The sequence below is a fragment of the Enterobacter sp. PI-10 genome, from assembly GCF_027947695.1.
Lineage (GTDB): Bacteria > Pseudomonadota > Gammaproteobacteria > Enterobacterales > Enterobacteriaceae > Enterobacter > Enterobacter vonholyi.
The window spans coordinates 567,695-625,365 of the sequence record NZ_JAJNOG010000002.1; the positions used below are offsets into that span (position 1 = coordinate 567,695).

A 57,671-nucleotide genomic window follows, 5' to 3' on the forward strand; every position below is an offset into this window, starting at 1 on the left:
TCCGCAGGATCCGGGTAATTCACTCAACCCGGTGAAGACGATCGGTGGTCAGGTCGGGGAAATTATTCAGCTGCACCAGAAGGTGACTCGCGCCCAACGCGACGAGCTGGTGCTTGCCCTGCTGACAAAGGTCGGCCTGAGCCACCCCGAACAGCGCATGACGCAGTATCCGCACCAGCTCTCCGGCGGAATGAAACAGCGCGTGTTGATTGCCATCGCGATAGCGCTGTGTCCGGACGTCATCATTGCCGATGAGCCCACCAGCGCGCTGGACGTGACGGTGCAAAAACGCATTCTTGATCTGCTGGATATCCTGCGCCGGGAATCGGGTACTGCCGTTCTGTTTGTCACCCACGATCTGGCCCTGGCCGCTCAGCGCGCGGACAGGCTGCTGGTGTTTCGCAACGGCGAGGTTCAGGAGCACGGCGACACCGCCGATATCGTCCGCACGCCGCAGCACGCCTACACCCGACAGCTGCTGAGCGATCTCCAGGGCCAGCGCCTGACCATCGCCCCGGTAGCCGGCCTGCCGCTCGCGTCACCGGCCATTCGCGCCCGTGCCATCAGCAAACGGTTCTCGCTGGGCAAAGATCATCAGCTTCAGGCGCTGGATCGGGTGACGTTTGACGTCAGGCGCGGCAGCACGCACGCGCTGGTCGGTGAATCCGGCTCCGGGAAAACCACCCTCGCCCGTATTTTGCTGGGTTTTGATCAGGCCGACAGCGGACAGGTCATTATTGATGACATTGATGCCACCGCACTCAGCCGCGAGGCCCGTCGTCAGCTGCGCCAGAAGATCCAGTTTGTTTACCAGAACCCGTTCGCCTCTCTCGATCCGCGTCAGACGCTGTTTGACATCATCGAAGAGCCCCTGAAGAACTTTTCCCGCCTCGCGAAGGCTGAGCGAAAGGTCCGGGTGGAAATCGTGGCGCAGCGGATTGCCCTGCCTACCGAACTCCTGACCCGCACCGCCAGGGAGCTATCAGGCGGTCAGCGCCAGCGCGTGGCCATCGCCCGGGCGCTGATTCTGGAGCCGACTATTCTGGTGCTGGACGAAGCCACCTCCGCGCTGGACGTCACCGTGCAGGCGCAGATCCTGGCACTGCTTCAGCAGCTGCAGCAGCAGCTGGGATTAACCTACCTGTTCATCACGCACGATCTCTCCACCGTTCGCCGGATCGCCCACAGCGTCACGGTGCTGCGCAGCGGTCAGGTGGTCGAACAGGGCGACGTCGAAACCTTATTCACGTCACCGCAGAACGACTATACCCGCGAGCTGATTGCCGCCATTCCCCATTTTTCACCCGCTACGGAGGAGTTCGCATGACGCGAAAACGCCTGGGATTTTTCACCCGCCTGCTTGACGACGCCACGCCGAAAGAGCGCTATCGTCTGGCAACCGAACAGATCCGCCACGCCGAACGCCACGGTTTTGACAGCGCCTGGATTGCCCAGCACCACTTCCACGAAAGTGAAGGCGGCCTGCCGTCGCCGCTGCTGTTTCTGGCTCACGTTGCGGCGCATACCGAAACCATTCGACTCGGCACGGCCATCATTACCCTGCCGATGGAAAACCCGCTGCGCGTCGCAGAAGATGCCTCGGTGCTGGATTTACTCGCCGATGGACGTCTCGAAGTCGGTTTTGGTTCGGGCGGCACGCCGACCTCTTTCCTGCCGTTCGGACTGACGTTCGAACAGCGCGGCGCGGCCTTTGCTGACCATCTACATGTGATCCAGAGCGCCTGGCGCGGGGATTCGCTCACCCATCCGGATAACCACCTTTACCCGCCAGCGCCACAGCTGGCTGACCGGATCTGGATTGCCACCTTTTCCGTCGACGGCGCCGTTCGCGCCGCGCGGGCTGGACACGGTTTGATGCTCTCCCGCACGCAGCCGCGCCCGGCAGACCAGTTGGATTTAACGCTCGACGCGATCCAGAACCCGATTGTGGATGCCTACCTTGAGGCGCTGCCCGCGGGCATCGCACCGCGCATTCTGGCTTCCCGTACCGCGTTCGTCGCCGACAGCGATGACTATGCGCTGAAGGTTGCGACGCCGGGCCTCACGAAACAGGCAAAGCAGCATCGCGCTGCCGGACACGCGGTTAAAGGTGACACCGTCACAGATTTTCGTCGCCAGTTCGACGCCCACATCGGTTCGCCCGAGACGGTGCTGCGTTCGCTGCAGGCCGATTCCGTTCTCCGGCGCGCCACGGACATCTCATTCCAGGTCCATTCGGTCGAGCCCACCCATCGCGACACGCTGCGCTCTATCGAACTGATCGCCGAACATATTGCCCCCCACATCCTTTGAGGAGACACCTATGTCATTAAGTCACGACATTCTCGCCGAGCTGGCGGAAATTAAACCCGGTTCCCCTCTGGCAGAGGCGCGCGCCACGCGGGACGCCGCCACAAGACACGCGCAGGGCAGCTACGAAATCTTATTTACCCAGCAGGACAGCGATTTTGCGCTGGACGAACGCTTCGCCGTCGCGGCAAAAGTCGCGAGGTGGCACAATGCGGAGGCGCTGGCCGCACACTATGCGGGGTTTGGCCTGGCAGACCCGACCTCCGACCGTCTGACCCCGGCGCTGAACTTCGCGCGTCTGTTGACCTTCTCTCCCGTCGAAGCCACGCCCGCATCGTTAAAGGCGCTGACCCAGGCGGGATGGAGCAAAGAAGGTATCGTGACCCTGGCGCAGCTGATCGCCTTTGTCAGCTTCCAGAGCCGACTGATTGCCGGGCTGCGGCTGCTGAACGACAGGCCAGTCGCCACAAACGATGCCCCGGTGGCGGCAGGCGTCTGGCACACGACCGCAACCACGGCCACCGGCAAGGCGGCTCCCGTCGCCTTCACCCAGCAGGAACTGGGCTGGGAACCGTGGATCGCCGCCAAACCGCTGGCGGATTTTCGTGATGACGAGGTTGCGATCCTGGCGAAGTTTGGCCACACCGATTCCGACTATTTCCGCCTGCTGGGCCGCAACCTGCCGGTGCTTGAACAGCGCACGCTAACGGATAAAGGGATTTTTTATACGCCGGGAGGATTGCCGCGCGCCGAGCGCGAGCTGGCCGCAACGGTCGCCAGTAAAATTAACGGCTGCATCTACTGCGCATCTGTCCATGCGCGGAAAGCCAGCCAGCTGTCAAAGGATGACGCTGCGGTAGAGGCCCTGCTGGCCGTGCGTCCAGGACAATCCCTGAGCGAGGGACAATCTGCGCGCTGGCAGGCGGAGATCAATTTTGCGGCGGCGCTATCGGTTACGCCTCCTGCCGCCACGCCGCTGCACCTTGCCGCGCTTGAAAAAGAGGGGCTGGACACCTTAGCCCAGCTTGACCTGGTGCAGTCCGCCGCGTTCTTCGCATGGGCGAACCGACTGATGCTGACCCTGGGCGAGCCCTGGCTTGCCTGAATTCGATCAGGCTAGCGCGCGAGCGTTAGCCTGAGCCCGTCTGGCCCGCAGGTTACCGTAGATCAACAGCGCGCTCATGGCCGAGAACGAGAGTATCGCCGCAGGCAGCGTGACGTAGCGCCAGCTAAAGCCGAGGGTAATCATCATCCCGCCAAAATATGCACCGATCGCGCTGCCGAGATTAAACGCCATCTGCCCGCCCGCGGCACCCAGCATCTCACCGCCCTTCGCATTTTGCAGAAGCAGAATTTGTAGCGGCGCAGAGAGCGCGAACAGCCCGGCACAGCAGATAAAACCCATCACCAGCGAGGCCGTTTTCAGTTCGCCACAGGCGAAAAGCAGCAGCAGCGAGGCGACAATCACCATGTCAGTAGTCGCCGCAATGCGCAGCGGGCTAAAGCGTCCCGAGAGCTTGCCGCTCAACAGGTTGCCCAACACCATGCCAAGCCCCATCAGCATCATGATGGCCGTCATCATCCCTTCTGAATAACCGGAGACGTTAACCATAAACGGCTTAACGAAGCTGAACCATGCGAACACCCCGGCGTTGCCAAACATGGTGGCGGCAAAAATCAGCCAGGGTTCTGGTTTTTTCAGAAAGTGGAACTGCTCGGTCAATTTGATTTCCGATTTGTCGCGGATGTCCGGCACCCAGAGCAGAACCGAAAGGATCACCAGCGCATCGAACACGGCAATCAGAAAAAAAGTATAGCGCCAGCTAAACTGGTGCCCGAGCCAGGTCCCCAGCGGAACGCCCATCAGGTTGGCCACGGTCATCCCGGCGATCATCCCGGCCACCGCGACCGTCACCTTCCCCGGCGGCGCGATTTTAGAAAGAATAATCGCCCCGACGCCGAAAATGGCGCCGTGCGGGAAACCGGAAATCAAGCGCCCGATCGCCAGCCAGAAATATGACGTAGAAAACGTAAACAGAGCGTTCCCAACCGCGCACATGGCAACCAGAAACAGCAGCGTAGTTTTTAAGGAGAACCTGCCTGAGAACAGCGCCACAATCGGGGCGCCAATAACCACGCCGAAGGCATAAAACGAGATCATATTCCCGGCGGAGGGAATCGAAATACCGGTGTCATGCGCCAGCTCGGTTAACACGCCCATAATGCCAAATTCGGCCATGCCAAGGCCAAATGTGCCAAGCGCCAGCGAAAATATTGTCTTTTTCATGCCTCAACCACGGGTTAATCACTCGCAGCGGGCATTATTGAATAATCTTGTATGGTGAGCCAGTTCAAATAAGATGGCTGACAGGTTAATCCATTAATTCAGGAGTTTTCTCCAACCGCGACACGGGGCAATGGAAAACAAAAAGCCCCGGCAGGCGTCAGGGCTTTAAAGGGTTTAAGGTCTGGCTTTTACGGTGTGCTTTCTGCCGCTGCTTTAGCGCGTGTAATCGCGCCAGCATTGAAAATTGGGTGCTCGTGATTGTTCGTTACGTCACGAACGCGGTAAATTTTCCATGCATCATCTTCACGACGAAGAAATACCTCAAGGTGAATGCTTCTCCCGTTACCCGCCCCTTCAATAACCTGGACTGCTTCACCGTTTAAAAATGGTCTGGCGTTTTCCACTCGTAACGCAGGTATCCATTCACGAGAATAATCTTGGGTATACGTAAAATAGTCAGACTCTATTAACTCTTGTTCAGAGATTTCCTGAATAGTATTAATGCGAACAATCGTATCAGCAGAAACATATTTACGCAGTTCGTCGGCAGGATAAGGCCTGGCTTCATCGCTGCCGAATACGGAAAGATAGGATTTATAAAATGATTCAGTAGCGTCTTGTGCGCTACGTTCTTGATTGGCAGCCGAACTACATCCCACCAGCAACATAACGAATGATAACAATATCCTTTTCATCAATGCATCCTGTAAATTTTAAAGGATGGTTGCATTTTGCGGTATCCAGGCCCCGGATACATACTTTTTTGAACGAAATCAGAAATCCATTGTGTACCGTCATACATAGTCATGTGGCCTATGCCATTTCCACCAGGGTATGGCTGTATCACGGCCACATCACCAGCAATTAACGTTGAACCGGGCGGCAGCTCACTGAATCCAGCACGTAATAATTCAACCCCATAATCTTTTGCATAATCTGTGTTCGCTACCTTAACACCGCCAGCCAGAATGGCAAGGAGGGTAAACTTAGCACATTCACTATGAGAGCGCCCCAGAGCGTGTGAACGGAGATACGAAACAGTAGCTTATTTATTCCAACTCATTCTTAGTTCCTTTAAGTAAGTGAGAAGGAAATTATTACGTTAACCTTTGATAAGCTGTGGGATTAAAAATGCTGAAATGTAGTATTAATACTAAAACGAATACCGACGATATGACAGGGGTACTGTGCCGTGGCACATTCGCGAATACCCCTGCCGTATCGCCGGAAAGCAAAAAAACTGTCAGCGGTCTTAATGAATGCGTCCCGTAGGACGCACTATAAGATCACTTACATTGAAAATCCGCATTATGATCAAGGTTATTATTAGCGTGCTTAGTTACCATCAAGCCTCAGCTCACCCATATGCAGCAACATGGGTGCAATCAGCAAAGAGGAATGGCTGATAACCTCTTGATAAGGAAATTTTTTATGCCGCATCATGATGTGAATATTAAGCTAAAAACAAGTACTAAAACCTTTGACGACGTTAACGGAGAAATTACTGCAATCAAATTACTTATTGGCTTGATTGCCACAAAACTCACCCAAGATTGCCGCGATAACTTACTTAGCGAGTTAAATTCGTTAGGAAAGCCAGATCTAGCGAAAATGTTGGAGCAGTTTTTACCCAAGTGAAGCAAAGTAAAGCTTAATTGAAGCAAAGGGACGAGGGGATTCGTAAGAAAAACTCGTCCTTTTACATTTAACACACCGCTATTTTGTTACATTAGACATCTCTCTATCTGCTTGTTTAAATTGCTAATGGTGGGCCTTAACTGGATGTGCCGAACGCACAACCGGGCGCGCTCCGTACACCTGGTACGCGCGCAATAAAAAGCCCCGGCAGGTGCCAGGGCTTGTGAGGTTTATTCTTTACAGGCCGCTTTCAGCAGCAGACTTCACGCGAGTTATTGCACCCGAGTTAAATATGGGATGCTCATAGTTATCGCTTACATCACGGACCCTGTATATCTTCCATTTATCAGCCTCACGCCGAACGAAAACTTCCAGTTCTAACTTCCCGCCGTTTTCCTTACCAATCCAAACTGGCATTACCTCACCACCCAAAAAGGGGTTCGAGGTACCGACAGTGAGCGCCGATATCCACGACGGGTCATAATCCTGCGCGTAAGCGAAGTAATCAGAGCCAAGTAAATCTTGTTCGGGTATCGACTCTATATCGTCCAGTCTCTTGAGCGTGTCTGCAGAGACATATTCGCTCATTTCGGATAGTGGGAATTCTCTGTCACTACTGGTAAGGGTCGGTAGATATGCTGCGTAGAAAGCTCGGACGCGGTCTGAAGCGCTGATATCGGGCTTAACAGTACATGCGGAAAGCAGACACGCAAACAACACCATTGCAGCTCGCATCAATTCTTCCTGTAAATTTTGAAAGACGGTTGAGCCGCGCGATACCCCGGCCCAGGGTACATGCCGTGTTGTCGAAAATCGGAAATCCACTGTGTGCCGTCATACATTGTCATATGTCCGCTTGAGTTTCCGCCCGGATAGGGTTGAATGACAGCAACATCGCCACTTAATAATGTAGAACCCGGAGGAACTTCATGAAATCCCGCTCGCAGTAATGATGGCCCGTAATCTTTTGCGTTTAGCGTTCTCTCCAGCCTGACGCCACCTGCTTTTATTGCTTCCCTGGTAAACATTGCACATTCGTTATGTGAACGACCGAGAGCGCGTGATCGGAGGTGTGAAACAGCAGCTTCTTTATTCCAACTCATTCTTAGTTCCTTTAAGTAAATAAGAACGAAATTATCACGCTAACCACATTTAGCGTGTGGGATTAAACGTGCTGATTTTTCGCATCCGTGACGTTCTAAAAGGGGAACGGGTGCTAAGCACCTTCGTTAATACCTAAATAACTGCTTGAAAAAGTGTTGCTAAATTAATTACCTAAAAACAATACGTTTAATATCAGGTGGATTACACTTCATAGTGCGGCCTCGCTTTTTCCACGCCGGACAACCTGAGGATGACAATTATGGGAAGTAAAAAGAAAGCCCCTGTCGCTGTTGATGTCGTATCGAATGCACCGCTTAAGACCAAAGAGTATGAAAAAGAGCTCCGCCGCCTGCACGTCGAACTGGTTAAGCTCCAGCAGTGGGTCGTCGCCAAAGGGTTAAAAGTGTGTATTGTTTTTGAAGGACGCGATGGTGCAGGCAAAGGCGGCACCATTAAAGCAATCACCGAGCGCGTCAGCCCTCGCGTGTTTCGCGTTGTTGCGCTCCCTGCTCCGACTGAAAAGGAAAAAAGCCAGCTCTACTTCCAGCGCTATGTGCCGCATCTGCCTTCGGCTGGCGAAATCGTGATCTTCGATCGCAGCTGGTATAACCGCGCGGGCGTGGAACGGGTGATGGGGTTCTGCACGGAGGAACAGGCGGAGAAATTTTTGGACGGCGCGCCGGTTATGGAAAAAGCGATGGTCGATGCCGGAATTATCCTGCTGAAGTACTGGCTGGAGGTGACGCCGAAAGAGCAGGAGCGGCGCCTGCGCGACCGTATTAACGATGGTCGTAAAATCTGGAAGCTGTCACCGATGGATATTAAATCCTTTAACCTCTGGGATGAGTATACCCTTGCACGCGACGCCATGTTTGAAGCCACCGATACCGCCTGGGCGCCGTGGTTTGTGGCACGTTCAGAGGATAAAAAACGCGTGCGCCTCAATATTATTTCGCATCTGCTTTCGCAGATACCGTATAAAGAAATTCACGTCGATAAGGTGGATTTACCGAAGCGCAAAATCGGCAAAGTCAAACCCACAAAATACCCGTTCCGCTATGTGGAAGAGCGGTTCTGATTTAAAAGAATAGGCCCGCGCAAGCGCAGCGCCGCCGGGCAAAGCCGACGGCGCAGGTCTTACTTGATCCCTTCCGTACTTTCCTGTTTCGCTTCCAGCCGTTCCACGTCACGATACCAGCGCGGATGGTGTTTCTGCGCCCAGCGGCGGCTCACCTTCCCTTCAATCATGCCTTTAATCGATCCTTTCACCCAGAACGCCATATACATATGGATCAGGATGGCGTGAATCAGAATGATGGCCGACGTCGCGTGGATCAGCAGCGCGTAGCGAATCACCTGTATCGGGAAGTAGTGTGCAAAATACGGACGCCAGATAATCACCCCGGTCACCAGCAGCACAAAAATCATGCTCATGATGGTCCAGAACATCATCTTTTGCCCGGCATTGTATTTCCCCACCTTCGCGACTTTGTGCTCGTTACCCTTCAGGACTTCGACGATCCCTTTCACCCACGGGATATCCTGCTTGTCCGGGATGTTATGGTGGACGAATCGCACGAACATAAACATCAGCACCACGAAAATCAGCACGCCGAAGAACGGGTGCAGAATGCGCCCCATCTGCGGCGTACCGAAGGTTTCGGTCAACCACTGCAGCGTCGGGAAGAAGAACGAAATTCCCGACACCGCCACCAGGAAGAAGCAGATAACTACCGTCCAGTGACAGGCGCGGTCGACAAACTTTGTGCGCACTATCATTTTCGACTTACTCATGATGCTCCTCCTCGTCGTCATCCACCTCTTTGTTTGGCCCGATACCGATGTAGTGATAAATCAGCCCAGCGAAGGTGGCGATAAAGCCCGCCGCGGATAGAGGCTTGAGCGCCCCTTTCCACAGGTTAATGGAGGTATCGATCGCCGGATCCTTCGGCAAGTTGTGGTACAGCTCGGGCTGGTCGCTATGGTGGAGCACATACATCACGTGCGTACCGCCCACGCCCTGCGGGTTATAAATGCCCGCATTCTCGTAGCCGCGCGCTTTCAGCTTGTCCACTCGCGCCTGCGCCACGTCAAGCATCTCTTTTTTAGTGCCGAAGTGGATCGCCCCGGTCGGACAGGTTTTCACACAGGCAGGCTCCTGCCCGACGCTGACGCGGTCCACGCACAGGGTACATTTGTATACCCGGTTATCCTCTTTATTGAGGCGCGGAACATTAAACGGACACCCCGCAATGCAGTACCCGCAGCCGATGCAGTTGTCCTGCTGGAAATCGACTATCCCGTTGGCGTACTGAATAATCGCGCCAGCAGACGGGCACGCCTTCAGGCAGCCCGGATCCTCGCAGTGCATGCAGCCGTCTTTGCGGATGAGCCACTCCAGCCTGCCGTTCTGGTCGGTTTCGCTAAAACGCATCACAGTCCAGGATTTAGCGCTCAGATCCGCCGGATTATCGTAGACCCCAACGCAGTGCCCCACCTCGTCGCGGATGTCGTTCCACTCAGAGCAGGCCACCTGGCAGGCCTTACAGCCCACGCAGGAGGAGACGTCGATAAGCTTGGCGACTTCTGCCTTGTAGTCCCGCGCGCGGGGCGCGGGAGTTATCGGGTTGGTCGCGGAGCGTTTGATAACGTCTTGTGTTTCCATCGCCATTGAATCGCTCCTTACGCTTTCTCGATGTTGACCAGAAACGCCTTGTACTCCGGCGTTTGCGAGTTGGAATCCCCGACGTTTGGCGTCAGGGTATTGGCGATGTAGCCTTTCTGCGCCACGCCTTCAAAGCCCCAGTGCAGCGGGATACCGACGGTTTCCACCTGCTGGCCGTGCACGTTCAGCGACTGCAGGCGGCGGGTGACCACCGCCACCGCGCGGATAAAGCCGCGCTTGCTGCTCACCTTCACGCGATCGCCGTTGGCAATGCCTTTCGCCTTCGCCAGCGTCTCGCTTATCTCCACAAACTGTTCCGGCTGCGCGATGGCGTTAAGCCGCGCGTGCTTGGTCCAGGTATGGAAATGCTCGGTCAGGCGGTAGGTCGTTCCCACATACGGGAATTTGTCCTTTTTGCCCAGGCGCAGGACGTCGTCTTCGTAGATACGCACCACCGGGCTGGAGACCACGTTCGGGTGCAGTGGGTTCGTGCCCAGCGGCGTTTCCATCGGCTCGTAATGCTCCGGGAACGGCCCTTCCGCCAGCTTGTTGAGAGCAAACAGACGTCCCAGCCCTTCCGGCTGCATAATAAACGGCCCGGTGCTGCTGCCCGGCGCGGCGGTGTTGTAGTCAGGGATATCGTTCCCCGTCCATTTCGCCCCGTTCCACTGGATCAGCATGCGTTTCGGATCCCACGGCTTGCCGTTAATATCCGCCGATGCACGGTTGTACAGCACGCGACGATTCAGCGGCCACGCCCATGCCCAGCCCAGGGTGTTGCCCAGCCCGGACGGGTCGGCGTTGTCGCGGTTGGCCATCTGGTTGCCCTGCTCCGTCCAGCTGCCGGTGTAGATCCAGCACGACGATGCCGTGGTGCCGTCATCGCGCAGCAGCGCAAAGCTGTTCAGCAGCTGGCCCTTTTTCGCCACCAGGTTGCCGCTCGGGTCATACAGATCCGCCAGCGCCACGCCGTTGTTCTCTTTGGCGACTTCCTCTGACTCAGGACGATCGGGCTGCTTGTAGCTCCAGCTCATCTTCAGCAGCGGCTCCGCGCCTTTACCGCCTTCGGTGCGGTACATCTCGCGCAGGCGGTGGTAAATCCCGGCGAGGATCTCGCCGTCGTTACGCGCTTCGCCCGGTGCGTCCTGGCCTTTCCAGTGCCACTGCAGCCAGCGGCCGGAGTTGGCAATGGAGCCGTCCTCTTCCGCAAAGCAGGTGGACGGCAGGCGGAACACTTCGGTCTGAATCGACGCCGGATCGACATCGTTCGATTCCCCGTGGTTCTGCCAGAAGGTGGAGGTCTCGGTCACCAGCGGATCGATAACCACCATGTACTTCAGCTTGCTCAGGCTGCGAACGACTTTGTTCTTGTCCGGGAAGGAGGCCACCGGGTTGAAGCCCTGGCAGATATACCCCGTTACGTCGCCCTTATCCATCATGTTGAAATACTTGATGACGTCATAAGCCTGATCCCACTTCGGCAGCCATTCAAAGCCCCAGTCGTTCTCTTTCTGCGCCGCATCGCCGTAGAAGGATTTCATCAGGCTGACGTAGAACTTCGGATAGTTGCTCCAGTAGTTCACCTGGTCCGGCAGCGTCGCTTTTGGCGTGTTCGCCGCCAGATAGCTTTGCAAATCCGTCTGTTTTTCAGACGGCAGCGTCAGGTAGCCCGGCAGGCTGGTCGAGAGCAGGCCGAGGTCGGTTAAGCCCTGAATATTGGAGTGACCGCGAAGCGCGTTCACGCCGCCACCGGCCATCCCCATATTGCCGAGCAGCAGCTGGATCATCGCCATGGTGCGGATGTTCTGCGCGCCCACGGTGTGCTGCGTCCAGCCCAGCGCGTACAGGAACGTCGTGGTTCTGTCGGCGGCGCTGGTGGAGGCCAGTACCTCACACACCTTCAGGAAGTCCGCTTTCGGCGTGCCGCAGATGTTTTCCACGACGTCCGGCGTATAGCGGGAGACGTGCTGCTTTAGCAGGTTCCACACGCAGCGCGGATGTGTGAGCGTTTCATCGCGCATCGCATAGCCGTTTTCATCGAACTGATAGTTCCAGGACGTTTTATCGTACTGGCGCTTTTCGGCGTCATAGCCGCTAAACAGCCCGTCATCGAAGGCAAAATCATCCCGCACCAGCAGGTTCGCGTTGGTGTAGTGCTTAACGTATTCCGCGTTAATTTTGTTGTTTTCGATCAGGTACAGCAGCACGCCGGACAGGAACGTAATGTCCGTACCGGAGCGGATCGGCGCATAGATATCGGCCACCGATGCCGTACGCGTAAAGCGCGGATCGACGACGATAAGCGTCGCATCGTTGTTGTTTTTCGCTTCCATCGCCCAGCGGAACCCCACCGGATGGGCTTCAGCGGCGTTACCGCCCATCACCACCACGACATTCGCGTTTTTGATATCAACCCAGTGGTTGGTCATCGCACCGCGACCAAATGTTGGAGCAAGACTTGCTACCGTTGGTCCGTGTCAGACGCGCGCCTGGTTGTCTACCGCCAGCATGCCGAGAGAGCGCACAAACTTTTGCGTCAGCATGCCGGTTTCATTACTGGCCGCAGAGGCACACAGCATCCCGGTGGAAAGCCAGCGGTTGACCGTTACGCCCTGCGCGTTCTTTTCAATAAAGTTGGCATCGCGGTCGGCTTTCATTAACGCTGCTATACGGGAGAAGGCCTCATCCCAGGAGATACGCTGCCATTTATCAGAACCCGGCGCGCGGTATTCCGGGTAGCGCAGGCGGTTTTCGCTGTGAACGTAGTCCAGCAGCCCCGCCCCTTTCGGGCATAACGCCCCGCGGCTCACCGGATGATCCGGATCCCCTTCAATGTGGTAAATCGCTTCTCTGGCGTTCTTCGCACCATCGCCCAGGCTATACATTAAAAGCCCACAACCCACGGAGCAGTATGTGCAGGTGTTACGGATCTCTTTCGCGCGCAGCAGCTTATAGTTGCGTGCCTGAGCCAGCGCCATTTTGGGGGCAAATCCCAGCATGGCTGCCGTTGTTCCGGCCATACCGCCCGCGCAGATTTTAAAAAATTGTCTGCGGCTGACGTCCATTGTTGTCCTCGTTATCTGAAAACATTTCGCGCCGCAAACTAACAGCAAAGCCCCTGATTTTTTTGCGTCAAATCAAGGTCATCTGCCTTCCCCCCCTTAATAGTCAACCCCGGAACATTTCATTACCCCTTTTTGATTAACGGTTTAAGAGAATAATTCACGACAGCATCAGGATGATTGCGATACATTTTCCCTCTGATTTTTATTGCGATGACGAAGTAATGGACAGAAAGAGAGCAACGCTTATTGGGCTGGCGGCGATATTGTTATGGAGCACCATGGTCGGCCTTATTCGCAGCGTGAGTGAGGGGCTTGGGCCGGTAGGCGGTGCGGCGATGATCTACACCCTCAGCGGATTACTGTGTCTGGTGACGGTAGGATTTCCTGATCTCAGGCGGTTTTCACTCCGCTATCTTATTGCCGGCAGCGTTTTATTTGTCAGCTACGAAATATGTCTGGCGCTGTCGCTGGGCTATGCCGCGACGCGCGCTCAGGCGATTGAAGTGGGTATGGTGAATTACCTTTGGCCAAGCCTGACGATCGTATTTGCGATTTTGTTCAACGGGCAAAAGTCTACCCTGTGGGTGCTCCCCGGCCTGGTCATTTCACTGCTGGGCGTCTGCTGGGTATTGGGCGGTGAAGAAGGGTTACACCTTGAGGAAATAACCCGCAATGTCGTTTCCAGCCCTCTGAGCTACGCGCTGGCGTTTGCCGGAGCCTTTATCTGGGCCGCCTATTGCACCGTCACCAGCAAATTTGCGAAAGGACAAAACGGTATTACCCTGTTTGTTTTGCTGACCGCGCTGAGCCTGTGGGTGAAATATTTTCTGAGCGATCAGCCCGAGATGGTGTTCACGCTTCCGGTGGTGGTGAAGCTCGTCATGTGCGGGATCGCGCTTGGGTTTGGTTACGCCGCATGGAATATTGGCATTCTGCACGGGAACGTCACGGTTCTGGCTGCCGTATCCTATTTTACCCCCGTGCTCTCTGCCGCGCTTGCCGCCGCGGTGCTAAGCTCTCCCCTTTCATTCTCGTTCTGGCAAGGGGCGCTGATGGTCTGCGCCGGGTCGTTGCTCTGCTGGTACGCAACAAGACAATAGCGCCTCTCCAGCGGCCGGGTTAATTTCAACCCGGCAACATAATTAACATAAATTTAAAATGTGATCGCACCACAGAATATTTATCATAATAATAGAGCGTCTGTTTAAGTTCGGTTTATATTGAGCGCCTTCTGTAAAGCCACCTGAAGCGAGTTGACGTAAACTGACAACCCAGTGAAATTAGTCAGTAATAAACATTAACGCTCTGCATAGCATTACATGCAATAATTCAGCCCTGGCAGCTTTAATGAAATATAAGAAATAGACGTTGAAAAATTAAATCAACCCATTGTTTTTAAGGAGAAACAGGCGATACCTCACCCACCAAACCCTCGGAAATTGCGAAATATAACGCAATAGACTAAAACCATCAGAAATTATCTTAAAAGCAATAATCCCACTGACTAAATAACCATTAATCGTATAAAATCCGGCCATATTGTTTGAATAATCGCCTTCTCGCACGATCGAGATCACACTAATTGAAATTATCTCTAATATTTTGAAACTTATTATTGAAATAAGACTACGAGATTCTTAAAAATACCATGCCATTGACGAACAGCCTCGTTTAGAAATCGTTCACAGTGGTTCAGGAAATACTGAAAAAAATTATAAGGAATATTTAAGATGAAACTTAAATTAGTTGCAGTGGCAGTCACTTCCATGCTGGCAGCAGGCGTTGTTAACGCTGCCGAAATTTACAACAAAGACGGTAACAAGCTGGATCTGTACGGTAAAGTAACAGGTCTGCACTATTTCTCTGATGACGCTGGCGCAGATGGCGATAAAACCTACATGCGTATCGGCTTCAAGGGCGAAACCCAGGTTAACGATCGGCTGTCCGGCTACGGCCAGTGGGAATACCAGATTCAGGGTAACAAAGACGAAGGCGACAACCAGTCCTGGACCCGTGTGGCGTTTGCAGGTCTGAAGTTCGCGGAAGCAGGCTCCTTTGATTACGGTCGTAACTACGGCGTAATTTACGACGTGACTTCCTGGACCGACGTTCTGCCAGAATTCGGCGGTGACACCTACGGTGCCGACAACTTCCTGCAGTCTCGTGCTAACGGCGTTGCGACCTACCGTAACCAGGACTTCTTTGGTCTGGTTGACGGCCTGAACTTTGCTCTGCAGTACCAGGGCAAAAACGGCAGCGTAAGCGGTGAAAACACCAGCGGCCGCAGCCTGCTGAACCAGAACGGTGACGGCTACGGCGCGTCCCTGACTTACGATCTGGGCGAAGGCTTCAGCGTAGGTGGTGCAATGTCCTCTTCCCGTCGTACCGCTGACCAGAATGCGGCTGGCGTATACGGTGAAGGCGACCGCGCAGAAGTATACAGCGGTGGTGTGAAATACGACGCGAACAACATTTACCTCGCGGCACAGTACTCTCAGACCTATAACGCAACCCGCTTCGGTACCTCTAACGGTAATCGCAGCGACATCTACGGCTTTGCAAACAAGGCGCAAAACTTCGAAGTTGTGGCTCAGTATCAGTTCGACTTTGGCCTGCGTCCATCCATCGCCTACCTGCAGTCTAAAGGTAAAGACATCGAAAACTTCGGCGACCAGGATCTGGTTAAATACATCGATGTTGGCACGACCTACTATTTTAACAAAAACATGTCCACCTACGTGGATTACAAAATCAACCTGCTCGACGATAACCAGTTCACTCGCCAGGCAGGCATCGGTACCGACAACATCGTTGCGCTGGGTCTGACCTACCAGTTCTAAATCTTGTATGTACAAAAGCCAGCTGCACAAGCTGGCTTTTTTTATCTCCCTCTTTTACCCGCCAGACGACTCCCCACCCGCCGCCCGACGCAGCCAGTTTTGCAGCAGCTTGCCGTCTTCAGTCATCTCTGAGTCAGTACGCACGCAGAGGTAATAGTCGCGCCCGTCATCAATCGGCAGGTCAAATATCTTCACCAGTTCGCCGCTCTCAAGATAAGGCGCAATCAGCGGCTCACGCATTAACGCACACCCCAGACCAGCCTGAACGCCCGCCAGCGTCAGCAGACCATCCTCAAACATCGGACCGCTGCGGCGCACGGGGCGCTTCACCCCCTGTTGTACAAACCACTGCGCCCATGTGCTGCGCTCCTCATCGTGCAGCAGCGGCATTTGCAGCAGTTGCTCGGGCGTGTCGATATGGCCGTGAATGCGCAAAAACGCGCGGCTGCACACCGGGACCATCTGACCGGAAATCAGCTTTTCGCTTTGATAGCCCGCCCACTGCCCGTTGCCAAAACGAATCGACATATCCGACGCGTCGCTCAGATAGTTACGATGGTTGGCATACACCACGTTGATCTCGGTTTGCGGATTGGCGCGCATAAACGCAGGCAAACGTGGGATAAACCACCCCATACCAAAAAGTGGGATCAGGCTGATGGTGACCTGACGCGTTTGCGCCTGCTCCGCCAGGTGCTCCGTCGCCTGGCGCAGCACGTTAAACGCCGCGCGGATAGAGCGGTAATATTCCCGCCCGTGCTGGCTCAGCACCAGCCTGCGCCCCTGACGCTCCGTGAGCGGCATTTGCAGATACCCTTCAAGCACCCTGAGCTGATGGCTTACGGCCGACGGAGAGATGTCCAGCTCCTGCGCGGCCAGCGTGACGCTGCCCAGCCGGGCGATGGCCTCGAACGCACGTACGGCCCGAAGCGGCGGATCGTTTGCCAGTCGGCTTTCTGCATACGCCGTCAGGCTCGCCAATTGTTCTGTTTTATTCATATGTTGATTTCTTTAGGCTTTTCACCCCAAAACAGGCATTAACTATCTTCATATAAATCATAAAGATAAAACAATATTTATTTATCATAAGAAATAATGGATGCGTATTTTACAATTTAATTCATTTATTGGATGGTAGCCGCAGAACGAGCACTTTGCGGGTACAGACGTTGGATACACTCATACAACAACTGATCAACGGTGTGATGCTGGGCAGCATCTACGCGCTGATCGCGCTGGGCTATACCATGGTGTATGGCATCTTGCGCATTATTAACTTTGCTCACGGCGATATTCTGATGGTCGGTGCGCTCACCACGCTCTCCGCCATAAACGCCCTGAATACCACCTTTCCACAAATGCCGCTGCTGTTGCAGCTTGGCGTTGCCCTGGTGATTGCCATGGCCGTTTGCGCCGTGCTGGCAATGGCCGTTGAACGCTTTGCCTACCGTCGACTGCGCAACGCACCGCGCCTGGCGCCACTGATCTCGGGTATCGGCGTCTCCGTCCTGCTGCAAACCGTGGCGATGATTATCTGGACGCGCAACCCGCTGATGTTCCCGCAGATCCTGCCGATGGACCCTATCGCCGTCACGTCCGGCAGCGAAGCGCACCCGCCCGCCATCGTGACCGTTACCGGAATTGTCACCGTGGCGCTGGCACTGGCTGTGATGACCGGGCTGTGGCTGCTGGTGGAATACACCCGTCTGGGGCGCGGCATGCGCGCCGTGGCGGAAAACCCGCGCGTGGCCACGCTGATGGGGGTTAACCCAAACGCCATTATCACCCTGACGTTTGCCATTGGCGGCGTGTTCGCCGCGCTGGCAGGCGTAATGATGGCGAGCAACTACGGCAACGCCAGCTTCTCGATGGGCTTTTTGCCCGGGATCAAGGCCTTTACCGCCGCCGTGCTGGGGGGCATTGGCAACATTCGTGGCGCCATGATCGGCGGGATACTGCTCGGCATTATCGAAGCGCTGGGCGCGGGCTACCTGGGTGAACTGACCCACGGCGTATTTGGCAGCAACTATCAGGATGTCTTTGCCTTTATGGTGCTGATTCTGGTGCTGGTCTTCCGTCCGGCTGGCCTGCTGGGCGAGCGCGTGGCGCACAGGGCGTAAGGAATACCATGACAACACTTCAACTCCAGACCCCGGTGACGACACGCAAATTCTGGTCAGGCATGAGCCTGTTCTGCCTTGCGCTGCTGATTGCTCCCGTGGTGGCCACGCAGCTTGGCGGCAACTACTGGGTGCGCGTCATCGACTTCGCCCTGCTCTACATCATGCTGGCGCTCGGGCTTAATATTGTGGTCGGCTATACCGGCCTGCTGGACATGGGCTTTATCGCCTTTTACGCGGTTGGCGCTTATCTCGCTGCGCTGATGGCCTCTCCACACCTGCTGGAGGTGTTTCCTGTTCTTGGCGTCTGGTTCCCGGACGGGCTGCACACGTCATATCTGCTGATTATTCCTTTGGCTGCGCTCGTCGCGGCCGTCTGCGGCATTTTACTTGGAGCGCCCACGCTGAAGCTACGCGGAGACTACCTGGCGATAGTGACCCTCGGCTTTGGCGAAATCATCCGCATCCTGATGCGCAACCTCGACCGTCCGGTGAACATCACCAACGGCGCAAAGGGCATAACCGGAGTGGATACGCTGAACCTGTTCGGCCTGAAGTTTAGCGGCGTCTACCACTGGTTTGGTTTCAAAGTACCCGCCCTGTGGCTGTGGTACTACCTGCTGATGCTGGTGATTGTGGCGATTATTTTTGTCTGCCTGCGCCTGCAGCATTCCCGTATTGGTCGCGCCTGGCACGCCATCCGCGAGGATGAAGATGTGGCCCGCGCGATGGGCATCAACGTGCGTAACTATAAGCTGCTCGCCTTTGCGATGGGGGCCTCCTTTGGCGGCGTAGCGGGTGCGCTTTTCGGCGCGTTTCAGGGATTTGTCTCCCCGGAATCCTTCACGTTACAGGAATCCATTGCCGTACTGGCGATGGTGGTGCTGGGCGGTATGGGGCACATTCCGGGGGTGATCCTCGGCGCGGTACTGCTTACCGCCCTGCCGGAACTGTTGCGCAGCCAGGCAGCGCCGGTTCAGCAGGCGCTGTTCGGTACGGTGCTGATTGACCCGGAAGTGCTGCGTCAGCTGTTTTACGGTCTGGCACTGGTGCTGGTGATGCTGGTGCGTCCGTCCGGGATCTGGCCGGTACGCCACAAGGAGGCGAAAGCATGAGCCTGTTAACCGTACGCAACATGACAAAACGCTTCGGCGGCCTTACCGCCGTGGATGACGTTTCCATTACCGTGAACAAGGGCGAGATCTACGGCCTGATTGGTCCTAACGGGGCGGGAAAAACCACCTGTTTTAACCTGATCACCGGGCTTTATCCGGCGGACAGCGGCGAATTCTCCATTGCCGATAAGCCCTATTTTCCAAAGCACATTGAGAAAGTCACCGCCGCAGGAATTGCGCGCACCTTCCAGAACGTTCGCCTCTTCAACGAGATGTCGGTGCTGGAAAACGTGATGGTGGGCCGCCACGTGCGCACCCGTAACGGTCTGTGGGCCGCGCTGAGCCGCCACAAACGCGCTCGCGAGGAAGAAAAGCAGACCCGCGAACTGGTCTGGCACTGGCTGGAGTACACCGGCATTGCGCATTTCGCCCACTATCGCGCGTGCGATTTGGCCTATGGTCATCAGCGTCGCCTTGAAATCGCCCGCGCGCTGGCAACGGATCCGCTGCTGCTGGCGCTGGACGAGCCCGCCGCCGGTATGAACGCGGCGGAAAAAGTGGCGCTCGGCGAACTGCTCATCCGCATCCGCGATGACGGCAAAACCCTGCTGATGATTGAACATGACGTCAAGCTGGTGATGGGCATCTGCGACCGCCTGACGGTCCTTGATTACGGCAAAACGCTTGCCAGCGGCACGCCGGAGAGCGTGCGGCGCGACCCGGCAGTGATCGCCGCCTGGCTTGGAGGTCACGCTCATGTCTGAATTACTTAAGGTAGAACGTCTGGACGTGCATTACGGCGGCATTCAGGCCGTACGCGATGTCTCCTTTACCCTGCGCGAGGGCGAGCAGGCTACGCTGATCGGCGCGAACGGCGCGGGGAAAAGCTCCACCGTGCGCGCCATTACCGGGCTGGAAAGCTTTAGCGGCAGTATTGAATTCAGCGGTAAAGCGGTGCGTAAACAGAGCCCGGAGGCCCTGCTTCGCGACGGACTGGTGATGGTCCCGGAGGGCCGCGGGATCTTCTCCCGCATGACGGTACTGGAAAACCTGCAGATGGGCGCGTGGCTCAGGCGTGACACTGTCACCGTTAAGCGTGAGATGAACGAGGTGTTCGAGCGCTTCCCGCGCCTGGGCGAACGCCAGCATCAGCTTGCCGGTCTGCTGTCCGGCGGTGAGCAACAGCTTCTGGCCCTTAACCGCGCCCTGCTCAGCCGCCCGCGCCTGCTGATCCTCGACGAACCGTCGATGGGCCTTGCCCCGAAGATGGTCGAGAACATTTTTGCCGTCATAGCCGGGCTGCGCGAGCGCGGCGTCGCCCTGCTGCTCATCGAACAAAACGCCCGTCTCGCGCTGGAAGTCACCGACAGCGCATGGGTGATGGACAGCGGCAGCATTGTTCATCATGGCGAATCGACAGCGCTGCTTAACGACGACCAGATTGCACAGATTTATTTGGGCGAAATGCCCGTTTAACCACACCAGCCAACATCAGGGAAATACCATGAAAACAGTAAAAATCAGTGCGCTCAGCGCCGCTATTCTGCTCGGTAGTTTTGCCTCCACGTCCGCGTGGGCCGCCGACGGTGAAACCGTGGTCATCGGTCTGGCGGGGCCGCTGACCGGCCCGTCTGCCCGTATCGGTAAAGATCTGGAGAACGGCGCGCAGCTGGCAATTGACGACATTAACAAGCAGCACCCGACCATCGGTGGCAAAGCGGTGACCTTCAAGCTGCAGTCCGAAGACGATCAGTCCGACCCGCGCACCGCCGTAGCCGTCGCACAGCGTCTGGTGGACAGCGGCGTGGCGGGCGTGGTCGATCACTGGAACACCGGCACCAGCATTCCAGCGGCCCGCGTTTATCACGATGCGGGCATCGCACAGGTGGCACCGGTCGCGACCGGTCACGCCTATACCAAACAGGGTTTTGACACCAGCTTCCGCGTGATGGGCCACGACGATGACGGCGGCCAGCTCGCCGGCCAGTACGCGGTGAATACCCTGAAAGCCAAACGGATTGCGGTGATCGATGACCGTACCGCATTTGGTCAGGGGCTTGCAGACCAGTTTATTAAATCGCTGGAAGCGCAGGGCGTGAAAATTGTCGATCGTCAGTACGTGGATGACAAAACGGTCGATTTCAGCGCCGTGCTGACCGCCATCCGCAGTAAAAACGCCGATCTGATCTTCTTCGGCGGCGTCGACAGCCAGGCCGCACCGCTGGCCCGTCGCATCAAACAGCTGGGCATGAACGCCACGCTGATGGGCGCAGGCGGATTCGTCAGCCAGACGTTCCTGAAGCTGGCGCAGAAAGAAGGCGAAGGCGTTGTGGCACTGGAGCCGGGTCTGCCCGTTGACCAGATGCCGGGTGGAAAGGCATTCGAACAGGCCTATCAGTCCCGCTACCACACCCATATCGAACTGCACGCCCCGTTCGCCTATGACGCTACCCGCGTGCTGGTTGCGGCAATGGAAAAAGCAAACTCCGTTGAGCCCTCAGACTATCTGCCAGCCCTGCGCGCCATCAGCTATTCCGGCGTCACCGGACAGATCGCGTTTGATAAAGAAGGTAACCTGAAATCGCCGTCGTTCACGGTCTATAAGGTTGTCGACGGCAAATGGCAGCCGCAGACCGTGCTGGGCGGCGCAAAAGCGAAGTAACGCAGCGAGGCAATGTGATGAGTGATAATAACGAGCTGGGCATTCTCGCCCGCCGCAAAATTGAAGCCGAAATTATTAAGCCAATTTATGAAATCCTGGTGCGCGAGATAGGGAAAGCCCGCGCCCAGGCTGTGATTGGCGAGGCTATTGAGCAGGCCGCAATTGACGCAGGCAAAGCGTTTGCCAGCAAAGAGCCCAACGGCGCGGACGTAAAGAGCTTTATCGCCCTACAGTATCTGTGGGAGAAAGATAATGCCCTGGAGGTCAAGGTGATCGACGCCGACGACCAGCAGTACAACTATAACGTGACCCGCTGTCGCTACGCGGAGATGTATCACGAGATGGGGCTGGGCGAGATTGGTCACCTGCTCTCCTGCGCGCGCGATGAAAAATTTATCGTTGGCTATGCGCCCGACGTAGAGCTAACCCGCACCACCACCATCATGCAGGGCGGTTCGTGCTGTGATTTCCGCTACCGCAGCACTAAGGACAAGACATGATCCGCGTCAACGCCGAAAGGCTGTGGTCAACGCTTGAGATGATGGCGCAGATCGGCGGCACGCCCGCCGGTGGCGTCACCCGTCTGGCATTGAGCGAGGAAGATCGTATTGCGCGCAACCTGTTGCGCGACTGGGCGCTGGATGCCGGTTTTACCTGTGACGTCGACAGCATGGGCAATATGTTTATCCGTCGCGCCGGGAAAAAACCGCAGCTTGCCCCGGTCATGACCGGTTCGCACCTGGATACCCAGCCGCTGGGGGGGAACTACGATGGTGTTTACGGCGTGCTGGCCGGGCTGGAGCTGCTGCGAACCCTTAACGATAATAACGTTGAGACCGAGCGTGACGTTGTGCTGGTGAACTGGACTAACGAAGAAGGCGCGCGCTTTGCGCCAGCCATGCTCTCATCAGGGGTCTGGACGGGACAGTTTAGCGAAGCCTACGCCCATGCCCGCGCGGATATCGACGGTATCACCGTAGGTGAAGCGCTGGAGAGCATCGGCTACCGGGGTGAAGCCCCTGCCCGCGCGTTTCCGGTTCACGCCTGCTACGAGCTGCACATCGAACAGGGACCGATTCTGGAGGACGAAGCCCTGGATATCGGGCTCGTCCGCGCGGCCATGGGCCAGCGCTGGTTTACCCTGACGCTGGACGGATTTGCCGCCCACGCGGGCACCACGCCGATGCACAGCCGCCGCGACGCGCTGACCGCCTTCGCGGAGCTGGCGTTGAAGGTGGAAGAGATCGGCTATCGGCATGCGCCGGACGGACGCGCGACGATCGGTATGGCGCAGGTTACGCCAAACTCGCGCAACGTCGTGCCGTCTCGCGTGGTATGCAGCGTGGAGTTTCGCCATCCGGCGCAGGCGGCGCTGGAAGCCATGGAGGCGGCGCTGCATAAGGTGGCTGAAAGCCTGAGCCTGCGCGGCGTGTCGGCTCTCGTTGAGCGCATTTTTGACTACGCGCCCATCGCGTTTGATGCCGAATGCCTGGCGCGTTCGGAGAAGGCCGTGGCGGAACTGGGCTATTCGTCGAAACCGATGGTCTCGGGTGCGGGACACGACACCTGCTATGTCAGCAAAATTGCGCCCGCCAGCATGATCTTTATCCCCTGCGTGAAAGGCGTCAGCCATAACGAAGCGGAGAGGATCCTGCCTGAGTGGTCGGAAAAAGGGGCGAATGTGCTGCTGCATAGCGTCCTGTCCGCGGCCCAGGAGAGCTAGAACGGCGCGAGCGAAACTAGACGGCAACGCGCCGGCTAATTTCAACCACCCGATCGCTAGGAAGATGGTAGTGGTTGATGACGTGCGTGCAGTTGCGCTTCATGAAGGCAAATATGTGCCGTTGCCAGGCCGCCATACCGGACCCGCCTTCGCCTGCCACAATGGTTTCATGCCCGACATACCAGGTGGCGTCATCGGTGGCGAAAAGCGCGTTAATCTCGCTGACGCCCTGCAACAAACGCGGGATGTCCGGGTGTTCCATAAAGCCATACTGTGCAACGCCGTGCCAGTAGCCCGGCGCGCGCTGTTCCACCCTGATACGCTGCTCTTCCCCGACGTAGGGCACGTTGAGAATATCAATGGTCAGCGACAACACGTCCTGCTGTAGCGCCCGGTTTCGCGCGACGTGCCAGCGCATTACCGGCGGGATATTGTTCTGCGTGCGGGTCAAAAAGACGGCAGATCCCGCCACTCTGGGCACCGTCTTTTGCTGTAGCTGGGCAAAGAACGCATCCACGCTGACGCCCTTCTCGCCCACCGATGCGGATACCGCCTTAACGCCGCGGTGCCAAATCAGCATCACCGTACAAATCGCTGCGGCCATCAGCAGCGGAATATAGCCGCCCTCCAGGACCTTAATCAGATTGGCAAACAAGAAGGTGGCATCAATCACCAGGAAGCAGAGGGCAATAACCGCGCTGCTGGCCAGGCTCCAGCGCCACACTTCCCGCATCGCCACAAACAACAGCCCCGTAGTCGTCAGCATAGTTAATGACACGGCAATCCCGTACGCCGCTGCAAGCTTATCTGAGGATTTAAAGAACACCACCAGCCCGATGGTTACTACCATCAGCAGCCAGTTGATTATCCCGATATAAATCTGACCGTAGCTTTCTGCCGCCGTCTGCTTGATGCGTAATCGTGGTAGCCAGCCGAGCTGAATCGCCTGACGCGTCATGGAAAACGCGCCGGTAATAATCGCCTGACTGGCGATGATCGTCGCCAGCGCGGCAAGAACGATGAGCGGAACCTGGAGCACAGGCGGACAGAGCGTGTAGAAAAGGTTTTGCTTGCTGTCGGCACCGGCCAGAATCAGCGCTGACTGGCCAGCATAGTTGAGCAGCAGCGAAGGAAAGACGACGCCGTACCAGGCAAGCCAGATGGGCTTTTTACCAAAATGCCCCATGTCAGCATACAGCGCCTCGGCCCCCGTCACGCAGAGAAATACGCCGCCCAGGACCAGAAAACTGGTGTACCCGTTCGAAAACAAAAACGCGATGCCGTACGCAGGATTGAGGGCCAGCAATACCGAGGGGTGCTGAACAATCCCCCGCACGCCCAGGACCGCAATCGCCAGAAACCACAGCGCCATTACCGGGCCAAATATCTTCCCTATGCGGGCGGTACCAAAAGGCTGGATCAGGAACAGCGCCAGCAACACCGCCACCGTCAGGGGTAATATGTACGGCTGGGACTCCGGAATGACCATCTCCAGCCCTTCCAGAGCGGAAAGCACGGAGATGGCCGGGGTTATCGCGCCATCTCCGTAAATTAACGCGGCGCCGATGAGGGCAGCAAAAATGACCCAGCGACCGCCTTTGCCTTTTTCCACCAGAAGCGACATCAGGGCCATAATGCCTCCCTCACCATGATTATCAATTCGCATGGCGAAGGCGGCATACTTGATGGAGGTCACCAGGATAAGCGTCCAGGTAATAAGAGAGAGCAGGCCCAGGATGACGCCTGGCGTAGGGTCATGCTCAGAGAGCGACAGCACCGTGCGGAAGGTATAGAGCGGGCTGGTGCCGATATCACCAAAAACAACGCCCAGCGCGCCCCCCGCAAGCAGGGTTAACCGGGAAAGCGGTTGGGACGGTTCACTGCTGTGGCGAGGGCTCATATTTTCCAGCAAGAGTCAGATAATCCTGTAAAAAACATAGCCCATCAGCCCCGCCCGCGCCAACCGCTCGCCCTGTTTTACCGCGCGGTTTACTGCGGATTGACCTTCGCCAGGCTAAACCAGATCCCCACTGCCAGCAACAGCAGCATTCCGCCCGCGCTGCCCAGCGCCACGCTGTGGGAGGTAATAAACGCGCTTTTCGCCGCCTCAATCACCGGCTCAGCCAGAGACGGCGTCAGGTTCTGCGCCACCTTCATCGCTTCACCAATCGATGACGAGGCTTTGTCGACGAGCGAGGCGTCCAGCCCCTGCGGCAGCTCAATCGAGGCCGAGAAGCTGCGGGTCAACAGCAGGCCAAAAATGGCAATCCCCAACCCGGCCCCCAGCTCATAGGACATGGTTTCAATCGCCCCTGCGGCGGCGGCTTTCTCCTTCGGCGCGGCAGCCATAATGGCGGAAGTCGAGGCCAGCAGCGCGCTGGCGGCACTGAAGCCGAGCAGCACCATCAGCCCCCACGCCTGCCACTGCTGCGTGCTGAAGTCGAGCGTCGACAGGCCGATAAAGCTGACGGCGCTAAGCCCCATGCCCCCCGCAGCGACAATGCGTAGCCCCAAACGCCCAACCAGCACGCCCGCGATCGGCCCGCTGAACCCGCTGGCGACCATCACCGGCAGCATAAACATGCCCGCTTCAAACGGCGTAAAGCCGTGAACAAACTGCAGCTCCTGGGCCATCAGCAGCTCAAAACCGACCAGGGCAATCATGGCGGTCATCGCCATCACCACGCCGCTCAGAATGATGCGGTGACAGAACAGGCGCATGTCGATCATCGGCACGCGGGCGCGCAGCTGAATACGCACGAAGATAAACAGCAGCACCGAGCCGGTCACCAGCGCGGAAGCTACCAGCCACGGCGACAGCGCGCCTTTTAGCGCGGTTTTGGCGCTGTAGACCAGCAGCAAAATCGCCACGATCAGCATGATGGCATGGCTGATATTCAGCGGCTGCTCCGGGCGTCCCTGCTGAGGAGGGACAAAACGCGCGGCCAGCGAAACCACCACCAGCACAATCGGCACGTTGATTAAAAACACCGATCCCCAGTAAAAATGCTCCAGCAGCATACCGCCGATCAGCGGGCCAAACGCCGCCCCGCCGGAACCGACCGCCGCCCAGACGCCGAGCGCGATGTTGCGATCTTTCGCGTCGGTAAACAGCGTGCGGATCCCCGCCAGGGTGGCAGGAATGATCATTGCAGCACCGATCGCCAGCGAGGCGCGCGCCGCGATCAGCCATCCTGCTGAAGGGGCAAACGCTGCCGCCAGCGACGACAGGCCAAACAGCGTGCTGCCAATCATGAGCAGTCGTTTAAAACCAATCCGATCCCCCAGGGCGCCCATCGGCAGCACCATACCCGCCATCACCAGCGAGTAGATATCGATGATCCACAATAATTCGTTACCGCTGGCGCCCAGCGTCATGCTCAATGTTGGCGCCGCCACGTGCAGCACCGTCGCGTCAATCGCGACCGGGATATACACCAGCACGATAATCACTAACGCTAACCACTGACGAAACATAAATTTCCTTTTCATTTTAAACCTGGACACATGTCCAGATTGCGATCCTACGTAAAGTTGAACGCGTGTCCAGCTTTTTGTTACACTCGTTTCGTTCCCATTGAGAGTGAGTAACGATGCGATATCTGAGCAAGGATGAACGGCGCGAAGCCATCTTACAGGCCGCCATGCGCGTGGCGCTGGCCGAAGGACTGGCGGCAATGACGGTACGCCGCGTTGCGGCTGAAGCCGGGGTTGCGACCGGACAGGTTCACCATCATTTTACCTCTGGCGGAGAGCTAAAATCGCTGGCCTTCGTACGGTTAATTCGCGAGCTGTTAGATGCGGATGTCGCGGGTAAACAGGCGGGATGGCGGGAGCAGCTTCATGCCATGCTCGGCAGCGATGACGGCAGGTTCGAGCCCTATATTCGCCTGTGGCGCGAAGCGCAGATCCTGGCCAGCCGCGATGCCGATATCAAAGGCGCCTATGTGATGACCATGGAAATGTGGCATCAGGAAACGGTGGCGCTGATCGGCGCGGGAACGGAGGCCGGGGTATTTCGTCCTGGCGATCGGGCAGAAAATATCGCCTGGCGCTTGATTGGCCTGGTATGCGGTCTTGACGGGATGTATATCTTAAACATGCCCGAAATGGATGAAACCGCGTTTAACAATCATCTGGATAAATTAATCACCCTCGAGTTATTTACTCCCCCGTCTCAGAAGTGAAGTTGTCGGGGGCCAACAGCCCCCTCTTTGCGCATTATTTCCCGGCCTGAGGATGTGTATCAAAGCCCGCCATTACCGCCGTTAGCTCCGCCAGGGAAAATCCGTGTTTTGCATCGTCAACGCCCAGTCCAAAGCGTTTCTGCATCAACTGGTAAAGCGCCTCGGCATCCGGCAAATGGATCTGCTCCTCCACATGGCCATTCTGCCAGTGGGTAAAGTTGAAGTTGGTCAGCGTCAGCTTGCCGCCGTCCGGCAGATGGCGACACATCAACAGATGATGACGGAAATGCGACTGCGGCCAGTGCGCCGACCAGAAATTCCCCATCACGTAATCGCTGAAATACTGCGTCGTCAGGTCAAACTGGTACATCGACTGCCAGTGCTCGTGGTGACGGAACTGCAGCACCCAGTCGTTGCCCTCGCTCAGCAGACGGTACAGCCCGTGCGGCGTCTCCTGTTCTTCATTAGCGAGCAGGCGAATCGGCGCCGTCAGCGTCTGGCCGCCAAACCCGACATCGGCTATCCAGCGCTCACCGTTAAGCTCAACCAGCAGCAGGCGATGCGTGCGCGGCGGCATTTGCGGCGGACTCGCTAATACCACGCGTCCCAGCACGCTGCGCACCGTAAATCCGACCTCACGCAATACGCGCTCGAACAGGCCGTTTTGCTCAAAGCAGTAGCCTCCGCGACGTGCGGTGACCAGCTTGTCAACGAGGCACCGATCGTCAAGCTGGATTTCGCGCGGCAGAACGACATCGATATTCTCAAAAGGGATCGCACAGTTGTGATGTAAATGCAGCGCGCGCAGGGTATCGATATCCACCCGTGTCGGCTGCGTCCAGCCGATGCGGGCGAAAAAGGCGGTCAGGAATGGGGACATGCATCAGTTTCCTTTGATTGTGATGTTCTGTTTATAAACTAATTTTACCCACTCACTTTGATTTACGTGCTTTTTCGCCATAATCATCGGTGTAGATGAGGAGATCCTATGAGCCACTTTCGCCCTGTTGAATTACGTCATGCCAGCCGTCTGCTGAACCACGGCCCTACTGTGCTTATCACCAGTCGGGATGAAAGCCTCGACAGACGTAACGTGATGGCCGCCGCATGGTCAATGCCCGTTGAGTTTGAACCGCCGCGCATCGCGATCGTCGTGGATAAAAGTACCTGGTCACGCGAGCTGATCGAGCGCAGCGGAAAGTTTGGCATCGTCATCCCCGGCGTGGCGGCGGCAAACTGGACATACGCCGTCGGTAGCGTCAGCGGGCGCGATGAAGACAAATTCAACTGCTACGGGATCCCGGTGGTGAACGGTCCTGAGCTTGGCCTGCCGATGATTGAAGAAAAATGTCTGGCGTGGATGGAGTGTCGGTTACTACCCGTCACCTCCGCGGCAGAAAAATACGATACGCTGTTTGGTGAAGTGGTTTCAGCGGCAGCCGATGAACGCGCCTTTGTCGCCGGACGCTGGCAGTTTGACGGGGATAAGCTGAATACCCTGCATCATCTTGGGGCCGGGACGTTTGTGGCGAGCGGGAAGATGGTGAAGACGCTGGATTGAGAAAACCCTCCCCCAATTGGGAGAGGGTGACCGTATTACTTCGCACGACGCGCAATAATCTCATCCGCAACATTCCGCGGAGCTTCCGCAAAATGATGGAACTCCATCGTATACGTCGCGCGTCCCTGGGACATCGAGCGCAATGTCGTGGCATAGCCAAACATCTCGGCCAGCGGCACGTCAGCGCGAATAATCTGGCTGCCGTACTGCTCCGCCATCCCCTGCACCATACCGCGACGGGAAGAGAGATCGCCCATGATGTTACCGGCGTACTCTTCCGGCGTTTCCACCTCCACATGCATGATCGGCTCAAGGATCACCGGGTCCGCCCTGCGGGCGCCCTCTTTAAAGCCGAGGATCGCCGCCATGCGGAACGCCATCTCCGAGGAGTCAACGTCATGATACGAGCCAAACGTCAGCGTCGCTTTGACGTCTACAACCGGATAGCCGGCCAGCACGCCGCTGTTCATCGCTTCCCGCAGCCCTTTCTCAACGGACGGAATATACTCGCGCGGAACCACGCCGCCCTTAGTGGCATCTTCAAATTTAAAACCACTTCCAGGCTCCAGCGGCTCCAGGCTCAGCACCACATGGCCGTACTGCCCTTTGCCGCCGGACTGACGGACAAATTTGCCTTCGATATCCTTCACCGTTTTACGCAGGGTTTCGCGGTAGGTTACCTGCGGACGACCAATGTTCGCCTCGACGCCAAACTCACGCTTCATGCGGTCGACGATGATCTCAAGATGTAGCTCACCCATCCCGGAGATAATGGTCTGGCCGGACTCTTCGTCAGTATGCAGGCGGAAAGACGGATCTTCCGCCGCCAGACGCTGCAGCGCGATCCCCATTTTCTCCTGATCGCCTTTGGTTTTCGGCTCAATCGCCAGCGAAATCACCGGATCCGGGAACTCCATGCGCTCAAGCGTAATGACGGCGTTCGGATCGGTGAGCGTGTCACCGGTGGTCACGTCTTTCAGCCCCACGCAGGCCGCGATATCCCCCGCGCGCAGTTCGTCCACCTCGTGACGATCGTTGGCATGCATCAGCACGATACGCCCGATACGCTCTTTCTTCCCTTTCACCGGGTTATACACCGCGTCGCCTTTACGCAGCACGCCCGAGTACACGCGGATAAAGGTCAGCTGACCAACGTACGGGTCGCTCATCAGCTTGAACGCCAGGGCCGAGAACGGCTCATCATCACTCGGGTGACGCTCCGCGTGCTGCCCTTTTTCATCCACGCCATCAATAGCAGGCACGTCCAGCGGCGACGGCATAAGCTCAATCACCGCATCGAGCATGCGCTGCACGCCTTTATTTTTGAACGCGCTGCCGCACAGCATCGGCTGGATTTCGCCCGAGATAGTGCGAATACGCAGCCCTTTGATGATTTCCGCTTCCGACAGGTCGCCCGTTTCCAGGTATTTGTCCATCAGTTCATAGCTGGCTTCCGCTGCCGCAGAGACCATTTTTTCACGCCACTCCTGGGCGGTGCTGACTAAATCATCCGGCACGGGCGCATAGGTAAACACCATGCCCTGCGTTGCATCGTCCCACAGAATGGTGCGCATCTTGATGAGATCCACCACGCCGGTGAAACGATCTTCTGCGCCCACCGGGATGACAATCGGCACCGGATTGGCCTTCAGGCGTTCCTGCATCATCCGCACGACGCGGAAGAAATCGGCACCCGGACGGTCCATTTTGTTAACGAAGGCCAGACGCGGAACGTGATATTTATTGGCCTGACGCCAGACGGTTTCCGACTGCGGCTGCACGCCGCCCACGGAGTCATACACCATCACGGCGCCGTCGAGCACGCGCATGGAACGTTCCACTTCAATGGTGAAATCCACGTGCCCCGGGGTGTCGATGATGTTGATCCGGTGCGGTTCATATCCTCTGTCCATACCCGGCCAGAAGCAGCTGACGGCCGCCGAGGTGATCGTGATCCCGCGCTCTTGCTCCTGCGCCATCCAGTCTGTGGTTGCCGCGCCATCGTGTACTTCACCCAGCTTGTGGCTCATCCCGGTATAAAACAGGATGCGCTCAGTGGTAGTGGTTTTACCGGCATCGATATGCGCGGAGATACCGATGTTGCGATAACGTTCGAGAGGGATGGGTCGGGGCATGATATTTCCTTAAGTCTTATGACTTGTCTGTGACGACCAGGATGGTCGTGCATTCGTTCGTTTGCTATAATAGTCCTATTGTACGAGTATTATCGAACTATTTTTTAAGGGTTGACCTATTGTTGATATAGCTCAATCTGACGCCATACGCAGGAAAACGATGATCCCTAACCACCCTGAAACTGAACAAATACTGCTGGAAAATGTGCTGTTTGCCCTCGGCAACCCGCTCCGGCTTGCGATAATTCGCCGGCTGGCCGACGGCAGCGAACTGAGCTGTAACGCGCTGCGCCCGGAAGATGTGGTGAAGTCCACGATGACCCATCACTGGCGCGTACTGCGCGACAGCGGGGTCATCTGGCAGCGTCCGCAGGGACGCGAAAACATGATTTCATTGCGACGAGACGATCTGGATACCCGCTTTCCGGGACTGATGGCGATCCTGCTGCAGGTTAAGTAATTTGAGTCCCTTCCAGGCGATAGACCGGGACCTGCCGGGTTGTTTTGGTCAGCGTATCGAACACCTCGGCGTTGGACGTCACTATCCGCATCCCTGTTTTGCGTAGCCGTTGTACATCGGCCGCGATGCGCTGAATGCCAAACCAGAAAAGCCCGTCAAGCGCGGTTACAGACAGCCCGTTGTCCAGCGCCAGCTTGAGGCGTTCCTTTGGCGCTTTCACCTGCTGGGCAATTTGTCGGTAAGACGCTTCCGTCGCACCCGTGGCGTCACTGCGCTGGATCCGCGTCTTCAGGTGATAGGTAAACTCGTCAGGTATGCCGTCCAGATCCCGTTTAAGGCTGTAGACGCAGCCAAAGCGCTTGCCGTTAAACAGAACATTTTTCTGACTGAGCTGAAGCTCTTTTCTGACAGCGTCAATCAGCTGGGGCGCGCGGGTGAGGAGCAGCCTGAACGGCAGCTCGAAGCTGGTGACGTAATCCACATTAAGCAGCGCGAGACGCAGACGATCCTCCGCACCGGCCTGTTGCTCACGGCACTCCTCCAGCACCTCCGCCCACTGGCGCGTCAGGCGCTCCGGTTCGGCGGCTTCGGTAAGGAGATATTTTTCAATCAGATAATCAACTCTTCCGGTCATCGTGTGGTATCCCGTCGCTGTGGCTGCGGTAATTCTATACAGCGCGGTGAGTTTTATAAAGGACTGAACCGCAGCGACACTCTGTAAATGTCGTTGCGATTCAGTATCCTGACGTTTCGGATCAGTGCGCCATAATCCAGCCCATCAGAAGCGTGGCGAAAATCACCGTCGACGCGCCGCCGATGCGGGTGGCGATCTGCGCGAACGGCATGAGCGACATCCGGTTAGACGCGGACAAAATGGCCACGTCCCCCGTTCCGCCCAGCCCGCTGTGGCAGCAGGTCACAATGGCCGCTTCCACAGGATACATATTCAGACGCGACGCAATAACGTAGCCGCTCAGCGCCATCGCAATCACAACCGAACCGCATACCACCACGTATCCCACCGAGAAGACCGACACCACGCTCTCAAGCGGCACGTATAACATCCCGAGGCCGATCATCAGCGGCCAGACCAGCGCAGCCGAGACGAATTTATAGCAGCTATGCGCGCCCTGCTCCATTGAGGCCGGGATCACCCTGAAGTATTTACACAGAACGGCAATCAGGATCATCAGCACCGGGCCGGGAATGTGCACCAGTTTTTCAAACAGTCCGCCGACGATGAAAAACGCGCACACCATCAGTAACCCGCCGCCCATCAGATGAAAATCCGTCTGCTGCGTGCTTTGCGCCCCGGCAAACAGGCTGGCGTCGTCTTTACTCCGCGTGAGCATGCCATTTCCCGAGAGCGCAGGACGTTTCGCGCCGAGTCGCGCCAGCGAGCCCGCACAAATAATGGCGAAGATATTCCCAACGACCGCAGCGGGTGCCAGCTGCGCAACGTAGACGTCAGGCGTCTGCCCCAGTATTGCCGAATAGGCCAGGGACAGCGGCAAAATCCCCTCGCCGATCCCGCCGCCAATGATGGGCACAATGATGAAGAAGAAGGTGTGGTAAGGCGTATAACCAAACAGTGAGCCCACAATGAGGCCGCTCAGCACGGCCATGCATGTTCCCGCCACCAGCGGAACAAACATGCGCATCATCCCCTGGATCAGCAGCACCCGATTCATCCCCAGAATGCTGCCGACTACCAGGCAGGCGATGACGAAATAGAGCAGATTCGCCTCTTTCATCAGCAGATGCACGGTATCAAGGGTATGTTTCCCGAATACGCCAAAATAGACCAGTACGGAGGGGACCATCAGGCACAGGATCGCCGGGCCGCCGATATCTTTCAGTACCGGGATTTGACGCCCCACTTTGGCAAACGCAAAACCAAGGGTCATGATGACCGCCAGTCCGCCAATCATATTTTTCGGCAGCAGCCCTGCCCAGGCGGACGTCGCCACAATGGCGGCAATCCCGACGAACAGCATCAACGGGACCGTGCCCACCTCGGTATTGCTGAGCCCAAAGGCGAAACGCGAGGTAGACAGCTCAGAAGTCGGTACAGGATTATCTTTCATATAATCACCTGAAAATTGTGTTCGGATATACAGAGAAAGGAATAAACTGGAGCTATTCCTGATACGAATAAATGTTTTTAAATATAAATAATGACTTAGATGGCCTTTTCTTAAACCAGGCTCAATATGAAATTATCACGAGCCTGCCGGGAGAAATGTGAACAATACGGCCCTTTATCTTTAAATAACTTAATTCATCATTAAGTAACTAAAGTTATTTATGATGATCAGCATCGCTTTCTTGCGCCTTATCAATATTTGACGAAAGCATTAGTTATTCAACTAATGCAATCTTTTTGAAATTAATTAAACCAGAGAGAGTGTGACCCTTGTCACTCCTGCCCTGCTTTCTAAGCGCTAGATTAGCGCTGCAATAAAACACATAAAATACCCTACAGGAAATACTATGCCTTCATTACTATTACAGTCACTGTTTCCACTCGTCTTTATTATGTTACTTGGATGGCTAAGTGGAAAGTTGGGATATTCCCGGCGTGAAGATGCAAACGTCATGGCAACCGTGGTGATTCGTTTCGCCCTTCCTTTTCATCTTTTTATTGGTGCATTGCATACCGATCCAAATAAAATTAAGAACCTGACCTTTATGGCCGTTTTGGTGGTCGGTTTAATGGGATCGTATTTGCTGACCTTATTTATTTCACGCTACGTTTTTCGCCACGATATCAAAACCAGCGCCATTCAGTCTCTGGTTTGCGCCTTTCCTGATATGGCCTACTTTGGCGCACCGGTTCTGGCGGTATTGATTGGGCCGGAAGGATTTATCGGCGTGCTGATCGGCAATATTATTACCAGCGTTATCATGATCCCCCTGACTATCGTCCTGATTCGTATGGGTGATAAAAGCGGTCATGATGGCCTGGAGGCGCTGCATCCGGGCGCGATGATCGTGCAAAACCTCATCAAAGCGGCACGCAACCCTATCGTCTGGATCCCGGTCTCCGGCGTATTGCTCAGCCTGGCCGGCGTGCAAATCCCTGCTATTCTCAGCATGCCTATTGAGATGGTTGGCAAAGTTTCAGGCGGACTGTCCCTGTTTGCCCTCGGCCTGCTGTTTTACGGCGAACGTCCAAAACTGAACGTGCAGACATTTACCAATATCAGTATTAAAAACTTAATTCAGCCAGCAATGATGGCCGCCGCCGGGCTCGCCTTTGGCCTGAGCCATACCTTACTACAGCAGGTCGTAATTATTGGCGCAACACCTTCCGCGATTGCGGCGGGGATGTTTGCGTTGCGCAGCGATACCTATATTGATACCGCATCCTCTTCCATATTAATTGGCACGGCCATCGGGGTCGTGACCGAAGGCATCATGATTTATTTAATCTCTTAATCTGTTTTGTTAAAAAAATTCAGGAGTTAACCATGTCCCGGAAAGAAGTTCTGTACACCCCCTATAACGGTGCCGTATTGCTGGAAAACCCGCTACTAAATAAAGGCCTCGCATTTATTAAAGAAGAGCGTGATAATTTTAATCTGCATGGATTATTGCCGCATAACGTTGAAACCATTGAAGAGCAAACCGAGCGCGCCTGGGTGCAGTTCTGCCATTTTAAAAGCGATATTTCGCGTCATGTTTACCTGCGAAATATTCAGGACACCAATGAAACTCTCTTTTATAACCTCTTGCGTTCGCATCTGAAAGAGACGTTACCGATTATCTATACCCCGACGGTCGGTGAAGCCTGCGAGCATTTCTCCACGATTTATCGACGCGCGCGCGGCCTGTTTATTTCATGGCCTAACCGCCATCGTATTGATGAGATGCTGCAAAGCTTTTCGCGTAACGACGTTCGCGTGATAGTGGTAACGGACGGGGAACGTATTTTAGGGCTTGGCGATCAGGGTATCGGCGGGATGGGCATTCCAATTGGCAAGCTGTCGCTTTATACCGCCTGCGGAGGGATCCACCCGGCCTCTACCCTTCCGATTATGCTGGATGTCGGCACCAATAATCAGCAACACCTCGACGACCCGATGTACATGGGCTGGCGCCACCCGCGCATCAGCGACGACCAGTACGCTGAGTTTATGGATATGTTTGTCAGCACCGTTAAAGCGCGCTGGCCCAACGTTCTCCTGCAGTTTGAAGACTTTGCGCAGAAAAACGCCACGCGACTTCTCCAGCGCTACCGCAACCAGCTGTGCTGTTTCAATGATGACATCCAGGGCACGGCAGCCGTCACCGCCGGTACGCTGATGGCTGCGGCCCATGCCGCGGGTACGCGCATTCGCGATCAGCGCGTGGTCTTTTTGGGCAGCGGCTCTGCCGGGTGCGGGATCGCTGAAAAAATTGTGGCGCTGATGGTGGACGACGGCCTGGCCGAGTCCGAAGCCCGCAGCCGGATCTTTATGGTCGATCGCTTCGGCCTGCTGACCGACGACATGACAAACCTGCTCGATTTCCAGAAAAACCTGCTTACCGCGCGCGATGCCGTTTGCAGCTGGCAGGTGGACGCGAAGAATATTTCCCTTCTGGACGTGGTGAAGAACGCGCATCCCACGGTGATGATCGGCGTTTCAGGCCAGCCTGGGCTGTTCAGCGAAGAGATCGTCAAAGAGATGCATCGCCATTGTCCGCGCCCCATCATCATGCCGCTCTCGAACCCGACCTCGCGGGCGGAAGCCCAGCCGCAGGATCTTATCGCCTGGACACAGGGTGCCGCGCTGGTGGCCACCGGCAGCCCGTTCGCTCCGGTATTCTGGGAGAATACGCACTACGAGATCGCCCAGTGTAACAACGCCTATATTTTCCCTGGTCTGGGGCTTGGCGTGCTGGCCTGCAACGCGTGCCGGGTGACGGAAGAGATGCTGATGGCAGCAAGCCGCAGCCTGGCCGCACAGTCTCCGCTGGTGACCACGGAAAGAGGCGGACTGCTGCCGCCGGTAGATCAGATTGAAACGGTTTCACGCCAGATTGCCGTCGCCGTCGCCCGGGCCGCCATTGAACAAGGCGTGGCGCCGTCTTTAGATGATGAAACCCTGATGGCGCGCATTGAGAAGACCTGGTGGCAGGCAGACTATGCGCCGTACCGCCGTTCTGCGCTGTAGCGCTGGTCATGCCCTCACCGCAGGGTGAGGGCATCGCTGAGGGTTTAGTGCTGTACGCCTGAGCGGTCAGAAAATTCGCTGGCGGAGAGAATATCACCCCGTGTAGCCGCCAGTTTCTGGCGAGCATAACGGTCAGGTACACCTTCAGGTCGCGTTTTGAAGCGACGGTGCAGCCACATATATTGTTCAGGCGCCATGCGTACGGCCTGCTCAATTGCCTTGTTCATCTGCGTCGCCACGGCTTCTTTATCGCCGCCCTGCAACGCCTCACTGATATCTTCCAGAATAATCAGCTCGTAGCCGGTGCCATTCGCCCTGCGCCGCGGCACAAAGGGTATGACGGCAGGGTTAGCGCTTTTGACCAGCATATAGCTGCCCGCCGTCGTCGCGGCATCCGGCACCGCGAAGAACGGCACAAACACGCTGTTGGTTTTGCCATAGTCGTGGTCCGGGGCGTACCACAAAATTTCATTCTGCTTCAGCGAACGGATCATTCCCTTTAAATCATGGCGATCGAGCATGGTTTTGTTGGAGCGCAGGCGCCCGCGCGTCTGAAGCCAGTCCAGCAGGGCATTATTATTAGGACGATAAACCCCGATACCGGGGTTAAGCATGCCGAATATCCGCGCGCCCAGCTCAAGCGTCAGAAAATGCATTCCCACCAGCACCACGCCCTTTCCTTGCGCTCTGGCTTTCTCCATGTGCTCATAACCCGTCACGGTAAAGCATTTCCGCACTCGCCATGCAGGCCAGAACCACGCCATCCCGGTTTCGATTACCCCCATTCCTACCGATTCAAAATTACGCTGCAGCAATGACTCTCTCTCCACCTTTTTCATCTCCGGGAAACAGAGCTCCAGGTTGCGGCGTGCAATCTCGACGCGGCGCGGAAGCAGGCGCATCGCCAGTCGACCCAGGCCATGACCGATTCTGAACAGAAGCGGATAAGGGAGCAGCATGATGAGCCACAGAGCCGCAATGCCGGCCCAGCTTAGCCAGTAACGGGGATGAAGAAAGGCGAATGAAAAACGGGGTAATTTTGTCATCAGAAAATTATCCTTTAACGTGTCTGTCCTTAATTGATTCTGTTGAAGATCTTTCCTAAGGATGAATAATATGCCAGTCAGAAACGTTAATTGTAGCGGATAAGACAAAACGCATTTTTATCGATTTTTGCGAAAAACGTGAAATCGAGCCGGGGAGGATTTATTCGCCCCCCGGCAGAAGATCTTACATCGAATACCCGGGCTTCTTAATAAGCTCCTCCAGCTTCGGTCCAATTTCGGTATCCCAGACCTGCGCCTTCCAGTCTTCAGGCGCGATCTGCTTCAACGCCACCGACACGGAACTGTCTTTACTGTTGAAATGGCGAATAATCACGTCGGCAATATCTGCCGCCAGTGCAGCTTTTTGTTCGTCGTTCAAATCACGGGGAAAACATTTGATATCTACGTGTGGCATGTGCAGGCTTCCGGTTGTGAATGAGGGTTCCACGTTATCAGATAATTTTGTTTGCCTTTAACACCTTGTGCAGTTCCGGTAGCTGACATACGGCGTCCGCAATCGCCGTGAATTTAGGGGCATTTTCGGCAAACCAGGCGTGACGGGGCCCCCAGGTGCGCGCCACCGCAATATACACATCGAGCAGCGTCAGCCGTTCCCCCAGCGCAAACGGGGTAGCCTTAAGCTGGCTTTCGAACCACAAATAGAGGGACTTCCGGTATTCGATGCAGTTTTTCTGCAGCTGTTCGGGCGCATCCGGCACCCAGCGTTCGGGATAGTCTGCATAGGTAAACGTGGGATAGACGTTGGCTACGAACCAGATGAGCAAACGCTGAAACTGCTGACGTTCAGCCTGCCCCACGGGCGGGGCGAGATCGGGACACCGGTCGAGCACCATCAGGGCAATCGCCGCCGTTTCGGTCATGATGGCACCATTTTCCAGCTCCAGCGTCGGCACCTGGCACAGCGGATTGAGCTTGTGCAGCAATTCACGCTGCGGACCGGGCTGGTCAAACCCGTCCACGTTGATAAATTGATAAGGGATATTAGCCAGGGTCAGCATCACCTCACTGATTGCCGAGCCCCAGCCGGGTACGCCATAAAGTTTAATCATGTTGCCCCCTCAGGAGTGAAAATCCTAAGTGTAGAGCACCATTAGTAGGTTATCCCAGGCGGATTGACCTCCGATTGCGTCACCGCTTCGCCCTGCTCGCCCCAGCGCGCCAGCACCTTCTGGTACTCTCCGCGCTCAATCGCACCGTTCAGCGCGGCCTGCAGGGCATAAACCAGTTGATTGCCTTTTTTGGTCGTGGTGGCGACATAAGCTTTCTTCGGCCCTAAACCGACCACGCGGGTTTTGCCGGTGAGCGCCGCTTTGTAAGCTGAAACCGACTGAGGGCCAAAGAACACATCCGCCCTGCCGGACTGGATATAGAGATTGCCCGAGGCATCGTCGTGGAGATAGACCGGCAGCGCTGGCGCCCGCCCCGCCTTTTTGTTCTCTTCGTTCCAGCCCAGCAGGATGCGCTCCTGATTGGTGCCAGAGCCAACAATCACCCTTTTTCCGGCCAGATCTGCCGCGCTTTTGATTGACTTAATCTCGCTGGTCGATTTCACCGAAAACGCCAGCGAATCGACGCGGTAGGTCGCAAAATCAAACTTCTCTTTACGCTGTTCGGTCACAGCAATGTTCACCAGCGCCACGTCGTAGCGCCCGGAAGCGATCCCCAGCGGCCAGTCTTCCCACGCCGTCGGCACCAGCTTTAGCTTCAGCCCCAGGCTGCCCGCCAGCAGGCGAGCAATATCCGGGTCGCTGCCAATCCGCGTGCGGTTATCGCTGGCCAGCAGCGCCAGCGGCGGGGAGTTCAGCATCGAGACGGCGACCGTCAGCGTACCCGGCTCAACGAATTTATAACCGGCGGGGATCTTCGCCACGGCCTGCCGATCCACCGTCACCGGCAGCGGCTGTTCGTTGGCTTTCAGATCGATGCTGGCGTGGCTCGCCGTCGTAAAAAGTAGCCCCGCCAGAAGTCCGTATTTCATCTGCGCTCCTTACAGCACTTTTGACAAGAACTGGCGCGTTCGCGCGTGTGACGGACGGTTTAACACCTCGTCACTGCTGCCCTGCTCGACAATTTTTCCGTCGACCATAAACACCACCTGATCCGCCACTTCCCGGGCAAAGCCGATCTCGTGAGTGACCACCACCAGCGTAGTGCCGGAGCGGGCCAGTTTTTTGATAACATCCAGCACTTCCCCCACCAGCTCCGGATCCAGCGCCGAGGTGGGTTCATCAAACAGCATCACGCGTGGACGTAACGCCAGCGCGCGGGCAATGGCAATACGCTGCTGTTGCCCGCCGGAAAGATGCCGGGACCAGGCATCGGCTTTATCCCGCAGTCCGACCACATCCAGCAGGCTGTACGCTCTTTCCACCGCCTCTTTTTTGCTGAGCTTTTTATGCGCGATGGGCGCCTCAATCAGGTTTTCCAGCACCGTGAGGTGCGGAAAGAGGTTGAAGTTCTGAAAAACGTAGCCCACGTTGACGCGCTGCTTGAGGATCTCTTTCTCCTTCAGCTCGTAGAGCTTGTCGCCCTGACGACGGTAGCCAATGTAGTCACCGTCAATCTGAATAAAGCCTTCGTCGACGCGCTCCAGGTGGTTAATGGTGCGCAGCAGCGTCGATTTGCCCGACCCGGACGGCCCGAGAATGACCGTCACGGAACCGGGCGGGATCTCAAGCGAAACGTTGTCGAGCGCCTTATGGCGTCCAAAATACTTGCTGACGCCGGTAATCAAGATATGTCCTTCAGGAGAGGCTTGCATGGATAGGCTCCTGTGCTGTCGTGGTGGTGACGGAACGGGTACGACGAGCGGCACGGTTCTGATTAACCGCAGAGCGACGTTCGCTGCGGGCAAGCGCGCGTTCAACACCGTACTGGATAGCGGACAGGACGGTGGTGATCGCCAGGTACCACGCGGCACCGACCATCAGCAGCGGGATCACCTCCTGCGTGCGGTTGTAGATCATCTGGATGGTATAAAACAGCTCCGGCATCGCCAGGACGTACACCATCGCCGTGCCCTTGGCGAGGCTGATGATTTCATTGAAGCCCGACGGCAGAATAGTGCGCAGCGCCTGAGGCAAAATAATGCGGACCGTGCGGCGCCAGGCCGGCAGGCCGAGCGCGGCGGCGGCTTCATACTGCCCGTGATCGACCCCGAGGAATCCGCCGCGAACGATCTCGGCAGTATAGGCGCTCTGCACCAGGGTTAACCCCACCACGGCGGTAGAGAACTGCCCCAGCACGTTGATAGTTTCAAAGCTGCCCCAGGTGATGCCGGTGAACGGCACGCCGAGAGAGAGCGTGTCGTAGAGATAGGAAAAGTTGTACAGGATAATCAGTACGACGATCAGCGGCAGCGAGCGAAACAGCCAGATGTAGGCCCACGCCAGGCTGCTCAGCAGCCAGGAAGAAGAGAGTCTCGCCAGGGCCAGCATGCCGCCAAACACCACGCTCAGCGCGGTACCGATCAGCGTCAGCAGCAGGGTCTGCCCGACGCCTTCGAGGATCACCGGGTCGAAGAACCAGCGGGCGAACACCGCCCACTCCCAGCGCGGGTTAAAGGCGACTGACTGAATCACGACCGCCAGGACAAACAGCGCCACCGCGGCGCCGACGGCCCGCAGCGGATAACGCGCCGGGACCACCTTAATGGTTTCAACGTTGCTCATCGTCGTTCCTCATGCGGTTTTACTGAACGCTTCGCGTACCAGCGTTTTAGTGAATCGCAGCCGACCGTCAAACGGCGGCTGGCTGTACTCTTCCGGATCGCGGTTCAGATCGAACTGCGCCTGATAGCCCTGGCTGAGATAGAGCCTGACCGCTTCCGGCTGGCGAAAGCCGGTTGTCAGGTAGATCTGACTGTACCCTGCCAGCACCGCCCTGCGCTCAAGCTCCTGCACCACGCGCCCGGCAAGCCCCTGCTGACGCAGGGTTTTGTCCGTCCAGATGCGTTTGATTTCTGCGGTGCGTTCGTCGAACGGTTTGTACGCGCCGGTGGCGATAATCTTCCCGTCGCGCTCCAGGACGATAAACAGCCCCTGCGGCGCTAAATACCACTCGGTGAGCTCCACTTCCGCGTCTTTAGAGAAGTAGTCCCCGTAGCGGGCCGCATATTCCCCGAACAGCCCCTCGATAATGGGCTGAAGTTCGGCATCTTCCGGTGATACATCACGAAATCGTTCGCTCATTACGCCTCCTTAATCGCCCAGGCCAGCCGGGTTCACTTCGGACTGAGGAATGCGCTCAACCCCTTCCCCCCAGCGGTTCAGCACTTTGTCGTAATCGCCGTTTTTGATGACGCCGTTCAGCGCGGTTTGCACCGGCTCAACCAGCCCGCTGCCTTTTTTCAGCGTCACCGCGATGTGTGCCGCCTTCGGCCAGCCGCCGTCGACGCTGCCCACAAGTTTGGTTTTCCCGTTCAGCGCCGCTTTCCAGGCGCCAATCACGTTCGGGCCAAAGTAGGCATCCGCGCGCCCGGACTGCAGCGCCAGGGTTTGGGCCGCATCGTCTTTGGTGTAGATCGGGGTAAAGGGCTTCAATCCTTTCTTCAGATTTTCAGCATTCCATGCCAGCAGGATGGCCTCCTGATTGGTGCCGGAGCCGACGATAATCCGCAGCCCGGCGATGTCTTCCGCCTTCTGCAGCGACGTAATCGGGCTGGTGGATTTCACATAAAAGCCGAGGGAGTCCTTCCGGTAGGTGGCGAAATCAAACTTCTCTTTACGCTCTTTGGTAACGGTGATGTTGCTGATGGCCGCATCGTATTTCCCGGACGCCACGCCCAGGGGCCAGTCTTCCCAGGAGGTTGGCACCACGTTTAGCTCCAGCCCCAGGCTGTCGGCGACCAGACGGGCGACGTCAACCTCGCTTCCCAGCAGCGTTTTGTTGTCGTCGGAGAAAACCGTCAGCGGCGGTTGATTGAGGCCCGCCACCGCCACGGTAAATTTCCCCGGCACGGCAAAGCGATAGTCTTTCGGCAGCTGTGCCACCGCATCATTGTTTTTGGCGGTATTAATCGGCGTTTTATTGGCCTCAATGCTCACGCCGGTGCCGTTAATATTGACGTTCTCTGCCCAGACGGCAGGGGTAAAAGCCAGCGCGAGCGCCAGAACAAGCGATGATTTCTGCATAGCGGGGTTCTCTTTTATTGTTGTGTGTACTGGTTTTTCGGTTGGTCTAAGCCAAGGCTTTCGCGCAGCGTGGTGCCCGGGTAGTCGGTACGGAACAGGCCGCGGGCCTGCAGAACAGGTACCACCTGGTCAACAAAGCGCGGGAAGGTGTCCGGCGTGCCGCCCTGAATGATGAAGCCGTCTGCGGCATAGCCTTCGAACCAGGCCTGCAGACCATCGGCTACCTCTTCCGGCGTACCGGAAAAGCGTGGACGAGGCGAAGCGGCTTCAAGGGCCACCTGACGCAGGGTTAAGTTGCGCTCTCGGGCGTTACGCTTAATTTCATCGGTGGTGCTGCGGAAGCTGTTTTTGCCTAAGTCGCCGATATCCGGAAACGGCTCGTCGAGCGGATACTGGCTGAAATCGTGATGTTCAAAATAGCGTCCGAGGTAATTGAGGGCGTCGTTAATCGACACCAGCGCCGCCGTGGTCTGGTACTGATTTTCCACGTCATCGGCGTCTTTACCCACAATCACGCTGACGCCCTGGAAAATATGAAGATCCGAGGCGCGGCGGCCGTTTGTTTCCAGCTGCTGTTTTACGTCCTGATAAAAGGCTTTTGCCTCGTCGAAGGTCTCGTGGTGGGTGAAAATGGCGTCGGCATGTTTCGCCGCCAGTTTTTTCCCGTCGTCCGACGCCCCGGCCTGAAAGACAATCGGGCGACCCTGCGGCGTGCGGCCAATATTCAGCGGACCGGCGACCTGGAAGAAGTCACCGTGGTGATCGAGCGTATGCAGTTTGGCCGGGTCAAAAAATTGACCGCTCTCTTTGTTGCGGATAAACGCGTCGCCTTCCCAGGAATCCCACAGCCCTTTCACCACGTCGAGATACTCATCCGCAATCCGGTAGCGCAGCGCGTGTTCGGGGTGTTTTTCTCGGGAAAAGTTCTTCGCCGACCCTTCCAGCGGCGAGGTCACCACGTTCCAGCCCGCACGGCCGTTACTGAGGTGATCGAGGCTGGCAAACTGGCGCGCCGTGGTGAAGGGCTCGCTGTAGGAGGTGGATAAGGTTCCCACCAGTCCCAGGCGCGAGGTGATGCTGGCCAGTGCGGAAAGCACGGTTAACGGTTCAAAACGATTCAGAAAATGAGGGATCGATTTCTCGTTAATATAGAGACCGTCGGCCACAAAGAGAAAATCGAGCTTACCTTCCTCGGCCTTTAACGCCGTCGCTTTCACGAAGTCGAAATTAATACTGGCGTCGGCGATCGCCGCAGGATGGCGCCACGCGGACATATTTCCGGATGCACCATGCAGAATGGTGCCCAGCCGCAGTTGTCGGGTTGCAGACATATTTACCTCTCCTGAATTAAACGTGTTGCAGGGCTTTTTCCGCAAGCTGTGCAAAATAGCGGGCAGCGGGCTCAATCAGCGCTTCATCCGGGTTGAAGGCCGGATGATGTAAACCATACGGGCTGTTGCTGCCAATGCTGACAAACGCGCCTGGAACTGACTGCAAATAGACCGCAAAATCTTCCCCGCCCATATGCAGTTCCGCGTGCCGGGTTTCATATCCGGCGTCACGCGCGACCGAGGTGGCAAAATCGGCCCAGCGCTCATCGTTCACCAGCGCGGTGGGCCCGGCATACCAGGTGATATCAATCTGCGCGCTGAAGGCGCTGGCAAACCCGGCGGCGATTTCACCCACGCGGGCTTTCACATTCTGCTGCACTTCCGTGCGATGGGTGCGCAGCGTGCCTTCCAGCTCGACGCTTTCCGGCAGCACGTTCCAGGTGTTGCCGCCCGCGATGCGGGTCACGCTCAGCACCACCGAATCCAGCGTGTTGACGTTGCGGCTGGCGACGCTTTGCAGCGCCGTCACCAGCTGGCTTGCCAGCACAATGGCGTCATTGCCTTCGTGAGGACGCGCGGCGTGCGCGCCTTTACCGGTAATGCGGATCACAAAGCGGTCGACGTTGGCATAGAACGGCCCGCCGCGGGTGGCGAACTCACCGACCGGCAGGCCGGGCTCGTTGTGCATACCGAAAATCGCGCTGACATCGCGCAGGGCACCGGCGCGCACCATGCTCTTCGCACCGCCAAAATTCTCTTCGGCAGGCTGAAACAGGATCCGCACCCGGCCGTTTAGCGAGGCTTCTCGCTCTTTCAGCTTTAACGCGGCGCCGAGGATCACGCTGGTGTGGATATCGTGTCCGCAGGCGTGCATTACGCCTGCACGCTGCGAGCTGAACGGCACGCCGCTGCGCTCTTCAATCGGCAGGGCATCAATATCCGCCCGTAGCGCAATCAGTTTGCTGCCCGAGCCGATTTCCGCCACCAGCCCGGTCGACAGGTCGTATGGCTGCGGGGTAATCCCGGCATTCGTCAGCCACTGGCGCAGGCGCGTTGTGGTCTCCACTTCCTGGCCGGACAGCTCCGGGTTCTGGTGCAGTTCGCGACGCCAGGCAATCAGCTGTTCGCCAAAGCTCATACGGTGACCTCCTTGTTAAGACGCGCCTCGGCAAGCAGGCGCAGCGACGCGACGCGCGTAGCCCCCTCCGCTACCGGCGTATCGATGATAAATTCGTCAATGCCCCACTGCTGATGCAGCGCGTTGAGCTGTTCCACTACCGACTCAGCGGTGCCCGCCAGCAGCGACTGCGCGCGACGTGCGATGCGCACCGGCTCGCTGCCCGCCTGCCGCGCAAACGCGTAGGCCTGCTCTTCGCTGGCCACGGTGACACGCTGTCCGTTTGCAAGCTCAACGCCCCACACTTCGACCTTCTGCGCCAGCGCGTCTGCTTCGGCCTGCGTCGGCGCGACGATCGCCTGTACCGCCACTATCACGTCCCGCGCGCTGTTCTTACGCCAGGTCGAAACCACCTCACGCAGCAGGTCCGGATCGCCGTTCAGGTGCGCGGCAAACACAAAGTTCCAGTCGAGCCCGGCGGCCAGCAGCGCGCTATCGATACTCGCGCCCAGCAGGAAACCCTCAGCAGGCGACGGCGGCAGCGGCGTGGCGCGGACCGCCTCTTCATTTGACTGATGCTCAGGACGGATCCAGCGATCGAGCTGGGCCAGCTGTTCTGCAAAGCTGCCCTTTTCCTGTTGATTCAGGCCCTGCTGCAGCGCGCGGGTTGAGAGCGGTAATCCGCCGGGGGCTTTCCCGACGCCGAGATCCACACGGCCAGGCGCCAGCGCGGCCAGCACGTTGAAATTCTCAGCGACTTTATAAGGGCTGTAGTGCTGGAGCATCACGCCGCCAGAGCCAACGCGAATGCGCGTGGTTTGCCCGAGGATCCAGGCAATCAGCAGCTCCGGCGAAGGGCTGGCAAGCTGTGGGGTGTTGTGGTGTTCGGCAATCCAGAAGCGGTGATAGCCCAGATTTTCTGCCTGCTGCGCCAGCGCCAGGGTACGCGCCAGCGCATCGGCAGCCGTTTCGTTTTCAGCGATGGGGCTTTTATCCAGAATGCTGATTCGCCATGACATGTTGCGTTCTCGTTTGACTTAACATGTCGACATTATTAAAGGCGCATTTCACCACTGAGAAACAATTAATTTACATTTAGTTTGCCGGAAATCAGATATATAAAACCATGCTAAGAATAAGACTTTAAGGAGGCGATCAGCGTTTCCACCTGCTCCCGACGGGTAATGCGGACGAAGCGAATATGGCTGTATTGCGGGTTTTGCAGATCGGCTTCATAGCGCGTGCGGTTATTACGCCAGGTTTTGATCGTCCAGATGATAATGGATTCTTTGCTGAAGAACGCGCGCCGGAAACTCTCTTTATTTCCCGTTCCGGGCCAAAGCTCGTGTTTATGCCAGGCCCGTTTTATTGCTCGGGTGACCGCCTGCCTGAGGGTGCGGGCAAACCCATAATCCACCCACACCACCACGTCTACATTGCGCCATTTCACCGGTCGCGTACGGTTGTAGTTTCCGTCGAGCACCCAGTCTGGCGAAGCCTGTAGCGCCTGCTCCAGCTTTTCCTGAAACTCATCGTCCGGCGTGCCCTGCCAGTCAGCATGCCAGTAGAGTCTGTCCATCTCGATACAGGGAATAGACAGCGCGGTCGCAATCTGCTTCGCCAGCGTGCTTTTTCCGCTCCCGCTGGTTCCGATGACGTTAATTTTCACCTCAGCCTCACTGTGTTAACGAAAACTGACCAAATGATAGCGTTTTCATCCTGTTAACGAAACGCTATTTCAGCATGACAATTTTTCCAGAGTGACGATCTCCCTCTTGCAGTTTGGGTTATGTCATTTATTTGCATCACCATCCAAAAATGCCCCTGAAAATATTTTCATTTTTATTACATCCGACAACATTAACAGATTAAAAATAATGAACGGTGGGTATTTCAGGCTGTCAGAATTTCAGAGAGAATAAGAACAAGACAGTTATAAAAAATAATCACCCTCATCTTGCCGGAGCATTTTCCGGATGTTTTTTATTCTTGCACATCACCATGGAGTTACTCATGAGGCGTAACACTCCCGTTACACAAAACGAGTATTTACTTAACGATGGTTCGACGTTAATGTCGACCACCGATACAAAAAGTCATATTACCTACGCTAATTCCGCTTTTATTGAAGCCAGCGGATATAAAGAAGAGCATCTTTTGGGCGAGCCGCATAACCTCATCCGCCATCCCGACATGCCTGCCGAAGCGTTTGGCGACATGTGGTTTACCCTGCAGCAAGGTGAGACCTGGACCGGGCTGGTGAAGAATCGTCGTCATAATGGCGATCACTACTGGGTGCGAGCAAACGTAACGCCGGTCTGGCAGGGCGGCTCCCTGACGGGCTATATTTCCGTGCGAAATAAACCCACACGCGAGGAGATTGCGGCCAGTGAAAAACTCTATACAAAAGTGCGTAATAACGAATTAAAACATTACCGTTTTTATAAAGGATTGCTGGTTCGACGCGGTTTATTTTCATTTATCTCGCTCTTTAAATGTCTCAGCACCAGTAAACGAATCCATCTTGGTATTGCGACGACGGCGTTACTCTCCTGTCTGGCCGTGTATTTATTTCCTGATAAATTTGTGCAATCGGCAAGTCTGATGCTGCTGTTTACTTCCCTGGCTTATTATCTTCATGCGCAGATCGCCAGTCCGTTAAAATCCATTGTGCAACAGATGCAGCGCGTGGTTTCAGGACGTAAAACGGACTATTACCATTTTGACAGGATCGATGACATCGGGCTGATGATGCGCCTGGTGAATCAATCAGGTTTGAACCTGAATTCGCTGGTTGACGATGTCGGGGCGCAAATCAGCGGAATTAGCACCATCAGCCAGCAGGTTGCCAAAGAAGGTGCGGCGCTACAGACGCGCTCTGAAGAAACAGCAGACTTTCTGCAGCAAACCGCGTCGGCAGTAGAAGAGATTGCCAGCGCGGTGAAGCAGACGGCTGAAACCGCGAACGAGGCGATCCAGATGGCCGATCGCACCAGCGACAGCGCACACCGCGGTGAAGCGATGATGAAAGAGACCATCGGTATGATGCAGTCCGTGTCGCAGGATAACAGCCAGATCGTTGATATTATCAGCGTTATCGATCGCATTGCCTTCCAGACCAACATTCTTGCGCTGAACGCTGCCGTTGAAGCGGCGCGTGCGGGTGAAGCCGGGCGCGGTTTTGCCGTGGTGGCGGCTGAGGTGCGTAATCTTGCGCAGCACTCCGCGACGGCGGCGAAAGAGATCAAAGCGCTGATCGAGAAAAACGTCTCCAGCGTCAACGCTGGCGTGGAGAAAGTGGAACAGACCGAAACGCAGCTGACGGTTATGATCGACAACGTGCTGCGGGTCTCCTCCCTGATTAAGGAGATCGGCCACGCCACGCAGGAGCAAACCCAGGCGCTGACGCTCATCAACGCATCCATCTCCCGTATCGGCGCAATGACCCACAACAATACGGGGATGGTGGATAACGTCACTCACGCCGCGAATCACCTGACGGAGCGCACGACGCGCCTTAAGCAGGCGATTGCCGTTTTTGGCGGTTAGCCGTTCGGGGTCTGTGAAGCCTGAGATTATTTTTGTGCGTTATCGCAGATCCGTCACCCGCCTGTTACCGTTTCATGTTAACGGCGGGTGCTCTGAGGTAACCCCAATTTATACCATCTGGTAATAATTAAGATATTCTGATGATTAAATAATCAACCTCGCGATTGTTTTGACTAAAAACTCATCACGATTCAGCGTGTTGTGATCCCCGTCTGCTCTGACCACACGATTTCCTTCGACGTGCATCACTTTCGGCACGGTTATATTTTGCGTCGCTTATGAATTGCAGGTAGGATGCCTCGCCATGTTTCGCCTTATCCATACGCAGAATGACTGGGAAGGCGACATGTGTTTGCGCAGAAGCAATCGTTTGTATTGCGCTCTGCCAGGCAGGACTATCACGATAATGGTTCAGACAGGCAAACAGGTAACTCAATGAAAACAAGCAATAAAAGCGCAGCCGATCATCACGCTGCTAAACGTCGCTGGTTGAACTCCCACGAAGAGGGCTACCACAAAGCGATGGGCAACCGTCAGGTTCAAATGATCGCCATCGGCGGCGCTATCGGAACGGGTCTGTTTTTAGGTGCTGGTGCACGCCTGCAGATGGCTGGCCCGGCTCTCGCCCTGGTCTATCTGGTGTGCGGGATCTTCTCTTTCTTCATTCTACGCGCGCTGGGCGAACTGGTACTGCATCGCCCTTCCAGCGGCAGCTTCGTCTCTTATGCCCGTGAATTCCTCGGTGAAAAAGCCGCTTACGTTGCGGGCTGGATGTACTTCGTCAACTGGGCAATGACCGGTATCGTCGATATCACCGCCGTAGCGCTGTATATGCACTACTGGGGCGCATTTGGCGATGTGCCACAGTGGGTCTTTGCGCTTGGCGCGCTGGCGATTGTCGGCACCATGAACATGATCGGCGTGAAGTGGTTCGCGGAGATGGAGTTCTGGTTTGCGCTGGTAAAAGTACTGGCCATCGTGGTGTTCCTGGTCGTGGGTACCGTCTTCCTCGGCAGCGGTAAGCCGCTGGACGGCAATGCCACCGGCTTCCACCTGATAACCGATAACGGTGGATTCTTCCCGCACGGTCTGCTGCCTGCGCTGGTGCTGGTTCAGGGCGTCGTGTTCGCCTTCGCCTCCATCGAACTGGTGGGTACCGCAGCAGGTGAATGTAAAGACCCGCAGACCATGGTGCCAAAAGCCATTAATAGCGTGATCTGGCGTATCGGTCTGTTCTACGTCGGTTCCGTGGTGCTGCTGGTTCTGCTGCTCCCGTGGACTGCCTATCAGGCGGGTCAGAGTCCGTTCGTGACCTTCTTCTCTAAGCTGGGCGTGCCTTACGTTGGCAGCATCATGAACATCGTGGTCCTGACCGCAGCGCTCTCCAGCCTGAACTCCGGTCTTTACTCTACCGGCCGTATCCTGCGCTCCATGTCCATGGGCGGTTCTGCGCCGAAATTCATGTCGAAGATGAGCAAGCAGCACGTGCCGTACGCCGGTATTCTGGCTACGCTGGTTGTCTATGTCTTCGGCGTGTTCCTGAACTATCTGGTGCCGTCTCAGGTATTCGAAATCGTTCTGAACGTGGCGGCACTCGGGATTATCGCGTCCTGGGGCTTTATCGTGGTCTGCCAGATGCGTCTGCGCAAAGCGATTAAAGAAGGCAAAGCCGCTGACGTCAGCTTTAAGCTGCCTGGCGCGCCGGTGACCTCCTGGCTCACCCTGCTCTTCCTGTTCAGCGTGCTGGTGCTGATGGCGTTCGACTACCCGAACGGCACCTACACCATCGCGACCATTCCGCTGCTGGCCGTTCTGCTGATTGCCGGCTGGTTTGGCGTGCGTAAACGCGTTCATGAAATTCACAGCACCGCGCCGGTTCATCCTGATGATGAAAAACACGACGCGCCGCTGGTGGAAGAAACCTCGCGTTAAGCATCCGGTAAGCATTAAAAAGGGAAGGCAAATGCCTTCCCTTTTTTTATCTTACAGCGCGATACGAATGACATCGTCAGGCTGGGTGGCTTCCTGCTGGCGAGTCGATTTTTGTTTCACCGTCACGTACAGGGTTTTGCCATCCGCAGAGAGCGCCAGGCTGTTCGGGTAGACCGGCGTGTCGAACGTTTTAGTCACCTTATACGTTTTCGCATCTATCACGCTCACCTTGCCGGCTTCACGGTGCGTCACATAGGCTTCATTGCGGGCCGGGTTAAACAGGACCGCCAGGGATTCCGGCGCGGCGATTTTCGCGATCACGCTGCCGTCTTTCAGGCTCACCACCAGCACTTCCGGCTGTTTTGAATCAGTCAGGAACGCACGCTGACCGGCTGTGTCGAGGCTCAGGTTCAGGTAGAAGTGCTCTTTCCCGTCATCCTGTACTTTTTTACGGCTAAGGATTTTGTTCGTGGCCGTATCAATGGTTAACAGCTCGCCGTCCGCATTCGTGGTGTAAAGACGTTTAGCCTGCCCATCCAGCGCCAGGCCGGTGCTGTAAGTACCGGTCCTGGCAATGGTCTCTTTTAGCTTCAGCGTGGCGCCATCCACCACCCAAATCACGCTCTCTTTACCGACACCGGTGATGTAAATGGTGTTGCTCGCGTCGTCCGCCACCAGCTGGCGCGGCTGCAGCGGTTTGACGGTTTCGCTGCGTTGACGCCCGTCCAGCACCAGCCGCCCTTTTACGTCACCCGTTTTAGCATCAATCGCGGTTACCGCGCCGTTGATCGTATTGCCGAACCACAGCGTTTGGGTCGCATTGTCAATGGTGGCACCAAAGGGCTTGAGATCGCTATGGATCGCCTGCGTCACGTCCAGCGTGACCGGATCAAGACGGTAGACAACTCCGCCCTTATCGGTTTTACGGCTTTGCGAGGTCGCCACCCACAGCGCATTCTCCTGCTGGCTGACCGCCATTTCATACGCCCCTTTGCCCACCGCTTTACGCAGCACCTCTTCGGCGGCATGCACCTGGAACGTCCCGGCAAGCAGTAAAGTGGCAGACAGCAGTGACAGGCTCAGACGCGGTGAGCACAGATGACGTAAAGACATAACAATTCCTTTTCTGAAAAGTGGGGTTTGGGCTGACATCACTTCCGGCAGACAACGTCATGGCATTGCCTTTTGATAATGAGAATAGTAATCATTAATCAGTTGAATGTGGAGTTTTTCTTTCCCGCTTCGCCTTCCATTAACGCAATGTGCGGTTATAGTTTTCAAAACTTTTACAAAACCTTTAACATATATGGACATGTTCCATTTGGTTCGTTTACATACCACAACCGGTTTTATTCATGAAAATCATTTCTGCCCGTAAGGCTTCTCTCCCGCTGCTGCTGGTTCCTGTTATTTTTGCGCCGCTCACCGCAATGAGCGCGGAAGAACAAACCATGATCGTCAGCGCCACGCCGCAAACCGTATCGGAACTCGATACACCGGCAGCGGTCAGCGTCGTTAATGGCGATGACATGCGCCAGGCCGCGCCGCGCATCAACCTGTCTGAATCTCTTGGCAGCGTACCCGGGCTGCAAATTCAGAACCGTCAGAACTATGCCCAGGATCTCCAGCTTTCGATGCGCGGATTTGGTGCCCGCTCAACGTTTGGCGTGCGCGGTATCCGTATGTATGTCGACGGTATCCCTGCCACCATGCCGGACGGACAGGGCCAGACGTCCAACATCGATCTTTCCAGCGTGGAGAGCGTTGAAGTGCTGCGCGGCCCCTTCTCAGCCCTGTACGGCAACGCCTCCGGCGGCGTGATTAACATCAACACCCAGACCGGTAAGCAGCCGCCGACCATTGAAGCCAGCAGCTATTACGGCAGCTACGGTACCTGGCGCTACGGCATGAAAGCCACCGGCGCGATGGGTGATGGCACCCACGCGGGCGATGTGGATTACACCGTTTCCACCACCCGTTTCACCACCAAAGGCTACCGCGACCACAGCGGCGCGCGGAAAAACCTCGCTAACGCCAAACTGGGCGTGCGCATTGACGACGTCAGCAAGCTGACGCTGATTTTCAACAGCGTGGACATGAAGGCCAACGATCCGGGCGGGCTGAGCTATCAGGAGTGGCAGAACAATCCGCGTCAGTCTCCGCGCGGCGACCAGTACAACACCCGCAAGACCATCAAGCAGACCCAGGCCGGTCTGCGCTACGATCGTCAGCTCAGCGCTCAGGACGACCTGAGCGTGATGATGTACGCCGGTGAGCGTGAAATGACGCAGTACCAGTCGATTCCGTATCAGCCTCAGCTAAAAGCCTCCCATTCCGGCGGGGTGATTGATATGCAGCGCCACTATCAGGGCGTGGATACCCGCTGGACGCACCGCGGCGAGCTGCTGGTACCGGTGACTTTTACCACCGGTCTGAACTACGAAAACCTGAGTGAAGATCGTCGCGGATACGAGAACTTCGCGATGAGCAACGGCGTGCCGGACTACGGGGTCAAAGGCGATAAACGTCGCGACGAACGCAACCTGATGTGGAACGTTGACCCTTACCTGCAAACGAGCTGGCAGCTGACGCAGAAACTCTCTGTTGATGCGGGGGTGCGCTACAGTTCGGTCTGGTTTGATTCCAACGATCATTACGTTACGCCGGGCAACGGCGATGACAGCGGTGACGCGAGCTATCACAAATGGCTTCCGGCCGGTTCCGTGAAGTATGCGGTGACGGACGCATGGAACCTCTACGCTGCCGCAGGGCGTGGATTCGAAACGCCAACTATCAACGAACTCTCCTATCGCGCCGATAACCAGGGAGGCCTCAACATTGGGCTGCAGCCGTCCACCAACAATACGTATGAAGTGGGCAGCAAAACCCGAATCGGCAACGGCCTGCTGACGGCGGCGCTGTTCCGCACCGATACGGATGACGAGATCGTGGTGGACTCCAGTTCAGGCGGCCGCACAACCTATAAAAATGCCGGGAAAACCCGTCGTCAGGGTGTGGAAGTTTCCCTCGATCAGCAGTTTGCTGAGAGCTGGAAGCTGAAGATGGCGTGGACGTATCTGGATGCCACCTACCGGACTAACGTCTGCAGCGACGCAGACTGTAACGGTAACAGGATGCCGGGTATTGCCCGCAATATGGGGTTCGCCTCGTTTGGCTGGCAGCCGGAGGAAGGCTGGTACGCGGGCACGGACGTGCGTTACATGAGCGATATCATGGCCGACGACGAGAATACGGCGAAAGCGCCGTCGTATACGGTGGTCGGGCTGAACACAGGGTACAAATTCAACTACGGCAGCTGGGGCATGGACGTCTTTGGCCGCGTCGATAACCTGTTCGATAAAGAGTACGCGGGCTCGGTTATTGTCAACGAGTCTAACGGTCGTTATTACGAGCCTGCACCTGGCCGTAACTACGGGGTCGGGCTGTCGGTCTCTTATCGCTTCGAGTAAGCTAAAAGAAAAGTTTATTTGATTAATGAAATAACGCTCCTGATGGCAATAAACCATCAGGAGTTATTCACCGGATAAATAATTAGGTGCGAAATATAGTCGCCCTGCTAAATAATCTCTTAGTTAAAATATTGTCGCTGTAAAAGCAAATTCGCTTCATCAATCACCTTATCAATCGCCTTCTGGCAGGCAACAACATCTCTTCTCTCAAGGGCGGAAAGGAGTTCGTCATAGTGATATGTCGAGGCTTTGATATCGTTAAGCTCCTGATGCAGATAGTTCATACAGGGCCCGATGCGCACCCAGAGCTGCTCAATTAATGCATTAAGCGTAGGCATTTCCGCATACTGATACAGCGTAAACCGGAAGACGCGATTCGCATGCAACGCCTGCTGGACGTTCCCGTTGCGCATGGCCTCATGGAAGGCCTCCGACAATTTGCGCAACGCCTCCAGTTTGCTATCAGACATATTCCGACAGGCTGCGGCAACCGCCATTGGCTCAAGCTGTTTTCTTATGGCGTTAATCTCGTTATAGCGCTCCAGCGTAACCTCCGGAACCAGAAATGCCTGCGCGGGCGTAGCGTGTAATGCCCCTGATGACACCAGGCGCAAAAGCGCCTCGCGAACAGGGGTAATACTGGTTCCTAATTTATCGGCAATCTCTTTCGTAATCAGTCGCGCCCCAGGTTTGAGTGAGCCTGTAATTAACGCTCCTTTCAAACTGAGTTCAACTTGCATAGTAAGACTGACCCTTTGGGCTTTTTCTAAGTGATCCAAATCAAGCATGTGGAATTCCTGTAGCTAAAACTTAATGCTATTTTTAAACGCCAGTTTTAATAAAACGGCGCTGGTCCGATATATCCTGTATCGTCATGCCTGGTGGTGGGAAGTACGTAAAAACAGCAAAAAAAGCAAATTTTGTTTTTTATCGTTTTCGGGCGCATCCGGGATGATGGCGCGAAAAGCTATGTCCAGTAATTAAAGACAATATATCGTATCTTCACAAATAAATATGGCGGGAAACCCCGCCATATTGCTGTTTATTTATTGTCACTCGCGACGCGAATCACGACTTTGCCGAAGTTTCGTCCTTCCAGCAGGCCAATCAGCGCCTCGGGGGCGTTCTCCAGCCCGTCCGTTACCTGTTCGCGATAGTGGATTTTCCCCTCCTGCACCCAGCGCCCCATCTCTTCCTGGAACTCCTTAATGCGGTGCCCGTAATCCTGTCCGATGATAAAGCCCTGCATACGAATGCGTTTCTTCAGGATGGTCGCCATCAGAAGCGGCAGGCGATCCGGCCCCTCGGGCAAGCCCGTCGCATTGTAGCCGCTTACCAGACCGCATACCGGCACGCGCGCGGAGGTATTGAGTAACGGCAGCACGGCGTCAAATACTTTTCCGCCGACGTTTTCATAATAGACATCAATTCCTTTCGGGCAGGCGTGCTTCAGCTGGTCGGCAAAATCGGCCGCGTGATGATCCAGACACAGGTCAAACCCGAGAACCTCAACGGCATGGCGGCATTTCTCTGCGCCACCGGCCACACCAACCACCCGACAACCCTTGATTTTGCCGATCTGCCCGACGGTCGCGCCAACCGGGCCGGTCGCCGCCGCCACCACCAGCGTTTCACCCGCTTTCGGTTGCCCGATATCCAGCAGCCCCATATAGGCGGTAAAGCCCGGCATACCCAGTATCCCCAGCGACCAGGAAGGATGAGCCGGATTTTCGCCCAGCTTCACAAGGCCGCTGCCGTCCGAGAGGTCATACTCCTGCCAGCCGCTGTAGCCCAGCACCCATTCACCCGGTTTGAAATCGGGATGATTCGACTGCTCAACCCGGCTGACCGTTCCCCCCACCATCACCGCACCCAGCTCAACCGGCGGTGAATAGGATGGCGCATCGCTCATGCGCCCCCGCATGTACGGGTCCAGCGACAGCCAGACGGTACGAAGCAAAAGCTGCCCCTCAACAGGGGCTGGAACAGGCTGCGTTTCCAGACGAAAATTTTCCGCCACCGGCGCGCCCTGAGGACGAGAGGCCAGCACCCAGCGGCGATTTTGCGAAACAGGTTGATTCATCAGGATCTCCTTCTGGTACAAATGTTATTACAGCCTGGCTCACGATCGGCGTTATCGCATTAGCATTACGAGCCGGACTGGTTAAGCCGTACAACCAGATAGATGCAGGTTTCATTCGTTTCGTTGATGAACCGGCAGTCATTTGGCGGCCCCAGCTCGAGACAGTCGCCGGCGTGCATTTCGTGGCGAGTGTCGCCCTCCTGAAACACCAGCTCACCGGACTGGAGCCAGATAAGCTGACGCGCCAGCGCGTAAGAAGATGCAGGCATCGGAACATCGCTGCCCGCAGGCAGTTCAACCTGAACAAGGTCGATGGGCAGATCGGTGCGGGGAGAAACATGGCGGCGCAGGTAGTGCGTCTGCGGATCGCGCCAGACGGGCTGGTTTGCAAGGCGCAGCAGCTTGCCTTCCTGCATCTCGGCCCGGGCAATCAGCGTGGACATGCTGATGCCAAACGCGCCAGACAGGCGGGCAAGCAAGGTGGCCGTCGGGCTACTGTCCCCGCGTTCAATCTTGTGGATCATGGCGCGGGAGACGCCTGCCCGGTCGGCCAGCTCGCTCAGGGACCACCCGCGAGACTCACGCTCCAGGCGAATTCTTGCGCTAATCCGTTGATTCATCGTGTCTGTTATGGTGTTCATGACGTCATACTATAGTGAATGAAGAGCATTTCAATGGGCTTTTGATAACAAAAAAATATGGCTTATGCCGTAGCGTTCGAGCTATACGGTTGTGTAATATCGTAGCCACAACGTAACACTATAGTGAACAACACACAGAGGTTTAATCATGATCGTTCGTCATGCCTGCAAAGAAGACTGCGCTGCGATAGGAGAGATTTACAACCACGCGGTGCTGCATACTGCCGCGATCTGGAACGATAAAACCGTCGATACCGATAACCGAATCGCCTGGTTTGAGGCACGCACTCTCGCGGGTTACCCGGTTCTGGTAAGCGA

General features: G+C 56.3%; 51 protein-coding genes and 1 pseudogene (2 of these 52 running past the window's edge). 23 read left to right on the top strand and 29 right to left on the bottom strand.

What is annotated here, in order from left to right; all coding sequences use genetic code 11:
* The 3 genes in view from LRM19_RS07175 to LRM19_RS07185 are tightly spaced (at most 10 nt apart) and all read left to right on the top strand, a layout consistent with a single transcriptional unit that may run on beyond the window.
* Window positions 1–1,327 carry the 3' portion of a dipeptide ABC transporter ATP-binding protein gene (locus tag LRM19_RS07175; RefSeq protein WP_271367952.1) on the top strand. 281 nt of this gene lie to the left of the window's left edge, so the window shows 1,327 of its 1,608 coding nt (coding positions 282–1,608); its start codon lies off the left edge, out of view; the stop codon is at window positions 1,325–1,327.
* Window positions 1,324–2,313 carry a putative FMN-dependent luciferase-like monooxygenase gene (locus LRM19_RS07180; protein ID WP_271367953.1) on the top strand — a complete coding sequence of 330 codons (990 nt, stop codon included), beginning with the start codon at window positions 1,324–1,326 and terminating at the stop codon, window positions 2,311–2,313. The genes LRM19_RS07175 and LRM19_RS07180 overlap by 4 nt, the downstream gene beginning before the upstream one ends.
* Before the next feature lie 10 nt (window positions 2,314–2,323).
* Window positions 2,324–3,415, top strand: coding sequence for an alkylhydroperoxidase domain protein (locus LRM19_RS07185; RefSeq protein ID WP_271367955.1), 1,092 nt, complete (start codon window positions 2,324–2,326; stop codon window positions 3,413–3,415).
* A gap of 6 nt (window positions 3,416–3,421) precedes the next feature.
* Here LRM19_RS07185 and araJ read toward each other — a convergent pair whose 3' ends face one another.
* Window positions 3,422–4,597, bottom strand: coding sequence for an MFS transporter AraJ (gene araJ, locus LRM19_RS07190; RefSeq protein ID WP_271367957.1), 1,176 nt, complete (start codon window positions 4,595–4,597; stop codon window positions 3,422–3,424).
* Window positions 4,598–4,785: 188 nt separating this feature from the next.
* Entirely contained in the window at window positions 4,786–5,292 is a 507-nt protein-coding gene (locus LRM19_RS07195) for a YbjP/YqhG family protein (RefSeq protein WP_271367958.1), read from the bottom strand.
* 703 nt (window positions 5,293–5,995) lie between these two features.
* Between LRM19_RS07195 and LRM19_RS07205 the strand changes: the two genes are divergently transcribed.
* Window positions 5,996–6,235: a hypothetical protein gene (locus LRM19_RS07205; RefSeq protein WP_271367960.1), complete on the top strand. Its 240-nt coding sequence runs from the start codon at window positions 5,996–5,998 to the stop codon at window positions 6,233–6,235.
* Window positions 6,236–6,472: 237 nt separating this feature from the next.
* On the opposite strand, the gene LRM19_RS07210 is transcribed toward LRM19_RS07205, so the two are convergent.
* Window positions 6,473–6,970, bottom strand: a complete 498-nt coding sequence (locus LRM19_RS07210; protein WP_133294486.1) for a YbjP/YqhG family protein — start codon at window positions 6,968–6,970, stop codon at window positions 6,473–6,475.
* Window positions 6,970–7,338, bottom strand: a complete 369-nt coding sequence (locus tag LRM19_RS07215) for an NlpC/P60 family protein (RefSeq protein ID WP_133294487.1) — start codon at window positions 7,336–7,338, stop codon at window positions 6,970–6,972. The genes LRM19_RS07210 and LRM19_RS07215 overlap by 1 nt, the downstream gene beginning before the upstream one ends.
* A 260-nt stretch (window positions 7,339–7,598) precedes the next feature.
* Here LRM19_RS07215 and ppk2 point away from each other — a divergent pair, with 260 nt between their 5' ends.
* A complete protein-coding gene (gene ppk2 / locus LRM19_RS07220) occupies window positions 7,599–8,417 on the top strand; it encodes a polyphosphate kinase 2 (protein ID WP_111963626.1) in 819 nt (272 codons plus the stop codon).
* 59 nt (window positions 8,418–8,476) lie between these two features.
* Here ppk2 and fdnI read toward each other — a convergent pair whose 3' ends face one another.
* From fdnI to fdnG, 3 genes are read right to left on the bottom strand one after another with little or no spacing between them, the layout of a single operon-like run.
* Window positions 8,477–9,133, bottom strand: coding sequence for a formate dehydrogenase-N subunit gamma (fdnI, locus tag LRM19_RS07225; RefSeq protein WP_111963627.1), 657 nt, complete (start codon window positions 9,131–9,133; stop codon window positions 8,477–8,479).
* The gene (gene fdxH / locus LRM19_RS07230; protein WP_115875191.1) at window positions 9,126–10,010 is read right to left on the bottom strand and encodes a formate dehydrogenase subunit beta; all 885 of its coding nucleotides are present in this window, start codon (window positions 10,008–10,010) and stop codon (window positions 9,126–9,128) included. The genes fdnI and fdxH overlap by 8 nt, the downstream gene beginning before the upstream one ends.
* A gap of 11 nt (window positions 10,011–10,021) precedes the next feature.
* The gene (gene fdnG, locus LRM19_RS07235; RefSeq protein ID WP_271367962.1) at window positions 10,022–13,069 is read right to left on the bottom strand and encodes a formate dehydrogenase-N subunit alpha; all 3,048 of its coding nucleotides are present in this window, start codon (window positions 13,067–13,069) and stop codon (window positions 10,022–10,024) included.
* A 221-nt stretch (window positions 13,070–13,290) separates the two neighbouring features.
* Here fdnG and yddG point away from each other — a divergent pair, with 221 nt between their 5' ends.
* Window positions 13,291–14,169, top strand: coding sequence for an aromatic amino acid DMT transporter YddG (yddG, locus tag LRM19_RS07240; RefSeq protein ID WP_115875195.1), 879 nt, complete (start codon window positions 13,291–13,293; stop codon window positions 14,167–14,169).
* Window positions 14,170–14,799: 630 nt separating this feature from the next.
* Entirely contained in the window at window positions 14,800–15,909 is a 1,110-nt protein-coding gene (locus tag LRM19_RS07245) for a porin OmpC (RefSeq protein WP_115875197.1), read from the top strand.
* 54 nt (window positions 15,910–15,963) lie between these two features.
* Here LRM19_RS07245 and LRM19_RS07250 read toward each other — a convergent pair whose 3' ends face one another.
* Window positions 15,964–16,908, bottom strand: a complete 945-nt coding sequence (locus LRM19_RS07250) for a LysR substrate-binding domain-containing protein (RefSeq protein WP_111963631.1) — start codon at window positions 16,906–16,908, stop codon at window positions 15,964–15,966.
* 170 nt (window positions 16,909–17,078) lie between these two features.
* On the opposite strand from LRM19_RS07250, the gene LRM19_RS07255 reads away from it, so the two are divergent.
* Genes LRM19_RS07255 through LRM19_RS07285 form a run of 7 tightly spaced genes read left to right on the top strand, consistent with a single transcriptional unit; the run spans window position 17,079 to window position 23,529 of the window.
* On the top strand, window positions 17,079–18,029 hold the full coding sequence (locus tag LRM19_RS07255; RefSeq protein ID WP_271367964.1) for a branched-chain amino acid ABC transporter permease: 951 nt from the start codon (window positions 17,079–17,081) through the stop codon (window positions 18,027–18,029).
* Window positions 18,030–18,037: 8 nt separating this feature from the next.
* A complete protein-coding gene (locus LRM19_RS07260; protein WP_271367966.1) occupies window positions 18,038–19,144 on the top strand; it encodes a branched-chain amino acid ABC transporter permease in 1,107 nt (368 codons plus the stop codon).
* Window positions 19,141–19,908 carry an ABC transporter ATP-binding protein gene (locus LRM19_RS07265; RefSeq protein ID WP_271367967.1) on the top strand — a complete coding sequence of 256 codons (768 nt, stop codon included), beginning with the start codon at window positions 19,141–19,143 and terminating at the stop codon, window positions 19,906–19,908. The genes LRM19_RS07260 and LRM19_RS07265 overlap by 4 nt, the downstream gene beginning before the upstream one ends.
* Window positions 19,901–20,620 carry an ABC transporter ATP-binding protein gene (locus LRM19_RS07270; RefSeq protein WP_133294494.1) on the top strand — a complete coding sequence of 240 codons (720 nt, stop codon included), beginning with the start codon at window positions 19,901–19,903 and terminating at the stop codon, window positions 20,618–20,620. Before LRM19_RS07265 ends, LRM19_RS07270 begins: the two co-directional genes overlap by 8 nt.
* A gap of 28 nt (window positions 20,621–20,648) precedes the next feature.
* Window positions 20,649–21,806, top strand: coding sequence for a branched-chain amino acid ABC transporter substrate-binding protein (locus tag LRM19_RS07275; RefSeq protein WP_271367969.1), 1,158 nt, complete (start codon window positions 20,649–20,651; stop codon window positions 21,804–21,806).
* Window positions 21,807–21,823: 17 nt separating this feature from the next.
* Complete coding sequence (locus LRM19_RS07280) at window positions 21,824–22,306, top strand: L-2-amino-thiazoline-4-carboxylic acid hydrolase (RefSeq protein ID WP_133294496.1); 483 nt, start codon at window positions 21,824–21,826, stop codon at window positions 22,304–22,306.
* On the top strand, window positions 22,303–23,529 hold the full coding sequence (locus LRM19_RS07285) for a Zn-dependent hydrolase (protein WP_271367970.1): 1,227 nt from the start codon (window positions 22,303–22,305) through the stop codon (window positions 23,527–23,529). The genes LRM19_RS07280 and LRM19_RS07285 overlap by 4 nt, the downstream gene beginning before the upstream one ends.
* A 16-nt stretch (window positions 23,530–23,545) precedes the next feature.
* Here LRM19_RS07285 and LRM19_RS07290 read toward each other — a convergent pair whose 3' ends face one another.
* Both LRM19_RS07290 and LRM19_RS07295 read right to left on the bottom strand, forming a co-directional pair.
* The gene (locus tag LRM19_RS07290) at window positions 23,546–25,429 is read right to left on the bottom strand and encodes a potassium transporter Kup (RefSeq protein WP_271367971.1); all 1,884 of its coding nucleotides are present in this window, start codon (window positions 25,427–25,429) and stop codon (window positions 23,546–23,548) included.
* 89 nt (window positions 25,430–25,518) lie between these two features.
* Window positions 25,519–27,006, bottom strand: a complete 1,488-nt coding sequence (locus LRM19_RS07295) for an MFS transporter (RefSeq protein ID WP_271367972.1) — start codon at window positions 27,004–27,006, stop codon at window positions 25,519–25,521.
* 116 nt (window positions 27,007–27,122) lie between these two features.
* Between LRM19_RS07295 and LRM19_RS07300 the strand changes: the two genes are divergently transcribed.
* A complete protein-coding gene (locus LRM19_RS07300; RefSeq protein ID WP_115875218.1) occupies window positions 27,123–27,716 on the top strand; it encodes a TetR family transcriptional regulator in 594 nt (197 codons plus the stop codon).
* 34 nt (window positions 27,717–27,750) lie between these two features.
* Here LRM19_RS07300 and nhoA read toward each other — a convergent pair whose 3' ends face one another.
* Window positions 27,751–28,596: an N-hydroxyarylamine O-acetyltransferase gene (nhoA, locus tag LRM19_RS07305; RefSeq protein WP_271367974.1), complete on the bottom strand. Its 846-nt coding sequence runs from the start codon at window positions 28,594–28,596 to the stop codon at window positions 27,751–27,753.
* Window positions 28,597–28,704: 108 nt separating this feature from the next.
* Between nhoA and LRM19_RS07310 the strand changes: the two genes are divergently transcribed.
* The gene (locus LRM19_RS07310; protein ID WP_271367975.1) at window positions 28,705–29,277 is read left to right on the top strand and encodes a flavin reductase family protein; all 573 of its coding nucleotides are present in this window, start codon (window positions 28,705–28,707) and stop codon (window positions 29,275–29,277) included.
* A gap of 35 nt (window positions 29,278–29,312) precedes the next feature.
* On the opposite strand, the gene fusA is transcribed toward LRM19_RS07310, so the two are convergent.
* Window positions 29,313–31,412 carry an elongation factor G gene (gene fusA, locus LRM19_RS07315; RefSeq protein ID WP_271367976.1) on the bottom strand — a complete coding sequence of 700 codons (2,100 nt, stop codon included), beginning with the start codon at window positions 31,410–31,412 and terminating at the stop codon, window positions 29,313–29,315.
* Between the two features lie 160 nt (window positions 31,413–31,572).
* On the opposite strand from fusA, the gene LRM19_RS07320 reads away from it, so the two are divergent.
* Entirely contained in the window at window positions 31,573–31,872 is a 300-nt protein-coding gene (locus tag LRM19_RS07320; RefSeq protein WP_149366980.1) for an ArsR/SmtB family transcription factor, read from the top strand.
* Here LRM19_RS07320 and LRM19_RS07325 read toward each other — a convergent pair.
* Together LRM19_RS07325 and LRM19_RS07330 are read right to left on the bottom strand one after the other, a co-directional pair.
* Window positions 31,865–32,506: a helix-turn-helix domain-containing protein gene (locus tag LRM19_RS07325; RefSeq protein WP_115875227.1), complete on the bottom strand. Its 642-nt coding sequence runs from the start codon at window positions 32,504–32,506 to the stop codon at window positions 31,865–31,867. The two genes, LRM19_RS07320 and LRM19_RS07325, sit on opposite strands and share 8 nt — an antisense overlap.
* Before the next feature lie 121 nt (window positions 32,507–32,627).
* Window positions 32,628–33,959: a 2-hydroxycarboxylate transporter family protein gene (locus tag LRM19_RS07330; protein WP_271367978.1), complete on the bottom strand. Its 1,332-nt coding sequence runs from the start codon at window positions 33,957–33,959 to the stop codon at window positions 32,628–32,630.
* A 406-nt stretch (window positions 33,960–34,365) separates the two neighbouring features.
* Here LRM19_RS07330 and LRM19_RS07335 point away from each other — a divergent pair, with 406 nt between their 5' ends.
* Both LRM19_RS07335 and LRM19_RS07340 read left to right on the top strand, forming a co-directional pair.
* Window positions 34,366–35,313 (top strand): AEC family transporter, encoded by a 948-nt coding sequence (locus tag LRM19_RS07335; protein WP_115875230.1) that lies wholly within the window; start codon window positions 34,366–34,368, stop codon window positions 35,311–35,313.
* A 32-nt stretch (window positions 35,314–35,345) separates the two neighbouring features.
* Complete coding sequence (locus tag LRM19_RS07340) at window positions 35,346–37,031, top strand: NAD-dependent malic enzyme (protein WP_271367979.1); 1,686 nt, start codon at window positions 35,346–35,348, stop codon at window positions 37,029–37,031.
* A gap of 44 nt (window positions 37,032–37,075) precedes the next feature.
* Here the strand turns inward: LRM19_RS07340 and LRM19_RS07345 are convergent, their stop codons facing one another.
* The 11 genes and pseudogenes from LRM19_RS07345 to LRM19_RS07395 form a co-directional block, all read right to left on the bottom strand.
* Entirely contained in the window at window positions 37,076–38,077 is a 1,002-nt protein-coding gene (locus tag LRM19_RS07345) for a Kdo(2)-lipid IV(A) acyltransferase (protein WP_271367981.1), read from the bottom strand.
* 184 nt (window positions 38,078–38,261) lie between these two features.
* Window positions 38,262–38,492 (bottom strand): tautomerase PptA, encoded by a 231-nt coding sequence (gene pptA, locus LRM19_RS07350; protein ID WP_008501760.1) that lies wholly within the window; start codon window positions 38,490–38,492, stop codon window positions 38,262–38,264.
* Window positions 38,493–38,529: 37 nt separating this feature from the next.
* Entirely contained in the window at window positions 38,530–39,147 is a 618-nt protein-coding gene (locus LRM19_RS07355) for a glutathione S-transferase family protein (protein ID WP_271367983.1), read from the bottom strand.
* Window positions 39,148–39,188: 41 nt separating this feature from the next.
* Window positions 39,189–40,076, bottom strand: a complete 888-nt coding sequence (locus LRM19_RS07360) for an ABC transporter substrate-binding protein (RefSeq protein ID WP_115875239.1) — start codon at window positions 40,074–40,076, stop codon at window positions 39,189–39,191.
* A gap of 9 nt (window positions 40,077–40,085) precedes the next feature.
* The gene (locus tag LRM19_RS07365; protein WP_271367984.1) at window positions 40,086–40,859 is read right to left on the bottom strand and encodes an amino acid ABC transporter ATP-binding protein; all 774 of its coding nucleotides are present in this window, start codon (window positions 40,857–40,859) and stop codon (window positions 40,086–40,088) included.
* Complete coding sequence (locus tag LRM19_RS07370; protein ID WP_115875243.1) at window positions 40,843–41,769, bottom strand: amino acid ABC transporter permease; 927 nt, start codon at window positions 41,767–41,769, stop codon at window positions 40,843–40,845. The genes LRM19_RS07365 and LRM19_RS07370 overlap by 17 nt, the downstream gene beginning before the upstream one ends.
* Before the next feature lie 9 nt (window positions 41,770–41,778).
* Window positions 41,779–42,288, bottom strand: coding sequence for a GNAT family N-acetyltransferase (locus LRM19_RS07375; protein ID WP_032656866.1), 510 nt, complete (start codon window positions 42,286–42,288; stop codon window positions 41,779–41,781).
* A 9-nt stretch (window positions 42,289–42,297) separates the two neighbouring features.
* Window positions 42,298–44,561 (bottom strand): annotated as a pseudogene (locus tag LRM19_RS07380) (NtaA/DmoA family FMN-dependent monooxygenase).
* Window positions 44,562–44,577: 16 nt separating this feature from the next.
* Window positions 44,578–45,699, bottom strand: coding sequence for a M20 peptidase aminoacylase family protein (locus LRM19_RS07385; RefSeq protein ID WP_271367987.1), 1,122 nt, complete (start codon window positions 45,697–45,699; stop codon window positions 44,578–44,580).
* The gene (locus LRM19_RS07390; RefSeq protein WP_115875249.1) at window positions 45,696–46,697 is read right to left on the bottom strand and encodes an LLM class flavin-dependent oxidoreductase; all 1,002 of its coding nucleotides are present in this window, start codon (window positions 46,695–46,697) and stop codon (window positions 45,696–45,698) included. The genes LRM19_RS07385 and LRM19_RS07390 overlap by 4 nt, the downstream gene beginning before the upstream one ends.
* Before the next feature lie 110 nt (window positions 46,698–46,807).
* On the bottom strand, window positions 46,808–47,347 hold the full coding sequence (locus LRM19_RS07395) for an AAA family ATPase (protein ID WP_271367988.1): 540 nt from the start codon (window positions 47,345–47,347) through the stop codon (window positions 46,808–46,810).
* A 344-nt stretch (window positions 47,348–47,691) separates the two neighbouring features.
* On the opposite strand from LRM19_RS07395, the gene LRM19_RS07400 reads away from it, so the two are divergent.
* On the top strand, window positions 47,692–49,227 hold the full coding sequence (locus LRM19_RS07400) for a methyl-accepting chemotaxis protein (protein WP_271367989.1): 1,536 nt from the start codon (window positions 47,692–47,694) through the stop codon (window positions 49,225–49,227).
* Between the two features lie 435 nt (window positions 49,228–49,662).
* On the top strand, window positions 49,663–51,159 hold the full coding sequence (gene ansP / locus LRM19_RS07405) for an L-asparagine permease (RefSeq protein WP_111963662.1): 1,497 nt from the start codon (window positions 49,663–49,665) through the stop codon (window positions 51,157–51,159).
* Window positions 51,160–51,210: 51 nt separating this feature from the next.
* Here ansP and yncE read toward each other — a convergent pair whose 3' ends face one another.
* Window positions 51,211–52,272, bottom strand: a complete 1,062-nt coding sequence (gene yncE / locus LRM19_RS07410; RefSeq protein WP_127731071.1) for a 7-bladed beta-propeller protein YncE — start codon at window positions 52,270–52,272, stop codon at window positions 51,211–51,213.
* Window positions 52,273–52,514: 242 nt separating this feature from the next.
* On the opposite strand from yncE, the gene pqqU reads away from it, so the two are divergent.
* On the top strand, window positions 52,515–54,629 hold the full coding sequence (gene pqqU, locus LRM19_RS07415) for a TonB-dependent receptor PqqU (protein ID WP_271367991.1): 2,115 nt from the start codon (window positions 52,515–52,517) through the stop codon (window positions 54,627–54,629).
* A 119-nt stretch (window positions 54,630–54,748) separates the two neighbouring features.
* Here the strand turns inward: pqqU and LRM19_RS07420 are convergent, their stop codons facing one another.
* The 3 genes from LRM19_RS07420 to LRM19_RS07430 form a co-directional block, all read right to left on the bottom strand.
* Window positions 54,749–55,417: a GntR family transcriptional regulator gene (locus LRM19_RS07420; protein WP_111963665.1), complete on the bottom strand. Its 669-nt coding sequence runs from the start codon at window positions 55,415–55,417 to the stop codon at window positions 54,749–54,751.
* A gap of 254 nt (window positions 55,418–55,671) precedes the next feature.
* Window positions 55,672–56,712, bottom strand: a complete 1,041-nt coding sequence (locus LRM19_RS07425; RefSeq protein ID WP_271367993.1) for an NADP-dependent oxidoreductase — start codon at window positions 56,710–56,712, stop codon at window positions 55,672–55,674.
* A gap of 65 nt (window positions 56,713–56,777) precedes the next feature.
* Window positions 56,778–57,353 (bottom strand): helix-turn-helix domain-containing protein, encoded by a 576-nt coding sequence (locus tag LRM19_RS07430; RefSeq protein WP_008501301.1) that lies wholly within the window; start codon window positions 57,351–57,353, stop codon window positions 56,778–56,780.
* Window positions 57,354–57,501: 148 nt separating this feature from the next.
* Between LRM19_RS07430 and LRM19_RS07435 the strand changes: the two genes are divergently transcribed.
* Window positions 57,502–57,671, top strand: partial view of a GNAT family N-acetyltransferase gene (locus LRM19_RS07435; RefSeq protein ID WP_115875262.1) — the beginning only. 349 nt of this gene lie beyond the right edge of the window; the window shows 170 of its 519 coding nt (coding positions 1–170); its start codon is at window positions 57,502–57,504; the stop codon falls past the right edge of the window.

Coding starts and splice junctions, on each gene's coding strand:
- LRM19_RS07335 (WP_115875230.1), top strand. CDS start 34,366: ATGCCTTCATTACTATTACAGTCACTGTTTCCACTCGTCTTTATTATG.
- LRM19_RS07250 (WP_111963631.1), bottom strand. CDS start 16,908: ATGAATAAAACAGAACAATTGGCGAGCCTGACGGCGTATGCAGAAAGC.
- LRM19_RS07310 (WP_271367975.1), top strand. CDS start 28,705: ATGAGCCACTTTCGCCCTGTTGAATTACGTCATGCCAGCCGTCTGCTG.
- LRM19_RS07370 (WP_115875243.1), bottom strand. CDS start 41,769: ATGAGCAACGTTGAAACCATTAAGGTGGTCCCGGCGCGTTATCCGCTG.
- LRM19_RS07285 (WP_271367970.1), top strand. CDS start 22,303: ATGATCCGCGTCAACGCCGAAAGGCTGTGGTCAACGCTTGAGATGATG.
- fdxH (WP_115875191.1), bottom strand. CDS start 10,010: ATGGCGATGGAAACACAAGACGTTATCAAACGCTCCGCGACCAACCCG.
- LRM19_RS07365 (WP_271367984.1), bottom strand. CDS start 40,859: ATGCAAGCCTCTCCTGAAGGACATATCTTGATTACCGGCGTCAGCAAG.
- LRM19_RS07185 (WP_271367955.1), top strand. CDS start 2,324: ATGTCATTAAGTCACGACATTCTCGCCGAGCTGGCGGAAATTAAACCC.
- LRM19_RS07385 (WP_271367987.1), bottom strand. CDS start 45,699: ATGAGCTTTGGCGAACAGCTGATTGCCTGGCGTCGCGAACTGCACCAG.
- nhoA (WP_271367974.1), bottom strand. CDS start 28,596: ATGTCCCCATTCCTGACCGCCTTTTTCGCCCGCATCGGCTGGACGCAG.
- LRM19_RS07425 (WP_271367993.1), bottom strand. CDS start 56,712: ATGAATCAACCTGTTTCGCAAAATCGCCGCTGGGTGCTGGCCTCTCGT.
- LRM19_RS07430 (WP_008501301.1), bottom strand. CDS start 57,353: ATGAACACCATAACAGACACGATGAATCAACGGATTAGCGCAAGAATT.
- LRM19_RS07400 (WP_271367989.1), top strand. CDS start 47,692: ATGAGGCGTAACACTCCCGTTACACAAAACGAGTATTTACTTAACGAT.
- LRM19_RS07345 (WP_271367981.1), bottom strand. CDS start 38,077: ATGACAAAATTACCCCGTTTTTCATTCGCCTTTCTTCATCCCCGTTAC.
- LRM19_RS07215 (WP_133294487.1), bottom strand. CDS start 7,338: ATGAGTTGGAATAAAGAAGCTGCTGTTTCACACCTCCGATCACGCGCT.
- LRM19_RS07325 (WP_115875227.1), bottom strand. CDS start 32,506: ATGACCGGAAGAGTTGATTATCTGATTGAAAAATATCTCCTTACCGAA.
- LRM19_RS07195 (WP_271367958.1), bottom strand. CDS start 5,292: ATGAAAAGGATATTGTTATCATTCGTTATGTTGCTGGTGGGATGTAGT.
- LRM19_RS07295 (WP_271367972.1), bottom strand. CDS start 27,006: ATGTTTCGTCAGTGGTTAGCGTTAGTGATTATCGTGCTGGTGTATATC.
- fusA (WP_271367976.1), bottom strand. CDS start 31,412: ATGCCCCGACCCATCCCTCTCGAACGTTATCGCAACATCGGTATCTCC.
- LRM19_RS07260 (WP_271367966.1), top strand. CDS start 18,038: ATGACAACACTTCAACTCCAGACCCCGGTGACGACACGCAAATTCTGG.
- LRM19_RS07360 (WP_115875239.1), bottom strand. CDS start 40,076: ATGAAATACGGACTTCTGGCGGGGCTACTTTTTACGACGGCGAGCCAC.
- yddG (WP_115875195.1), top strand. CDS start 13,291: ATGGACAGAAAGAGAGCAACGCTTATTGGGCTGGCGGCGATATTGTTA.
- LRM19_RS07245 (WP_115875197.1), top strand. CDS start 14,800: ATGAAACTTAAATTAGTTGCAGTGGCAGTCACTTCCATGCTGGCAGCA.
- ppk2 (WP_111963626.1), top strand. CDS start 7,599: ATGGGAAGTAAAAAGAAAGCCCCTGTCGCTGTTGATGTCGTATCGAAT.
- LRM19_RS07340 (WP_271367979.1), top strand. CDS start 35,346: ATGTCCCGGAAAGAAGTTCTGTACACCCCCTATAACGGTGCCGTATTG.
- LRM19_RS07275 (WP_271367969.1), top strand. CDS start 20,649: ATGAAAACAGTAAAAATCAGTGCGCTCAGCGCCGCTATTCTGCTCGGT.
- LRM19_RS07320 (WP_149366980.1), top strand. CDS start 31,573: ATGATCCCTAACCACCCTGAAACTGAACAAATACTGCTGGAAAATGTG.
- LRM19_RS07420 (WP_111963665.1), bottom strand. CDS start 55,417: ATGCTTGATTTGGATCACTTAGAAAAAGCCCAAAGGGTCAGTCTTACT.
- LRM19_RS07270 (WP_133294494.1), top strand. CDS start 19,901: ATGTCTGAATTACTTAAGGTAGAACGTCTGGACGTGCATTACGGCGGC.
- LRM19_RS07290 (WP_271367971.1), bottom strand. CDS start 25,429: ATGAGCCCTCGCCACAGCAGTGAACCGTCCCAACCGCTTTCCCGGTTA.
- LRM19_RS07330 (WP_271367978.1), bottom strand. CDS start 33,959: ATGAAAGATAATCCTGTACCGACTTCTGAGCTGTCTACCTCGCGTTTC.
- LRM19_RS07205 (WP_271367960.1), top strand. CDS start 5,996: ATGGCTGATAACCTCTTGATAAGGAAATTTTTTATGCCGCATCATGAT.
- fdnI (WP_111963627.1), bottom strand. CDS start 9,133: ATGAGTAAGTCGAAAATGATAGTGCGCACAAAGTTTGTCGACCGCGCC.
- yncE (WP_127731071.1), bottom strand. CDS start 52,272: ATGTCTTTACGTCATCTGTGCTCACCGCGTCTGAGCCTGTCACTGCTG.
- LRM19_RS07210 (WP_133294486.1), bottom strand. CDS start 6,970: ATGCGAGCTGCAATGGTGTTGTTTGCGTGTCTGCTTTCCGCATGTACT.
- araJ (WP_271367957.1), bottom strand. CDS start 4,597: ATGAAAAAGACAATATTTTCGCTGGCGCTTGGCACATTTGGCCTTGGC.
- pptA (WP_008501760.1), bottom strand. CDS start 38,492: ATGCCACACGTAGATATCAAATGTTTTCCCCGTGATTTGAACGACGAA.
- ansP (WP_111963662.1), top strand. CDS start 49,663: ATGAAAACAAGCAATAAAAGCGCAGCCGATCATCACGCTGCTAAACGT.
- LRM19_RS07280 (WP_133294496.1), top strand. CDS start 21,824: ATGAGTGATAATAACGAGCTGGGCATTCTCGCCCGCCGCAAAATTGAA.
- LRM19_RS07355 (WP_271367983.1), bottom strand. CDS start 39,147: ATGATTAAACTTTATGGCGTACCCGGCTGGGGCTCGGCAATCAGTGAG.
- LRM19_RS07390 (WP_115875249.1), bottom strand. CDS start 46,697: ATGTCATGGCGAATCAGCATTCTGGATAAAAGCCCCATCGCTGAAAAC.
- LRM19_RS07300 (WP_115875218.1), top strand. CDS start 27,123: ATGCGATATCTGAGCAAGGATGAACGGCGCGAAGCCATCTTACAGGCC.
- LRM19_RS07375 (WP_032656866.1), bottom strand. CDS start 42,288: ATGAGCGAACGATTTCGTGATGTATCACCGGAAGATGCCGAACTTCAG.
- pqqU (WP_271367991.1), top strand. CDS start 52,515: ATGAAAATCATTTCTGCCCGTAAGGCTTCTCTCCCGCTGCTGCTGGTT.
- LRM19_RS07265 (WP_271367967.1), top strand. CDS start 19,141: ATGAGCCTGTTAACCGTACGCAACATGACAAAACGCTTCGGCGGCCTT.
- LRM19_RS07180 (WP_271367953.1), top strand. CDS start 1,324: ATGACGCGAAAACGCCTGGGATTTTTCACCCGCCTGCTTGACGACGCC.